The following is a 57671-nucleotide window of genomic DNA, read 5'->3' as shown; positions in this document are numbered from 1 at the left end:
CTTTTTTACAGGCGGCAGCGAAGTCGGAAAAATCGTTATGGCGGCGGCAGCCAAACATCTGACGCCTGTCACCCTAGAATTGGGCGGCAAAAGTCCTTGTATTGTTGATGCCGATACTCATCTGGAATACACCGCCAAAAGAATTGTTTGGGGTAAATTCATGAATGCAGGTCAAACTTGTATTGCCCCAGATTATCTTTTGGTAGATAAAAGAATTAAAAGAGATTTGTTAGCACAAATCAAAAATTGTATTCACGATTTTTATGGAGATGAACCGGAAAAAAGCCCTGATTATGGCAGAATTATTAATCAAAAACACTTTAACCGTCTCTGTAAATTTTTAGATGGCGGTGAAATTATGATTGGTGGAGATACTAATCCATCCGAGCGATACATTGCTCCTACCGTCATCGATCGAGTGGACTGGGAAGATCCAGTAATGCAAGAAGAAATCTTTGGTCCGATTCTGCCAGTCTTGGAATATACAGAGTTGAACGAAGCGATCGCTCTTGTCAACGCCAAACCGAAACCCTTAGCTCTCTACTTCTTCTCAAAAGACAAACAAAAGCAACAAACCGTCTTGCAACAAACCTCTTCAGGGGGTGTTTGCATCAACGATACCGTCATGCAAGTTGGCGTCCTAGATTTACCCTTCGGCGGCGTCGGAGAGAGCGGCATCGGTCGCTATCACGGCAAAGCAAGTTTTGAGACATTCTCCCATCAAAAAAGCGTACTCAACAAATCTTTTCTAGTTGATGTGAAGTTGAGATACGCTCCCTATAAAGACAAGCTCAAGATCCTGAAGTGGCTGATGAAATAATTAGTCATGAGGAAAAAGCTTTAAATTGTAGAGACGCGATTTATCACGGGTGAGTTTTGAATTACAGAATTCTCTCCTAACTCAAAACTCTCATTCCCCACTCCCTTAATAGCTATATCGCTCTTCTGCCCACGGTTCTCCCCGCCGATGGTAGCCATTGCGCTCCCAAAAACCCGATTCCTCTTGCCGGAGAAATTCTAAACCGTTAATCCATTTGGCACTTTTCCAGGCATAGAGGTGAGGGACAATTAGCCGCATCGGTCCGCCATGTTCTGCAGGTAGCGGTTCCCCAAATAGAGTGTGAGCAAAAAAGTTTTCTTCCCGGAGAAAGTCTTCTAAAGGAATATTCGTGGTGTAGTCGCCGTAGCAGTGTTCCATAACATGAACGGCTTTCGGGTCAACTTCCACCAGCTTCATAAAATCTGTCACCTTAACGCCAGTCCACTGCACATCGAGTTTAGACCAGCGGGTGACGCAGTGGAAATCGGCAGTAAAGTCATGTTGGGGCAGAGCCATGAAATCTGCCAAGCTAAAAGTCTTTTCGGTTGCCAAACCCCAGACGCGAAATTGCCAGTTGTCAGTATCAATCTGGGGAGTGTTGCCGTAGGTCAGCACCGGGAAGCCTTTCGTCAGATATTGACCGGGAGGAACGCGATCGCTCTGCTCCGATTCTGGTTTTTTGAAAAATTTTCCTAGCATGAGTCTAGTAAAGATGGCGTTATGTGTACTCTAATTCTTAATATGCACTTTTTTATCCACAAAAATAGCGCCCAAAGGCGCTCGGAAATTCTAGCAGGCTGAGACGAAAAGCAACCTCTAGGATGATTATTCTTCTTCGGCTTCTTCTTCTTGTTGCACCGGATACACAAACTTAGAACGCCCAGTCAGAATTGATTTGCCCAACGAGAGAGCTTTCTGAGCTTGAATTGTCGCCTTGTGCTTCCAGGTAGCTTTGCGCTTATCGCGCTTGGATTTTGATGTTTTCTTCTTAGGAACCGCCATGATCGTTACTCCAGCAATCGTTTACAGCCTTCCTATTCTAAGAGATCCCTTGACCAGTTCAATCTAGTCGGGCGAAATTCCTAGACCGTCTGAAGTTTGTTCGTTCCCCATGAGGCAATGAGCGGACAGGTTCACGCGGTTGTTATCGCGGTGGTTATAGCCCCTGTCCATTGGTTCCCGTTCCAGCAGGTGGTGGCGTAGTGGGATTTGGAATGTTCTGTGTAGGATTTGGAATGTTCTGTGTAGGATTTGGAATGTTCTGTGTAGGATTCGGAATCGTCTCAGTGGGATTTACATTACCGCCCGGAATCGTTGGTGTAGAGGGAATCGTTGGTGTAGAGGGAATCGTTGGTGTAGAGGGAATCGTTGGCGCAGTTGGCGCAGTTGGCGCAGTTGGCGCAGCTGTTCCGGGTGCCTGGTTCTGAGGAGTACCTGGAGCTGCGGGAGTGGCTGTTCCCGGCGTCTGGTTCTGAGGAGTATTTGTAGGCGCTCCGGGCGTGACATCCCTAACGTTACCGGGCACTAGGGTCGGTGGGGGAGTTGTCGCCGGTGCTGCGGGTGCTGGGGGTTCGGCAGTAGCGGGAACGGGCTGATCCGAAGGCGTCACGTCATCGACAAAACCGAGTAAAGACTTGGTATTGGGAAAGTAGGTTGCCCAGCGAGGAGTATCGGGGCGGCTTTTCCAGGCTCCGCGAGTTACTTTTAAAGAAAGAATCGGCGCGATCGCTCCCTGATTTTGCCCTAGAATCATCACGGCAACATCGGTTACTAAAATGTCGCGGTCAAAGCTACGCTGCGCCGCCGCCCTAGCCACCACCTCTGCTCTGCGGACAAAACCTTCGTAGGTTTCTGCTGGCTGACGGATCAGGGCAACTTCAGCGCGAGCAGTGTAAGCTTGGGCAATCTGCGGTGCAAAAGCCGCCGTCGCCAGCCAAGTTGCTCCTCCACAACCAAGCAATGTCACTAAACTAATGGGTGCAATTCGCTTGCAAGCAAAAGACTTCATCAAATTAGCAGTCCTCTGACTCCACCATCTCCCCTGAAACTCGATTGCTGATAAAACGTTCAAACTATCAGAACCCAACTTGTGCATAGTTGCCACCCGGTTTTTGCCCCGCCCTAGAATCACCGATTTTTAGCCTTCCTACTTTGAAGATAATGCCCAACAAAAATGTAGTTCATCTACATCATGGATGAGAATTACCTCCCACTGTAGAGGGATTTTGCCACAAATAACGACAAAATTGAATTCAAAATAGTTCCGAGTAAATGAATCTTTTCTTGTCGTTGGTACTTGGCTATGCGTTATTTTTTAGTTTTCAGCTCAACCCTAGCGGTAATGGCTAGCATTTGGGGAGTCTTGAGTCCTTCATCTAGAGCGATTCAGCTAGCAGATGGAACGGTTTCCTTTGAAAAACCGCCTCGCTTAATCAATGCTACGACTACCTTTGACGGGATTAATGTTTGGGGAGCTACCTATTATTTCACCGTCAGCTTGCCAGAAAATGCTGGTGAACCGCTCCAGCGAGTAGCGATCGCCCAGAGCGAGGGATTAGATAAAATTCGATTTAAACTCGACGACAGCGAGGCATTTGAAGGGAAGCCAGGAAAAAAAGGTGAGAAGCTAACCCTAGGATCTGTAACCATAGACAGCAAAACAGGCACCGTCTCAGTGACGTTCGATCCGCCAGTACCTCCGGGTCAAACCATTACAATTGGTCTTGAGCCGGTACGTAACCCCTTCAGTAGCGGCGTCTATCTGTTCCAAATCAAAGCTTTCCCAGCCGGAGAGAAAGCTTACGGTTTAGATTTGGGTGTGGGACGCCTGCACTTCTACTCGCCCTTTTAAAAGCTTGTCTTTCTCTTAAACATCATTGCTGAATTTTTCGGATAGGCTCTAATAGAGAATGTAACCGCTGGAATTACTTGCATAAAACAGGTAAAGTTGCAAGCGGTTGATGTGGTTGCAGATTTTTGTGGCAATCTATCCCGATTACCCTCTTTCAATATCACTATGGCTCAAACTTTTTTGATCGATCCAGCGACCGGAAATGATAGCGCTGCTGGCAGCCAGTCAGCGCCGTTCAAAACGATTACCAAAGCTCTCCAGCAAGCACAATCCGATACGACAATTCAACTGGCAGCCGGGAACTACAATGCAGCCAGCGGTGAAATCTTTCCCCTCAAGGTGCCGCCTGGGGTCAAGGTTATGGGGAATGAAGCCAATAAAGGCAGTGGCATTTTGATTGAAGGAAGTGGAACCTACAGCAGCCCTAACTCTTCTGGCGGTCAAAATGTAACGGTAACTTTAGCGAATGATGCTCAACTCCGGGGCGTAACTGTTACCAATCTGGCTACACGCGGGACTGCTGTCTGGATTGAATCGAATAGCTCCACGGTTGCCAATTGTACCTTCACCAATAGCAAGCGCGAGGGAGTCTTTGTTTCTGGTGATGGCAACCCGGTTATTACCAATAATGTATTTACTAAAAATTTGGGCAATGGCATCTCGCTAGCAGGAAATGCCAAAGGCGAAATTCGAGGCAATACCTGCCAGAATACAGGTTATGGCATGAGCATTGCCGATAGTGCTTCCCCATTGGTAATAGATAACCAAATTTCTGGCAACCGATCGGGGATTGTCATCTCTGGAAATGCTCGTCCCAAGCTGCGGAATAATCTGAGCGAACGAAACTCTGACGATGGGGTGACGGTGATTGGGAATGCCTTGCCGGATCTGGGCAGTACCACTGAGGCAGGAAAAAATATCCTGCGGTACAACACTAAATTTGATTTACAAAATAGCAGCTCAAACCAGCTGGTTGTGGCAGGAAATCAAATGAATCCCGACAAAGTAAAGGGAAGCATAAACTTGCTCGACAATCAGCTTCCTCCCACTGACACGGCTGGTGGAGGTACTGGTGGAGGTACTGGTGGAGGTACTGGTGGAGGTACTGGTGGAGGTACTGGTGGAGGTACTGGTGGCGGTACTGGCGGCGGATCTACAGTAGTTGAGCTAACCGATATTAAAGGTCATTGGGCTGAGGCTTTTATTCAGGAATTAGTGAAGCAAGAGATTATCAGCGGCTTTCCTGACAAAACTTTCAGACCCGATGCCAGTCTGACGCGAGCGCAATATGCCGCCTTATTGACAAAAGCCTTTAACCCAACTGCCAAACGAGAGGCGATCGCTTTCAAAGATGTGGCAGACAGTTTCTGGGGCTTCAAGGCGATTCAACAAGCCTATCGCGGCGAATTTCTCTCTGGTTTTCCCGACAAAACCTTCAAACCGAACCAGAATGTCCAGCGCGTCCAAGTAATTGTTTCTTTGGTGAATGGACTGAAGTTAACGGGGGGCGCTCTCAGTGCGTTAAACTTCTTCGATGACCGCACGGGCATTCCTGACTATGCCAAGGATGAGGTAGCAACAGCCGCCCAAAAGCAGCTGGTTGTCAATCATCCGACGCTCAAGAAACTTAACCCCACGCGCGATGCGACGCGGGCGGAAGTAGCGGCAATCGTTTATCAAGCTTTGGTGGATGCCAAGCGAGTGTCAGCCATCAACTCGCCCTATATCGTGACTGCTTGAGCTGACCTCTCCCCAAGCTTTGAAGATGGCTCCCCTTCCCTCCCAGGGAAGGGGTTGGGGGTTAGGTTCGGTATTTTCGCCCCTACTTCTCAAGTCAACAGGACTTACGCAACATCACCACATCTGAGGGCAACCACAAGGGGATTGCCCCTACAAAATGCTATATGTATAAGCTTTGCGTAAGTCCTGATTTGCCACCGCAACCACAGGGGATTGAACCCGAAAAAACCAGGACTTACGCAACTTGCGCGACATCTGAGGGCAACCACAGGGGGATTGCCCCTACAAAATGCTATATGTATAAGCTTTGCGTAAGTCCTGGTCAACATTGAGAGACTACTAGATTCACGAGAGTAGACCCGATCTCATTGAGGGGGAGGACGAAATCTACACTTCCCGTGGCAATGGCAGCGCGGGGCATCTCAAAAAATTCCGATGTACTTTCATCTTGGGCGATCGCTAATCCACCCATTTTATGAATTGCCTGCGCCCCGATTGCACCATCGCTGCCAATCCCAGAGAGAATGACAGCGATCGCTCGCTCTTTAAAACTCGCCGCCAGTGACTGCAACAGCAGGTCGGCAGAGGGGCGTGCAAAGTCCACGAATACCGCTCCAGACAGGCAGAAGGTCCCGTCCGGGGTGACGAGCAGATGCTGATTTGGAGGAGCCACGTAGACCATCCCCGGTTGTAATGGCTCTCCTGCTTGTGCCTGCTTGAGTGGCAAGGTTGTGGGGCGACTTAGGGCGTCGGTTATCCAACTGGAGGCAGACTGAGTGTCGAGTTTCTGCACCACAATGATGGCTGCCGGAAAATCCGGGCGGAAGGCAGGCAGAATGTGACCTAAGGCTCTCAAACCCCCCTCAGATGCCGCCAGCACCACCACTTTGAAAGGGGAGTGCGAATAATTCTGTCTGCACTCTCCCTCGGTTCCGCAGTCGCGGCTAGCTGCACTGTAGCAGGCAGTTGACCTTGGAAAAGCCCTTGCCGGATGAAATCAGAGCGTTGTTCCGCCTCTTTAGCCTGCGCTTCATAACGCTGTGCTGACAAGGTGTTGTTGCGATCGCGCGCATACTTTGCCATCTTATACATCAGCTCCGCACGCTCTTCTAGAGAACGGATTGCAGCCCACAACGCCTCCTCCTGAGCCTGGGACTGCCCCGCTACCAAAGTCTCTGCTGAATAGGCGTGCCCGACGCGACAGCGGTACTGGAGCAACCCTCTCTCATTCAGTTGGAACAAACTACCGCCACAATCTGGACAAGTAAAGTTTGAGCGAGTCCCAGGCTTTCCCCGTTGCCGTAAAGCGGCTCCATCCACTTCCACAATGTCGAGATCCATCTCAAATTCGCTTTCGCTAGGCACGGTGCTTGCTCCTTCCTCTGCCACGGGTTCATGGGCTAGACGCACTAAAGCAGGGGCAATTAACGACAGCGTCAGGATAAAATCAACGTCTGCGTGTTCGATGGCGCTCTTTGGCATCCCCGAAAAAAAGGCGTCCGTTGGGTCTTGAACGACAGCCACACCTTTTTGCCGCTTCAAATCGATGAGTCCCGCCGTGCCATCGTCGAGAGTGCCCGACAGCACCACCCCGACTACCCGGCGTTTGTACGCCCTCGCTGCGGTGCGAAACAGAGGATCGACTGCCGGACGAGTGTTGTTCTCTTTTGGCCCCTGCACCAGGCGGATGTATCCGCGTTTCACCAGCAGGTGGTAATCTGGCGGTGCCACATAGATCCGCCCATGCTCAATCTTCTCATTGTTTTTAGCATGGTCTGCGTGCAACGGACCTTCGCGGTTTAAAAGCTGCGGCAGAATACTCTTACCCCAAGCTGGAAAGTGAACGACGATGAAGATCGCAGCAGGAAGATTTGGCGGTAATTCAGCGACCAATTGAGTCAAGGCTTCCACTCCCCCTGCGGAAGCTCCGATAACGATAATGTCGTGACCAGGCATTTGCCTCTCCTCATGGAACAATGCGGAAAAATCCATCCGATTGATGGAATGGGGTGAAAACTCTGCTCAATCAGTGATGATTGTAGCTACATAGGTTTTGGCTAATTCCTACAAGGAAAAATATGCTTGGCGCGAAGCTCTATCCTTCACCCGCCAAGCATCTTCTTGAGAGAATCGCTATTTTCTGCCTTCGCCGTCAAGCTTGCAAGGCAGTGGAATTTTCAAAGCTTTGGCTTGCTTCTAACTAATGTAACTGCTAGTGTTTCACCCATCTTCTAGCTGGGGAATGAGTCCAGTATGAAGTTCATAAGTGAGCATGAATACAAAGAGTAGACCTCTTGCAAAAATACTTGGCGATGTTCGTAATCGCGGCTACAAAAACGTAGGCTTTAGCCTTCAAGGGAGGGTAGTCCGCCTGCGCGGACTCTTAAAACCCGCTTGGGGTTGTCGTGACGCATCGGTCTTTCCTGCCAGGTAAGCTCTAGCATGATGATTTCTAATAATTGCCCTTATCTGATATCTGATCGCAGCTAGTATTCACCGAGCGGGAGAGGGTGACAACTTTGCAGAGATTTGCAATGGTATAGCGCTATCTTCTGTAACGAAATGCAACGTATAATGAGAGCGACCAAACACGCAAGCAGCTATAAGGTAGACCATCAGATGCGAGTTGCGATCGCTGGGGCGGGGTTAGCAGGGCTTTCCTGCGCCAAATATTTGACAGATGCCGGTCACACTCCCATCGTTCTAGAACGTCAGGACGTTCTAGGCGGTAAGGTGGCAGCATGGAAAGACGAAGACGGCGACTGGTACGAAACCGGACTGCACATCTTTTTTGGGGCTTATCCCAATATGTTGCAGCTATTTAAGGAACTCGGCATTGAAGATCGGTTGCAGTGGAAAGAACACACAATGATCTTCAACCAACCCGATGCCCCCGGTACTTATTCTCGCTTTGACTTTCCGGACATTCCGGCACCATTTAATGGCGTCACAGCGATTCTGGGCAACAACGATATGTTGACTTGGCCTGAAAAAATTCGCTTCGGGATTGGTTTAATTCCGGCGATGATTCAGGGGCAAAAATACGTTGAGGCGATGGATAAATACTCGTGGTCGGAATGGATGAAAAAGCAAAACATCCCCCCACGGGTAGAAAAAGAAGTTTTCATTGCCATGTCCAAGGCACTGAACTTCATTAACCCGGATGAAATTTCTGCCACGATATTGCTGACCGCTCTCAATCGCTTCCTTCAGGAAAAGAATGGCTCAAAAATGGCCTTTTTGGACGGTTCCCCGACCGAGCGGTTGTGTCAGCCAATGGTAGATTACATCACCGAGCGCGGTGGGGAAGTGCGGTTGAATATGCCGATTAAGGAATTTTTGCTCAACGCCGATGGCACGGTGCGGGGATTCCTGATTCGCGGGTTGAATGGTGCTGCGGATGAAATAATAACGGCGGATGCTTACGTTTCGGCGATGCCCGTTGACCCCCTGAAGGTGATGTTACCCCAACAGTGGCGTCAGATGGAGTATTTCCAAAAGCTAGACGGCTTAGAGGGTGTGCCGGTGATCAACGTGCATCTGTGGTTTGACCGAAAATTAACTCAGATCGACCATCTGCTGTTTTCGCGATCGCCCTTGCTTAGTGTCTACGCGGACATGAGCAACACCTGTCGCGAATATGCTAACCCCCACCGCTCAATGCTGGAACTGGTGCTGGCACCGGCAAAGGATTGGATTGGCAAATCTGATGGGGAAATTGTAGACGCCACCGTCGCCGAATTGGAAAAACTTTTCCCCGACCATTTTGGGGGAGAAAACCCAGCCAAGTTGCTGAAATATCACGTTGTCAAAACGCCTCGTTCAGTCTACAAGGCAACTCCAGGGTGTCAGCAATACCGTCCCTCCCAGGAATCACCGATTGCAAATTTCTATTTGACGGGTGATTACACGATGCAGCGTTATCTAGCGAGTATGGAAGGTGCCGTACTTTCTGGTAAGCTGACAGCGCAGGCAATTGTGAGCAGTCAGTCGTCAGTAGTCACCGATCAATCGTCAACGGTCATCGATCAGGCGTTAGTCGTTAGTGGGTAATGGTTAGGGGGAAAGAGTCTACTCCCAAATCTCTGACTATCTATTACCTGCTACCGAAGAATAACAGACTCAGGACAATTGACAATTGACAACGGACAACTGACAATCTCTGGTGCCTGTACTGAATGCTGCAACTGTCTAATTTCCCGCGCATGAGAACGCTGGCTTCAATAGAGGACGCTTACCAACTCTGTCGCCAGATTACGGCTAAGTACGCAAAGACGTTTTATCTGGGTACGCTGCTGATGCCAGCAGCCAAGCGTCGTGCCATCTGGGCAATTTACGCTTGGTGTCGTCGCACCGATGAACTGGTGGACGGTGCCACAGCCGCGATTACGACTCCTGAAACTTTGGATCGGTGGGAAAAACAGCTAGAATCTGTCTTTGCTGGCGAACCCCTAGACGATCCGGATGTGGCTTTGGTAGACACGCTGAAACGCTTCCCGATGGATATTCAACCATTTCGGGATATGATTGCGGGTCAGCGAATGGATCTATACCGCAGCCGATACGAGACGTTTGAGGAACTCAATCTTTACTGCTATCGGGTTGCCGGTACGGTGGGGTTGATGTCTACTGCGGTGATGGGTGTCGATACGGAACCGTATACAGCACCCTGGAAGCGCCATCAAGAGATTTATGTTCCCACCTCGGAAGCGATCGCCCTCGGCATCGCCAACCAACTCACCAATATCCTGCGAGATGTCGGAGAAGACGCCCGTCGGGGTCGCATTTACCTGCCCCTCGAAGAATTAGCGTTATTTAACTACACCGAACAGGATCTGATGAATGGCGTGGTCGATGAGCGATGGTGCGAATTGATGCGTTTCCAAATTCAACGGGCACGCAAATTCTACGCTGAAGCCGAACAGGGGATCGGTGCCCTTAGTTCCGACGCTCGTTGGCCCGTCGCGGCGGCTTTAATCCTCTACAGCCAGATTCTCGATCGGATTGAACGCAATCAGTACGATGTATTTAGCACCAGAGCTTACGTCCCGACTCCCCGCAAGCTGCTGAGTTTGCCAGCCGCTTGGTTGAGGGCGCAGGTGCTATAACTCTGTGGTAGCGACAACCAGAGGAAAATCAACTCATGTCTGGAAACCCTATGCTGTTTGGGATTAGCGATTCCCGATTTCAAGTCCGTTTATCGATCGATCGATAAACGGACTTGCTCCTATCAAATCGCTTGAAAGTCTGAAATCAATCAGGGATGCGGTTCAGGTCGCCTCTAATGGGCAACTGATGCTGCTCACGAGGACGCTCCCGTTCTTCAAGCCTTGTCAGCACCATCAGCAATTTCTGGCGGCAATTCAAAGCAGCCATCTTCCCCCGGATAGAAGTCCAGCACTTGCACCACAGCAGTGATATTTAAAGCCCCATAGATATGAGGAAAACGTTCTCCTTCGTCTAATCCCTCATATCGGATTTCTGCCTCAATTTCCTCCGATTCAAGGCACAGCAGAACTAAGCCACTTTGGGAATGAAAAAAGCTATTCGCTACTTTGATAACTTGCTCTGGAGTTGAGCAGTGGATAAAACCCTCCGATTCCAACGTATCGCCGCAATATTTTTTAGTTGATTTTGCTTCTTCCCACTGTTCGCGCTTCGTGATGTGCAAAATAATACTCATGAAATTTTCCAAAAATTGTTATTTTAAAATCTCAGGACTTACGCAAAGCTTATACATATAGCGTTTTGTAGGGGCAATCCCCCTGTGGTTGCCCTCAGATGTGGTGATGTTGCGTAAGTCCTGATCTAATTGGTAAGAGGTAGACCTTTATTTACTTCCACGGATAGAGGCACAATCTGGTTCGCTTAAGGCTAAAAACCTTACCCCGTGAGGTTGGGTTAAGGCAACATTACCCAACAAACGCTTTATAATGTTGGGTTTCGCTTAGGCGCTTAACCCAACCTACAATCATTACAATCACTAGAATTATACTTAACCAAACCCGATTGCGTTGAAACAAATCTCGCAGATTAGACGAATTCCCCTTTTGCAACTAAAATTACCTTACCACCCACCGATACTTCAATGGAATCAGCATTTTTGTGAGCTTTTAACAACAACAAAGAAGGTCTGCCAATTTCATATCCTTGCTCAACTCTAAGATTAATTGTCTCTACTCCCAAATAGGAATGCTGAACTAAATAACCAGCTAAACAACCATTCGCACTTCCTGTAGCTGGATCTTCTGGAATCCCTGCATATTCTGCAAACACGCGCACACTCAAGTCATTCTCTGGATTATAAGTTTCAGGACAGAAAACCAATATACATTTGCCTTGAGTGTGACTAACTAAATCAAAATATTTATCCTTATTTATCTTGATTCGCTTTAAGGATTGGTGCGTTTTCAAGGGAACGATAATAAAGGGAACCCCAGTCGAAACTTCTTGAATTGGGAATTGACGATCTATCTCGCTTGGTTCTAAATTCAAAACTTGGGCGAGTGTCTCTCTCTCGAAGGTTTGGCTAAAAATAGGTGGTTTTTGCTGCATCCACAACCATTCTACTGCTTGCTCTGCGTAATGCAGCGATACGGGAATTTGCCCAACCTTCAGATTTAAAATTAAGTTTTCAACCAGCTGATTAATAATTGCTTGTTGCAAAATATAGGCAGTTCCTAAGGTAGGATGACCCGCAAACGGTAATTCTTGCTCCGGCGTAAAAATTCGCACATCATAACCTCCTTCTCGAACCTCAAGAGAGGTTACAAAAGTGGTTTCTGAATAGTTCGTCTCCTTAGCAATTCGTTGCATCTGAGCATCAGAAAGCTCACCGGCATCCGTAAAGACTGCTAGCTGATTACCAGTATATTTTTCTACGGCAAATACATCAACAATGTAAAAGTTAAGTGGCTTCATACTTGTCAAAATCGCTGCTATATGGTTTATTAGCAAGAGGCTGGGATCGCGTCCAAATGCACAACTCAGCCGGAGGGCAGATATACCAAATAGGGAGGTTGGTATACTAGAGAACGTTTGCAAATCCAGCGTGCATTGTAACTAAAGATTTTTTTGCCAATGCCATTTTTCGGACTTGTTTGGGTAACTTCTTGGGTCAGCTGTTTTTTCTCTAACCAGGCGTTGTCGAGTATACCTGATTACCTCTCGATAACACTTCCAGCCAAGGTTTTTTCAGCTGTCAATAATCCCCTCGAAAGCGATAAACCTCTGTTCGTTCAGGCTGTAGGAACGGGGGAACCTTACTCTTATTTAAGTGGTTTACATTCTCAGACTTTCAGTGCGTTCTTGCCTTCCTGGGGTTTCCAGCTAGGAGGAAACCAGAGCCAGTCTTCATCAAACAAAGCCAAAGCGCCCGGACAAGCTAGCCGGAAGCTAGATACGGTGGATAATGTGCTTTGCCGCCCCGGATCGACATCAACGAAGGAAGTGCCAGTAGCGCCAACCATCCTATCCCAGTCGGCTTCATGGGTTGAAGTCCCTGCCAGTCGAGTGCCAAAGCCTAGTTTTCCGGACAGAATTATGCAGGTGATGCAGAATTTATTGAAATTGCCTGCTTGGGCTGAATCTCGCGACAAAACAACGCCTTCGCCGGTTGCAGTGGTTCAGACTCGCTACAAGGGCGAATCGGGCGATCGCCCAATCGGTGAAAAAATGGGTAAACGGCGAGGTTTTTGGATGTCGTTGACTGGGCGCAAAAGCAAGAGCGTCGCCACATCCGACAGAGAACAAGAGCAGTTTCAAGTCTGGGTGAAGGGACATTTGGTTGCTCAAATACCCGAAAAAACCCAAGCTGAGCTATTTGCTAAGCGAGTCGCGCAACTCCTGCAAAACTCCCATCTAGATGCTTCGCAACTGAAACCAACGCTGGTGGAAGGGAAGCCAGGGGGTAAGCTGGGCAATGACCAGTTGTTTGTAATTGACGACGCGATCGCCACCAACTTCAATCGCGATCGCCAACTCTTAGCAATCGAATGGGTAAATAATCTCCGCATCGCCTTGGGGGAAAAGCCTTTAAGCTTGGTGGAAGCTCAAGCCCAAATGCACGGATTAATCCAGACAGATACCAAACTGGAGGGTTTAGCCTCTTGGTATGGGGGCTATTTTCACGGACGCCAAACGGCAAACGGCGAAATCTACAACCAGGATGCACTCACGGCGGCTCATCCCTCTCTACCTTTTAATACCTTTCTAAAAGTGACAAACTTGAAAAATGGGGATGCTGTCATCGTGCGGGTGACTGACCGTGGCCCCTACATTGCGCCGAGAACGCTGGATTTGTCGCGGGGAGCCGCTCGCTGCGTTAAGAGTGAAGAGGTGGGCGTCATTCCGTATGAAGCAGTAGTGATGAAACCGCTCTAAGCTCAAAGACTGAGGAGTGAGGGCTGAGGACTGAGGGCTGAGGAGTGAGGGCTGAGGGCTGAGGGCTGAGGGCTGAGGGCTGAGGGCTGAGGGCTGAGGACTGAGGACTGAGGGCTGAGGGCTGAGGACTGAGGGCTGAGGACTGAGGGCTGAGGACTGAGGACTGAGGGCTGAGGACTGTCAAGCGTAGCGGTGCGAAGCACGGACTGAGTATACCCCAGACTTAAAAGTCGGGGATTGAAATAATGATGCGATTTCTTCGGGCTGCGCCAGAAGAGAAACAATTCTTTCTTCTTCTCCATAACTAAATAATGGTGCTTTAAACCATTAGTTACTCAGTCCTCAGCCCTCACTCCTCAGTCCTGACTCCTCAGTCCTCAGTCCTCAGCCCTCACTCCTCAGTCCTGACTCCTCAGTCCTCAGCCCTCAGCCCTCAGCCCTCAGTCCTCAGCCCTCAGTCCTCAGCCCTCAGTCCTCAGCCCTCACTCCTCAGTCCTCAGTCCTGACTCCTGACTCCTCAGTCTCTATTCAAGACAGCGGATAGCCTCTAGCAAGCCTTTGGCTTTGTTGAGGGTTTCTTGGTACTCAGTTTCGGGGCGAGAATCGGCAACCAGACCCGCACCCGCTTGGACTGACACCTGATGTTTACCACTGGCTTGAGAACGAACAACCATCGTGCGAATAGCGATCGCTGTATTTAATTGCCCCTCAAAGTCATACCATCCATAAGCCCCCGAATAGGGACCGCGACGACAGAGTTCAAGTTCGTGAATAATCTCCATTGCTCGAATCTTCGGCGCACCGCTGACGGTTCCTGCGGGGAAGCAGGCTTTGAGTAAATCCCAGGCGGTTTTACCGGGCGCAAGTTCTCCCAGCACGTTGCTGACGATGTGCATCACATGAGAGTAACGCTCAATTAGCATCAATTCATCGACTCTCACCGTACCGCTAGTGCAGACGCGCCCCAAATCATTGCGACCTAAGTCAACCAGCATCACGTGTTCGGCAATTTCCTTAGGGTCTTGAAGTAAGTCCTCGGCAAAAGCGTCATCTTCTTTTGGCGTCTTCCCTCGCGGGCGCGTCCCAGCAATCGGGCGCACGGTAGCGCTCATCCCCCCCTCAGAAGTTAGCGCATCGCCTGCGTAGGAACTCAGCACCGCCTTGACCATCACTTCCGGACTAGAACCGATAATCTGCCAATCGCCGAAGTTAAAATAAGCCATATAAGGCGAGGGATTAATTAGGCGCAAAGAGCGATATAAGGCAAAGGGGTCGCCGCTATACTCGGCACAGAGTTGTTGAGACAGGACGACTTGGAAAATATCTCCGGCGCGAATGTAATCTTTTGCCTTTTCGACGTTAGCGCAGAATTGTTCGCGTCCGGTGTTGCTGGTGTAGGTGAGTTCTTTCTCTCGGTTTTCTGGGGGCGTCCATTGCAACAAAGTATCTTTTCCCGACAGAGGTAGCTGGAGTTTGCTTACCAGTTGAGTAACGCGATCGCACGCCTGTTGATATGCCTGAGCATAATCCACATCCAGGTCGCGCAAATCCGCATACGCGATCGCCCAAATCTTCCGCTTCACCTGATCGAAAATAATCAGGTTATCTACCTGCATCCACAATCCATCCGGCAAATCGTCCTCTGAGGCGGGATAAATCGGCACGCGCGGCTCTATCCAGTTAATCAGTTCATAACCCCAGAAGCCAAATAATCCGCCGATTCCAGGCGGCAATTGGGGCAACTTCACCGGGTGAAACGGCTTTAGACAATAAGCTAATGCTTTAAACGGATCGCCTTCAAAAGCGATCGCCCTCCCGTCACGGTGGGTTTGCGTCGTTTTACTTCCTCTAGCCTCCAACACCCACAAAGGATCGCAGCCGACAAAACTGTAGCGTCCTACTTTTTCCCCACCTTCCACGGATTCCAGTAAAAAGCTATAAGGCTGTCCAGCACAGACTTTGTACCAAGCCGACACGGGTGTATCTAGATCTGCCACCCATTCCTGATACACCGGCACAAAATTACCCTGTTTAGCCAGATCGGAAAATTGGGAAAAATCAGGAAAAATCATAATTTTCTTGCGTTCTGGATCGAGGCGATTCGCCCTAGCGACGCCATTATTCATCCAGGGTAAAACAGAAACGGGCGTAAAAGGGAAAAGGGAAGAACCAGACGCTTCAGTTCATCCTTCATCCTTCAAATTTTGACTCTCGTGTTTTGACAGAGCAGGACTTACGCAAAGCTTATACATATAGCGTTTTTTCGGGTTCAATCCCCCTGTGGTTGCCCTCAGATGTACTGACTTTTCAGGGAGTTCCCCCCAATTTATCGAGGAGTCGTGGCGGCTCACATATCTGAATGCAAACCTTTAACCCACCAGTATTGCCATTTCTCCGCCCATCTATGCCATCATCTTTAACGAACAAAGTAGGGTGGATAGTACCCACCCTACTCAAGAAGAAAAAATTTAAAAGGTGCTAAACCTCGTAAGTCGGACGACCGCTAAACTTAACGGTTGGAGGTTCCGGGTTGCTGCCAATGTTACGGTCTAGCTTATTCACATAAGGACGACCTTGATTGACTTTCTCTGGGAAGACGCCATCCTTAGGATGCAAGTACTCAGTTTCACCGTTCGGAAAGACACGGTAAATCTTGTAGTTGTTGATTTTGAACTTGGCTCGGAGTACCTGACCGCCTAACATGATGCAGTATTCTTTACGTGCCAGGTATAGCAAGTTTTCACCTTGATTCATGATGGCAGAGCCACCAGTGGGCAATTCAAATACTTGCTGTTTCGGGCTTGTCCAAGTGATGGCGTACTTTTCTTCTACTTCAGCTTTGGTGAGCAAGCCGCCGGTACCGCCACCAAATATGGGGGTTTGTCCAGTAAGAGTTTCTGGCATAGATTTTTCTCCCAACGTTTTAGGGCATCCTATCACCGAGGCAACGCCTGTCTTGCGAGTCTGTCAAGAACTGTAACAGTTTGTCATTAGTCATTGGTCGTTGGTCATTTAGTCATGGGTCATGGGTCATTAGTCAAGGGCTGCTGACTACTAATTGCTGACTGGTGATTAATCAAGGACTACTGACTGCTGGCTGCCTTGCCACGATAGGGACGGTAAAGTGAAACTGACTGCCTTGGTCTTTACCAGCAGATTCAGCCCAAATTTGACCGCCCCAACCCGTGACAACTTGGCGACAAATCGCCAGTCCCAGACCAGTACCGCCAGTGGTTCGCCGCAGAGCGCCTTCTTCCTGATAGAACCGATCGAAGACAACCTCAAGCCCGTTGGGTTCAATGCCACGACCTGTATCGGCAACCGTAACTTCCAGCATCGAGCTGTCGTTACACTGAGCGAGTATAGTAATTTTTCCTTTAGGCGTTGTAAATTTGCAAGCGTTGTCCAGCAGTTTGGCAAGAACCTCGACCAGCCACTCCCCATCCGCTCGCACTAAAGGCAGCGAATCTGGCACTTTGGTGATAATCTTTGGCAGCTGACCATCCGAATTGCGGGCGCGGATACTGCTGAGGGCAAGATCGATGCACTCTGGCAGCGCTAAGGCTTCTGGATGCCATTGCACCCGACCACTTTCCAGGCGAGAAAGTGTGAGGAAGTCTTGCACCAGTTTACGCATCCGCTCGGCGTCGGTGAGAGCGGTGCTGAGCATCACTTGCCGCATCTCCGGGGGCATATCAGGTTCGCTTGCCAGACTTTCCAGGCAGACTTGGATAGTGGAGAGGGGGGTGCGGAGTTCGTGACCCGTAATCGCGACTAAGTTGCTGCGGGTGCGGTCGAGAGCTTCTAGCTGTTGGTTGAGGTCTTCCAGGTTCGCGTAGGCTTCGGCTTGAATCAGTGCCCCGGCGATTTGAATAGAAATGGCTTCTACGAGTTCCAATTCGTCGTCCTGCCACTCATAGGGGGTAGCACCGCAATGATGCAACTCTACTATTCCCAGCAACCGATCCTGATACAGGACTGGCACCAGCAGCCAAGACTGAATAGAAAAGTCGCTCACCAAAGTCTGGAGTGAGGGATTAGAAGGAAGTTCCGACACTCCTACAATGCGAGGGTCTATATGAGTATCGGCAACATAAACTCGCTCTCGGTGCTGCACAACTTCCTGAAATAGAGGATTTTCCTGTAGAGGCCAATCCTGACCGAGTGCAGAGACAAGTCGAAAATTCCCGTTATCCGTCACTTTCAAAAATTCATGGTTAATCGTGGCAGATGTATCCGTTGCCCCGGCACGATAAATCAGACACCGGCAAGGAGAGAGTGCCTGTCCTAATTCCTGCACGGCAACGGACAGAATTTCATCCGGGTGCAAGGGCTGTCCGGTGTGGCTGCCCCGCCGGATGGCAGCGGTAATTGAGTTCACCAGGCGCTCTTTGCGTTCTTGGGCAGAAATCGAGCGATAAGCTTTGAGCAGCTTGTATTGCCCCGCTTGCAAGTAAGTCACCAGGCACTGGACAAAGGGATCGGGATTGTCGGTTAGAGACTCTGGGGTTTGGGCGGAGGATTCCTTCGCCGCCTGTATGGAGTTTTGAACTAAAAAATTCTGCCTATCGGCTGCTTCCCGATTGGTTTTTCCCAAGGAAGCTTCTAAAAACTGACCCGTGGAAGGGATGCCGTAAATATTCCGGGCTTGAGCGAGCTTTTGAGCCAATTCTGGACGGTACTGCAAAATCCGATTCAGCAATAATTCAGCAACGACGCAACTGACTTGCCGATCGAAAGTCCAGATTCCCTCAAACCGGCGGGCGGGGTCTATCCCTTCAAACGATGAAATACGCAATCGGGAGGTCGTTCGAGGGGGGTCGGAAGGGAGGCGGGTGGAGGAAACCGCTGGTGGGATTGCAATTCTTGCTGCTGTATGACCTTTTGCACCCTGACGCGATCGCATATCATCCGTTATCTTTCGTTCTCGACAAACTAAGCAGGTGGCATAATTCTGTCCAATCACTACTAAGTGCCACTCTTCACTTAAACCATCTGTTGGCTCAAACGCGACCGTTTCGTAAGCTCCCGAACAGCTGGTAAAGTCCGTTTCTGGTGCTGCCAGCACATATAACTGCTCTGTCCGTTCTCCAATCCGTCGATAACGGTGAGCCTCCTGACGATAGAAGCGCTCTCGCTGGAAGCTGGCAATCACCAGATGCTGGTCTAAAGATGCCAGAACCTGGTCTTCCATCGCATGGGATAAGGCGATTAAAGAAGACTTGAAATACATTTGAGGTCGCAGCTGGGGCAGGACTTGCAGCAAATCTGCCAGTACAGAAGTCGGGATGCTCATTTAATAATTTGCCGAGTTTTGTACCCGTTCTATGCCTATCGTACAAAACAGCGTTCCTCTTAACGTTTTGAATATTTCCTGCTAATCCGGTTTTACGGAGCGTAAATTCTCACACAATTGCTTAACTCTAGGTTCTAGGGGAGGCGGCGTCACGCTCCTGTGAGTTCTGCTACTTGATGGCTGTGAGTTGAGGGAAACTCAATGGTTGCATTGATAGGGCTTTGAGAGGAAGCGATCGCTTCCCCAGCCCTCCCTATAAAAATTTCTTATGCTTATTATTAATCTTCCTTAAGGAGGATGTCATGACTAAACTGCATCTAACCGATGCAAAAACTTCATTTCTATTAATATTTTGTAATTTCTTATACGAATTTCCCGGTTCAGTTTGCATAACTTATCATCAACGAGCAATTGACAAACACAAGATTATCCGTTTGGGGGCATTCGAGCGACACGTAATGAGGACATACCCATGACAAGCACAGCCACGCCCACAGCAAGTCTGAATAAATTTGAAAAATTCAAAGCAGAGAAAGATGGTCTGGCGGTAAAGGCAGAAATCGAACATTTTGCCCAGGTTGGCTGGGAGGCGATGGACGAAACAGACCGCGACCACCGACTCAAGTGGGTAGGGATTTTCTTCAGACCCGTTACGCCCGGAAAATTTATGATGCGGATGCGGATGCCCAGCGGTATCCTCACCAGCGCTCAAATGCGAATGTTCGCCGAGATTGTGCAGCGCTACGGCGAAGATGGCAGTGGCGACATCACCACCCGGCAAAATATCCAACTGCGGGGAGTCCGGATAGAGGATGTGCCAGAAATCTTCCGACGGTTAGAGCGAGTGGAGATGACCAGCGTTCAGTCGGGTATGGATAACGTCCGCAACATCACAGGTTCGCCAGTAGCGGGGATTGATGCGGATGAATTGTTTGATACGCGATCGCTAGTTCAGCAAGTTCAGGATATGATTACGAATCATGGGGAAGGCAACAAAGCTTTCAGCAATCTGCCCCGGAAATTCAATATTGCGATCGCGGGTTGTCGCGACAACTCAGTTCACGCTGAAATCAATGACCTCGCCTTCGTCCCCGCCTACAAAGATGGCATCTTCGGTTTCAATGTCCTCGTCGGTGGCTTCTTCTCTGCCAAACGGTGCGATGCTGCCATTCCCCTCAATGCTTGGGTGCATCCCGACGATGTTGTAGAAGTATGCCGAGCCGTTTTAGAAGTTTTTCGCGATCGCGGCCCTAGATCGAATCGGCACAAGGCACGCTTAATGTGGCTGATCGATGAATTGGGGTTAGAACAGTTCCGAGCATTGGTAGAAGAATATCTGGATAAGCCACTGCAACTAGCCGCAGAAAAAGACGAAATTGACTGGGAAAAGCGCGACCATATCGGCGTGTACCCGCAGCAGCAACCCGGCTTAAACTACATCGGCTTACACGTTCCTGTAGGGCGTCTTTATGCCCAGGATATGCTAGACCTCGCCCGAATGGCTGAAGTCTACGGCAGCGGCGAAATGCGGTTCACAGTTGAGCAAAATGTCATCATCCCCAATATTCCCGACTCGCGCTTAGACTCCTGCTTAGCCGAACCCCTGCTAGAGCGATTCTCCATCAATCCCGATCCCTTATCGCGATCGCTAGTCTCCTGCACCGGGTCACAGTTCTGCAACTTTGCCTTGATAGAAACCAAAAACCGCGCCCTGGCAACGATTGAGGAACTGGGAGCCGAATTATTTCTAACCAAATCCGTGCGGATTCACTGGACTGGTTGCCCCAACTCCTGCGGTCAGCCTCAAGTCGCCGACATCGGTTTGATGGGGACGAAAGTTCGCAAAAACGGCAAAACCTTAGAAGGTGTCGATCTTTACATGGGCGGCAAAGTCGGTAAAGAAGCCCATCTGGGTACCTGCGTCCAGAAAAGCATTCCCTGCGAAGACCTCAAACCCTTATTGCGGAACTTATTGATCGAACAGTTTGGGGCTACACCTCGCTTTTAAGCGGAGAAGCTTTTACCGACTCCCTACCGCCAATTACCGACTCCCTACCACCGACTTACCACTTGCATGAGAAATATGAGCAGATTTTCTAGACGGCAATTCATTATTACAGCAGGAGTAGCCACAGCAGGAAGCCTGTTGGCTCATGGCTGTAGTTCCGGCCCCACCAATAGCGCCAAATCCGCTTCGGGTTCCTCCCCCGCTGCCACCAGCACGGCAGCCAACGCACCGAAAGTAGAAACAACCACCGCCAAGCTAGGATTTATTGCTCTGACGGATTCTGCACCCCTGATCGTAGCGAAGGAAAAAGGGTTGTTTGCCAAATACGGCATGACAGATGTCGAAGTTGTCAAGCAAGCTTCTTGGCCCGTCACCCGCGATAATTTGGAGCTAGGTACAGCCGGTAACGCCGGTGGCATTGATGGGGCGCATATTTTATCCCCCATGCCTTACTTTATGACCTTGGGACAAACCAAGAACAAGCAGCCAGTGCCGATGTACATCCTGGCGCGGTTGAATACCAACGGTCAAGCAATTTCTGTTGCCAATACTTACAAAGATGCAAAAGTCGGCTTAGACAGCAAAGGACTCAAAGAAGCCTTTGCCAAAGCCAAAGCTGGAGGCAAGAATGACCTCAAAGCAGCCATTACCTTTCCCGGTGGTACCCACGACCTCTGGATGCGCTACTGGTTAGCAGCAGGCGGCATCGATCCCAACAAGGATCTTTCTACAGTCCCCGTACCACCGCCCCAGATGGTGGCGAATATGAAAACGGGCAACATGGAAACCTTCTGTGTAGGCGAACCGTGGAACGCCCAGCTGGTGAACCAAGGGCAGGGTTACACCGCCTTGGTGACGGGAGAACTGTGGAAAGACCATCCCGAAAAAGCTTTTGCCATGCGGGCTGATTGGGTAGATAAAAATCCCAATTCTGCCAAAGCGCTGCTAATGGCAGTCCAAGAAGCCCAGCAGTGGTGCGACAAGGCAGAAAACAAAGAGGAGATGTGCCAAATTGTCTCCCAAGCAAAGTGGTTCAAGGTGCCAGCCAAAGATATTATAGAGCGTGCCAAAGGCAACATTGACTACGGCGATGGTCGCCCAGTCGTGCAAAATAGTCCGCTGCTGATGAAGTTCTGGTCAGATAACGCTTCTTATCCCTACAAGAGCCACGACACCTGGTTCCTGACTGAAAACATCCGTTGGGGTAATATTCCTGCTGACACCAAAGTTAAAGAACTTGTTGACAAAGTGAACCGGGAAGACCTCTGGAAAGAAGCGGCAAAAGCGTTGGGAGTTGCAGATACAGAAATTCCGACCAGCAGCTCTAGAGGTGTGGAAACGTTCTTTGATGGCGTCAAGTTTGACCCAGAAAAGCCAGAGGAATACTTGAAGAGTCTCAAGATTAAGAAGGCATAAATGGCGAATAGCGAGTAGCTAATTGCTAATTGTTCAAGAGCGATCGCCTACTCGCTATTCCCTAGCCAATAACTAATCAATATGATTAACAAATAGGAGAAAAAATGGCCGCTAGGACTGAGAATCGCTTTTTAAGTAACAATCCCCAGAAGTTAATCGGCAACTTCTTCCAGAAGAAACTTAAACACATTGTACCACCGCTGCTAGCACTGGCAGTCTTTTTGATCGTTTGGCAAATCCTCTGCCCTCCCGGTTCTAAAGGGTTGCCAGGACCACTGCTAGTGCTAAGTGAAACTTGGGACCCTTATATCATCAATCCCTTTTTTGATAATGGCGGTACGGATAAAGGCTTGGCGTTGCAAATTTTCGCCAGCTTACAAAGGGTGGCGATTGGCTTCTCTCTGTCTACCATAGTTGGGATCGCCTTGGGTATCTTGATTGGCACCAATCAGTTTACTTACCGTGCTTTAGACCCCCTCTTTCAGGTTCTGCGTACCATTCCCCCCTTAGCATGGCTACCGATTTCTCTGGCGGCATTTCAACAAAGCAATCCCTCAGCTATTTTCGTAATTTTTATTACATCTATCTGGCCCATTATTATTAACACCACGGTGGGCGTACAGCAGATTCCTCAAGATTACCGAAACGTCGCCAGAGTGTTGCGACTTTCTAAGCAGAAGTATTTCTTTAAGATTCTCTTTCCCGCAGCGGTTCCTTATATCTTTACTGGACTTAGGATTGGGATTGGTTTGTCTTGGCTGGCAATTGTTGCTGCTGAAATGTTGGTAGGCGGTGTGGGAATTGGTTTCTTTATCTGGGATGCTTACAACAACTCTTTACTGAGCCAAATTATTCTCGCGCTTGTGTATGTCGGCATTGTGGGTCTGCTGCTAGACAGGGTGGTCGGTTTCGTCGCCTCCAAAGTTGTACCAGAAGAACAGAAGTAAGGAGTAAGGACTGAGGACTGAGGACTGAGGAGTGAGGAGGAAGTATAAGTAAAATCTTCGCTTTTAACTTCTCAACTCATCTTCAATCTTTATCCCTCAGTCCTCTTTTAGTTCCCTCACTTAGTCCTCAGCCCTCAGTCCTCAGTCCTCAGCCCTCATACCTCAGCCCTCATACCTCAGCCCTCAGTCCTCAGCCCTCATACCTCAGCCCTCATACCTCAGCCCTCAGCCCTCATACCTCAGCCCTCAGCCCTCATACCTCAGCCCTCATACCTCAGCCCTCATACCTCAGCCCTCATACCTCAGCCCTCATACCTCAGCCCTCATACCTCAGCCCTCAGTCCTCAGTCCTCAGTCCTCATACCTCAGCCCTCAGTCCTCAGCCCTCAGCCCTCAGTCCTCAGTCCTCATACCTCAATCCTCTTTTATGTCTGTCTTTGTAGAAATCGACCATGTTGACCGGGTGTACTCGCTTGCCAATGGCGGTACTTATGTGGCACTCAAGAATATTGACCTGAAAATCAAACAAGGTGAATTTGTTTCTTTAATTGGACACTCTGGATGCGGCAAATCCACCCTACTGAATATGGTCGCTGGTCTAGATAGACCCACGAGTGGGGGTGTGATTTTAGAAGGGCGACAGGTGACTTCGCCAGGACCAGACCGAATGGTGGTGTTCCAAAATTATTCGCTGCTTCCCTGGCTAACCGTGCGGGAAAACATCGCTCTGGGGGTAGATGAAGTATTGCAAAACAAGCCCAGGGGTGAACGCAAGGGGATTGTGGAGCATCACATCGATTTGGTGGGGTTGCGGAATGCTGCGGATAAACGACCCGGTCAGCTATCGGGGGGAATGAGACAGCGGGTAGCGATCGCGCGTGCCCTCGCCCTTCGTCCTAAGTTGCTGCTACTCGATGAACCGTTCGGGGCACTAGACGCCTTGACACGGGGCGGCTTGCAAGAAAAGTTGATGCAAATCTGCCAGGAAAGCAAAGTCACCGCGATCATGGTGACGCACGATGTGGACGAAGCACTGCTACTGTCTGACCGAATTGTGATGCTGACCAATGGTCCAGACGCGCATATCGGGCAAATTCTGGAAGTCCCCATCCCCCGTCCGCGCAAGCGGATGGAGGTCGTTAATCATCCCAGCTACTACGGCTTGCGGAATGAGATAATTTACTTCCTCAACCAGCAGAAAAAAGCCAAGCAGCGCAAGGCAACGCAACCTGTGGTGGTTGCCCGGAATGGGTTGGAGAAAATCAATCTGGAAATTGGTTTTATTCCCCTGACTGACTGCGCCCCTTTGGTAGTGGCAAAGGAAAAAGGTTTCTTCGCCAAGCACGGGTTAGAAGATGTGACGCTGAACCGCGAACCCAGTTGGAAAGCGATCGCGCAAGGGGTGGCGACAGGACGCCTGGACGCCGCCCAGATGGTTGCTGGGATGCCGATGGCAATGACTTTGGGAGCCGATGGTCAGCCGCCAATGCCCGTGTGTACGGCGATGACTTTATCGCGCAATGGCAATGCGATTACTTTGAGTAAGGATTTATACGATCGCGGCGTTCGCACCTTGGCAGATTTCAAGGAAGCGATCGCCCAAACTCCCGACAAAATCCATACCCTAGGAGTGGTGCATCCTGCCTCCATGCACAACATGATGCTGCGCTACTGGCTGGCAAGTGGCGGCATCGATCCCGATCGAGATGTCAGTTTGACGGTGATTCCACCCGCCCAAATGGTCGCCAATCTGAAATCTGGAAGTATTGATGGCTACTGTGTTGGCGAACCTTGGAACTCTCGCGCCGTTCATGAAAAACTCGGTTTTGTCATTGCGACCGATATGGAGTTGTGGGCGGGACATCCGGAGAAAGTACTCGGATGCAAGGAAGAATGGGCAAATAAGCATCCGCAAGCTCATATCGCCTTAATCAAAGCACTTTTGGAAGCTTGCGAATACTGCGATGACCGACGCAATCGGGAAGAAATTCTCAACTTACTTTGTCAGCCGCAATACGTCGGCTCCGCCCCAGAATACACCCGTCCCGGCTTTATCGATCCCTACGTTCGCGGGACGGGCGCAGCACCCGAACAGATATTGCGTTATAACCAGTTCTTTGTAGATAAAGCGAACTTCCCAGAACGGGAGGAAGGACTGTGGGTGATGACTCAGCTAGCACGGTGGGGAATTGTCTCGTTTCCCAAAAACTGGCTAGAAATTCAAGAACGGGTGCGGCGCATCGATGTATTTGGGGAAGCGGCGCGGGAACTAGGCTTAATGGATATTGGACGCGATCGCGCACCCATGCAGATGTTTGACGGCACCATTTTCAATCCCGACGATCCCATCCAATACCTCAATAGCTTGGAAATTAAGCGTCCAATTCACATCGAAGAAATTAACATCGACCCATTAGTTGTGAGTCGTTAGTTATCAGTCATTAGCCATTTCCTATTAACAACCTTCAACCTCCCCATGCACACTTTGAACAACACAGGCGTCGTCACCCAACTAACCCCAGAAACCGTCAACCGCGACCCGTATTTGGTAATTGAAGACGTTTCCAAAATTTATCCCACGCCTACCGGGTCGTATACCGTTCTGGATGGGGTAAACCTCACCGTCTACGAAGGCGAATTTATCTGCCTGATCGGGCACTCTGGTTGCGGCAAATCTACCCTGTTAAACATGGTGTCAGGTTTCAACAAGCCAACTGACGGTGAAGTGCGGCTAGAAACCCTGAAAATCCGCGAACCCGGTCCAGACCGGATGATGGTGTTTCAGAACTATTGCCTGCTTCCCTGGTTGACTGCCTTCGAGAACGTTTACCTAGCCGTGGATTCTGTCTATTCCGGCAAACCCCGATCGGAAAAAGTCGCCATCGTCCGGGAGCATCTGGCAATGGTAGGACTTACTGAAGCGGCTGACAAAAAACCGTCTCAGCTGTCTGGGGGGATGAAACAGCGAGTAGCGATCGCTAGGGCGCTCTCGATTCGTCCTAAAGTATTAATTCTGGATGAGCCATTCGGAGCCTTAGATGCCATCACTAAGGAAGAATTACAAGAAGAACTGCTAACCATCTGGCGCGAACATCAAGTCACCGTCTTGATGATTACCCACGACATCGACGAAGCACTCTTCTTGGCAGATCGGCTGGTGATGATGACCAACGGGCCATCGGCAAACATCGGCGAAGTTTTGAAGATTCCCTTCCCCCGCCCCCGCAATCGCGCCCGGATTATGGAAGATCCGGAATATTACAACCTGCGGAACTACGCCCTCGACTTCCTGTTCAACCGATTTGCTCATGATGATGATTAGTTATTGGTTAATGGCTAATCCCCTTTTCCCCAATGCAAGTATGGCTAATAGCAATTAGCAATCCAACAAGATAGCAACTGACAACTGACTAATGACAACTGACAGTACAAAAACCCTTTGCCCTTACTGCGGCGTCGGCTGTGGATTGGAGGTGTCACCTCCAGCCCAAGCCGGTAAGCTAACGCATCGGGATGCTCAAGGGAATCCCATCTGGAAAGTGCAGGGCGATCGCGCGCACCCTTCCAGTCAGGGGATGGTGTGTGTCAAAGGTGCTACCGTTGCCGAATCCCTTTCCAAAGACCGCCTTCTCTATCCGATGATGCGCGACTCCCTGGATGAACCCTTCCGCCGCGCCAGTTGGGAGGAAGCCTTGGATCGCGTAGCGGGCAAGATTCAAACCGTTCTGGCAACTCAAGGAGCGGACGCCGTGTGTATGTACGGCTCCGGGCAACTGCAAACTGAAGATTACTACGTTGCTCAGAAACTGCTCAAAGGGTGTCTGGGCACGAATAATTTTGATTCCAACTCCCGGCTGTGTATGTCCTCCGCCGTTGCGGGTTATATGCAAAGTTTTGGTTCAGATGGTCCTCCTTGCTGCTACGAAGATTTAGACTTGACCGACTGTGCTTTTATCATCGGCAGCAACACCGCTGAGTGTCACCCCATCATCTTTAACCGCCTGCGGAAACACCACAAGAAAAACCCCCACGTCAAAATGATTGTGGTCGATCCGCGCCGGACGAAAACGGCTGAGGCAGCAGATTTGCACTTGGCGATTCGGTCAGGCACGGATATGGATCTCCTCAATGGCATCGCTCACCTGCTGCTGCGTTGGGGCGAGATTGATTCTTATTTCATTGACGAGAACACGACAAATTTTCCAGCTTTTGCAGAAGTCATCCAGCACTATCCACCGGAAGTGGTCGCCGACCGATGCGGCATTTCCATCCATGAGCTGGAAACAGCAGCGCGATACTGGGCAAAGTCGAAGCGCGTGCTGTCTCTGTGGTCGATGGGTGTGAATCAGTCTTCAGAAGGTACTGCCAAGGTGCGAACGATCGTGAATCTGCACCTGATGACCGCCCAAATTGGCAAACCCGGTGCGGGGCCGTTTTCCCTCACGGGTCAACCCAATGCAATGGGCGGTAGGGAAACTGGGGGTCTTTGCCACATTCTGCCTGGATATCGAGCGGTCAAAAATCCCCAACATCGAGCGGAACTTGAAGCGTTTTGGCAACTCCCCGCCGGACAAATTTCGCCCTATCCCGGTCGCACGGCGTGGGACATCATCACGGGTTTGGAAACCGGAGATGTGGGCGTTCTCTGGATTGCCGCTACGAACCCCGCTGTTAGTTTACCTGACTTGGAACGTGCGAAAGCCGCATTGCAGCGATCGCCTTTCACGGTCTATCAAGACGCCTACTACCCCACCGAAACCGCCGCCTTTGCTCACGTTTTGCTCCCGGCGGCGCAGTGGAGCGAGAAAACCGGCACGATGACCAACTCCGAGCGAGTGGTAACGCTGTGTCAGGCATTTCGCACTCCCCCAGGAGAAGCCAAACCCGATTGGCAAATCTTCGCAGAAGTCGCACGGCGCTTAGGTTTTGCCGAAAAATTTTCCTACGATACGTCAGCGTCAGTCTATGCCGAATATGTGAAGTTGACACGCGATCGCGTCTGCGATATGAGCGGCATCAGTCACGAACGACTGGCGCAACAAGGTCCGCTTCAGTGGCCCGAACCAATTAAAAATGAAAAATTAAAAATTAAAAATGAACCGAAAAAATCTTCCCTCAGCACTCCTAAAAGGCTTTACACCAATTTGAGCTTTCCGACGCCGGATGGACGGGCGCGGTTTGGTGCCTATCATTCGCGGGGGCTGGCAGAACCGCCCGATCCCAATTATCCTTTTGTTCTGACGACGGGCAGACTTTACGGACACTGGCACACCCAAACCCGTACCGGACGCATTGAGAAACTCCGCCAGATGCACCCGCAGCCATTCATTGAAATTCATCCCCGCGATGCGGCTTCTTTGAAGATTCAGGAGAATGACTGGGTGGAAGTGCGAAGTCGTCGCGGCACTGCTCGATTCCCCGCCAAGGTCACAAAGGCGATCGCTCCCGGTATTACCTTTGTCCCCATGCACTGGGGCGCTCTTTGGGCGGATGGTGCCGAAGCTAACGCCCTCACCCATGCCGAATCTTGTCCCGAATCACTGCAACCAGAACTGAAAGCTTGTGCGGTGCAACTGGTACCCTTGGCTGCTGAAAAAGTTGACTCTGAGTATCTACTCCAGCCCACTCAGTCCAAGGCTTTTTCCTCAGCTTTGTCTGTTTAAAATAACTGCTAAGTTGAGGTTATTTGTTCTCAATTCTTTGGGCTTAAATAGGGACACGGCATTGCCGTATCCCTATTTTTAGAAACGATGCAAGTATAGCCAGGACTTACGCAAAGTTATGGAAAAACGAACCGCGAAGGACGCAAAGGACACGAAGGAATAAGAGTTGCAGAGAGTTCTTGCGTAAGTCCTAATAGTAATCAATCCGGTTCACGAAGAAGCTAAAAATCCCAAACAAAGGTAGGTTGGGTTGAGGTATCGAAACCCAACAAATGCTTATGCGTGTTGAGCAATTATCCATTCCCCAGTTAGAAGATTTGGGCAAGGCGCTATTGGATTTCTCGTGTGTAAATGATTTAATCGCCTGGTTAGAAACTCAGGAGCAATAGACAATTGGATTTAAAAGAAAACTTGCGATCGCATCTCACCCAAATAGTACGCGATCGCGATCCTTATCTCGCCAGTTCGGGGCATTTCTACGTACAGCACTACATCCGCGAACAACTGCAACAATGGGGAACTGTAAAAACCCATGAGTTCAGCATTCGAGGTCAAAACCATCAGAATCTCATCCTGAATCTACCCGCTGTGACAAATAACCAGAAGTCCCCGATTCTCATTGGCGCACACTATGACGCGGCACCGGGCACCCCAGGCGCAGATGATAATGCCACGGGTGTCGCCGCGCTATTGGAATTAGCGAGAATTTTCGCAGCAGAACCGGCAAAATACCCGGTGCGATTGGTTGCTTTTGATATGGAAGAATACGGGATGCTGGGGAGTCAGCAATATGCCGCTGATTTGAAGCAACAAGGACAATCGCTTCGTTTGATGCTTTCCTTAGAAATGCTGGGATATTGCGATTCTGCCCCTGGTTCGCAACGCTATCCGACTGGTTTAGAACGCTTTTACCCCAATCGGGGTGATTTCATTGCTTTAATCGGTAATTTGCCGACCATTCCTGATTTAATCCACCTTAGCCGCAACATTCGTAAAGTTGGGGTTCCAAGCGAATGGTTGCCGGTGCCAAATAAAGGATTAATGGTTCGCCAAACGCGATTGAGCGATCATTCGCCCTTCTGGGATTTGGGCTATAAAGCAATGATGGTGACGGATACGGCGTTTATGCGGAATCCACACTACCATCAGCCGAGCGATCGCATTGACACCCTGGATTTAGATTTTCTTACTGGCGTCTGTCACGGCTTGGCTTTTGGCATTCGCCATCTGTGACGGTAATTTGGACAAAACTAATTCTCTCAACTTTTAATTAGATGCCCATCTAATCAGAAGAAAAACTATGGAAAAATGCAAAAAACGCTAAGTCATTCTCAAGCGGTTGGCAAACCAAGTTGAAATCGGGATTAACTACTAGAAATTCAGTCAAGCGCTATCATTCTGACTGCGCCACGCTACGACGAAACTTAATTAGCTACCAGCGAATTTAGCAGAAAATAGCGTGTATTGATGTTTAGAAACCCATAGGGACACGGCAGTGCTGTGTCCCTATTTAAGGGTGAATTGCTTTAAACTAGCTCGTACACCTTCGCTTCCCACGGGAAGACACCTTCTTTGCCTGCCCATTCAACTGGAACCATGCGATCTTGCGTCATTTCTTTCCACTGTTTACCTGCCGGAGTTGCAGGCCAATTCGGTATTTTATACTCAGAACCTGGAGGAGTCCCGTACTCAGAGAAATTCGCCACCACAATCACTAATTGATCGTCTTTGCCTCGCTGCCAAACAACAACTCGCTTGCCTTCATTGAAGTCAACCTGAATAAAATGAGTGTCATTTACTGCTAAAGCATTAGAAGTAGTCCGAAACTTCACTAATCTACAAACATAATTGAAAATACGCTGTCGCCAATCATCCGTCAGACGGCTGTAGTTAACCGGATCGACCTGTTTTTTATGGTCATCTGAAGTTGGCAAGTCATTCTGATCAGCGAATTCATCTCCTGCCAAAATCATCGGAACCCCGACAGCAGTAAACAAACAAACAAATGCTAGTTTGATGCGCTTTTCTGTATCAAAAACTTGATTGTTATTTAGGTAGCTGTAGAGACGTTCGTTGCCAAAACCTCCCACATCATGGGAAGTCAAATAATTAACCGCTTGAGAACCATCTGCAAACCCTAAGTTACGACAGTCAATGAGTTTGCGGACGCTCCATTCAAAGCTAGGCTCATCAGAAGAATTTTGTCCTAGAATGACGCTACGGACAATCTGCTTAAACTTTTCGTTCCACAGTCCGTCGAGGCGATTCTGAGAAATTAAAGCCAGAGGGACGCTTAATTCTTCACCGACTACAAGAAATTTATCACCGCTTTTGCCTTGCTCCTGCCAAAGCGATCGCGCATAATCTTTGAATTCCTGCAAAAAGTCAAAATTGCCGATATTGTTGACGCTATCGAGGCGCAAACCATCTACCCGATAATAATCTATCCAGTGGGCAATGTAGGCTTTCATGTATTCGCGGGCAGGAACGAAATGCGACAGGTTTCCTGTTATCGGGTGATAGCCTTGTACCCAAAAGTTGTACTTAAACAAATCACCGCCAAATCCGTCCCGATTTCCTTGTTCTGCATCGCCGCTGTTAAATTTGATGTAAAAATCCAGATAATTGATATTACGGTAAGGATTGTTGTAGGAGAAAGCCATTACCGCATCAACAAAAAAGCGCACGCCGTGTTCATGGCAAACTTTGATGATATTGATTAAATCGGTGGAAGCAGTAGGTGCTTCTTGACTATCTGGGCGACCTAAGTCATAATCGGGGGCAAAATAATTAGCCGTACCGTAGCCCCAATTATCCGTTTGATCGCTATCAGATGGCGGTAAAAGTTCCAAAGCATTGACACCTAATTCCACAAGATGAGCGCGGTTTTGTAAGGCGCGGACTGTAGAAAAATTAGGCGCGATCGCTTCTTGCACAAATAGAGAAATTACGTCTTGAAAAGTCCCATTTCCTTCTTGAATTCCCCCAGTTGAACGAATTCGAGTCCAGCGGGTGGGTAACTCGTAAATAACTAACCGATTATTAGGTTGTAGGTTTTCTGTCGTATCTCCTTCCCAATCCGCAGTTTGCCCCTCCGGATCGCACGGAACCAGCATTTTATCTCGATACAATATTACGCTGGCTGGATCTAGGCTGGAGATACTGTTTTCTTGGGAGGATTCTTTTGGGGCAGAGAAACGCCGATCTACTGTGTAAGCTGTAGGATCGGTGCAGTAGAGAATTCGAGGGGTGTTGGTGTAGGCGTCGGTGTCGCGGACTTTAAACCAGTAAAAATAAACCTGCCCGTCGATTAAATTGCAGTTTTCAGCGGGGATTTCCCACAATTCTGGAAAATCTGTTGATTGGATCAGGTCAAATTCTTGAAAGTTTGCAAATGAGTTTGGATTATCTGCTGGAAAGTAGCCAATGTAAAGCGTTGGATGTGGTTGAATATTTCCTGGACGCCACAAAATGAAATGCGTCTGTTTGCGGTGTAATAAATTGGGAAGCATTACAAAAACCTCTTGAATACGAAGGTTAGCTACGAGCTTTTACACACGAGAACAGACTGCTATTCCGGATAAAAATCTGGAATCTAAGTTACCAGAATTTTCCCTAAAATGGAATATCATCATCCTCTTCGTCTTCCTGTTCTTTGGGAGTCAGCCGCACATTGGTACTTTTCTCCTCTTCCACTGGAAGTTCCGAGATCAAGTCTCCCAGTTCTTTCTGAAGATTTTGTGTCAGCGTCACCGGAAACTCTAAATCAATTCCATGAATTTCTGCCAGTCTTGCCAACTGATTAAACGCAACTTTTTTTGTAGTTCGCTCATAACTAGATAGCTGGAAATACTTGGTTTCTGATAATTCCTGTGCCTGCATTGCTGCTTTGAGCCTGTTTTGGATGTGGTTAATTTCTGTATCCAGCAACTTCCATTGCTGCTCAATTTCTCGATAGCGTTGGGCTAGGGCTGTTACATCTTCCTGTTCTGGATTTGGACTACTCAATTGAGTTAATTCCAACAGTCGCTGATGCACATGAGCCAGATAAATTGGGTCCATCTTTGCATAATGTAGCTGGTTTTCTGTCAGCGATCGCACTCCCCAGTCGCTGCCTTGTTCGGTTTTGTCTACATTGGGAAAATAGCACAGGTTTTCTGCCAGAGTTCTCAATTGTAAATTTGGCACTGGCAATAAATAGTAAGGTATTGATTTAGCAATTTCTAAAGTGCAACTTACATTTTTAGCTTTAGTTTTTCCTAAGAACTTCACATCATAGCTAGAATTGTGAAACACTTTTTCAATCGCGGGATTAAGCATAATTTTTTCAATAAATATTTCTGCGATTTCAGGTTGTTCTAAAACATCTAAAATACAAACACTTTCACCACTTACATCGGTGAAGTCATCTAGTATTTGAATTAAAGAGAGTTTCGGCTTGCGAGTATTATAATCAGCAACTTCTGTATCTAAATATAAAAGTTGACGCTTTGAATATTCATCAATTATAAGTTTGATTTTACTGGCTTCGGTGAGATAAGGCATTATCTAAAACATCCTTTTGCTATAAAAAACTGAGTTACATTTATATTTGTTAGTTTAACTTTTTAACCAAAATTATAATCTAATCTTTTTTTACAAAAAAGCATTTTCATAAGTAGGTGGGAGTAATTATTTGTAGAATGGGATAGCAATAGCGTAACCCGTGCAGATGTTGGGTTTCCTACGTCAACCCAACCTACGAACTTAAAAGATTTTTTAGGGCAAAAAAGCATTTTTATATTAAAAAATATGGTTATTAAAGTAAATTGGCTATTTTTAAATTAAAACCGAACAAACTAGCAACTGTATTTATAATAAGAATTACTCAGAAAGATTTTATCATCAAGATAGCCCGATTATTTTTTATTATGCATTCCAATCAACCTTCCCACGGGAATAACCGCTGGCAATTCTGGATCGATCGCGGTGGTACGTTTACTGATATTGTGGCGCGGCGTCCGGATGGACAACTGGTAATTCATAAGCTGCTGTCGGAGAATCCCGAACGCTATACTGACGCGCCAGTGCAGGGGATTCGGGACATTTTGGGAATTGCGGCAGATGCACCCATTCCATCGCAACAGATTGCGGTTGTCAAGATGGGAACGACAGTGGCGACGAATGCGCTGCTGGAACGCAAAGGCGATCGCACTCTTCTGGTGATTACTCAGGGATTTCGAGATGCCCTCCGCATCGGCTACCAAAATCGTCCCGATATCTTCGCCCGTCACATTGTATTGCCAGAGATGCTCTACGAGCGAGTGATTGAGGTCGAGGAACGCTACAGCGCCCAAGGCGAAGAATTAATCCCGGTAGAAACAGGATATATTGCGTCTCTACAACAAGCATACGACGACGGTATTCGCTCGTGCGCGATCGCCTTCATGCACGGCTATCGCTATCCCGAACACGAAAAGCAAGTCGCGGCGTTAGCGCGGAAAATTGGCTTTACCCAAGTCTCGGTGTCGCACGAAGTTAGCCCGTTGATGAAGTTGGTAAGTCGCGGCGATACCACTGTCGTTGATGCTTATTTGTCACCCATTTTGCGCCGATATGTAGATCGCGTGGCAAGTCAGTTGGGTGGTACGGGCGGAGACAATACATCTGGATTAACCTCTCCCCAACCCTTCTCCGACAAGGAGAGAGGCTTTTCCCCGCCCCTACAGTTCATGCAATCCAACGGTGGACTTGCCGATGCCCAACAGTTTCAAGGGAAAGACAGTATTTTATCTGGTCCGGCTGGGGGCATTGTCGGCGCGGTACAGACAAGCTTGATGGCGGGATTCAACAAAATCATCAGCTTTGATATGGGCGGCACTTCTACCGATGTCGCCCACTACAATGGCGAATACGAACGCACCTTTGAAACGGAAGTTGCCGGGGTGCGATTGCGAACGCCGATGATGGCAATTCATACGGTTGCTGCCGGTGGCGGTTCGATTCTCTTCTTCGATGGTGCGAGGTATCGCGTGGGTCCCGAATCAGCGGGGGCGAATCCGGGTCCCGCTGCGTATGGAAAAGGCGGTTCGCTGACGGTGACGGATTGCAATGTGATGGTGGGCAAGTTGCAACCGGAGTTTTTCCCGAAATTGTTTGGATCGAACGGAGACTTGCCGCTGGATGCAGAAGTGGTGCGGCAAAAGTTTACTCAACTGGCGGCAGAAATTGGCGACAACCGGATGCCGGAACAGGTGGCGGCTGGATTTTTAGCGATCGCTGTTGAAAAAATGGCGAGTGCGATTAAAAAAATCTCCCTCCAGCGCGGTTATGACGTTTCGGAATATACTTTGTGCTGCTTTGGTGGTGCGGGGGGACAACACGCTTGTCTGATTGCCGATGCCTTGGGGATGAAGCAGGTGTTTCTGCATCCCTACGCTGGCGTGTTATCGGCTTATGGTATGGGTTTGGCAGATGTGCGGGTGCTGCGGGAACGGGCGGTGGAGGCACAGCTGAGTGAGGAATTGCTACCGACGCTAGATCGGATATTGGCGGAGTTGGCAACAGAGGGAGAGGAGGAGTTAAACCGCAAAGACGCGCAGGAAGAGGAGGTTCAGATAATTCGGAAGGTGCATTTACGGTATGAGGGAACTGATTCGGCGCTGATTGTAGATTTTGGGGATACAGGGGCGATGAGGGGGCGGTTTGAGGAGTCGCATCGGCAGCGTTACGGCTTTGTTGTGGAAGATAAAAGGCTGATTGTAGAGGCGGTTTCGGTTGAGGTGGTGGCGAAGACGGAGGTGGTAGAGGAATCAATAATTGAGCGTCGCAGCGCTGAACTTCCCTCGCCGGTGGCAACTGTACAAATGTATACGGCGGATCGGTGGCACGAGACGCCAGTGTATAAGCGAGAGGATTTGCAACCAGGAGACTGCATTTCTAGCCCTGCGATCGTTGCCGATGCGACGGGTACGAATGTGATTGAACCCGGTTGGCAGGCACAACTAAGCGATCGCAATCATCTGATTTTGCAGCGTTCGGCAGATTTACAATTATCCATCCAAAATCCAGAATCTAAAATCCAGAATCGCCCCGATCCGGTGATGCTAGAGATTTTCAATAATTTGTTTCGCGCGATCGCTGAACAAATGGGTATCACTCTGCAAAATACCAGTTCTTCAGTCAACATCAAAGAACGCTTAGATTTCTCCTGTGCAATTTTTGACCAAAACGGGCAGCTAGTCGCTAACGCCCCCCATATTCCCGTGCATCTGGGTTCCATGAGTGAAAGTGTCAAAAGTTTAATTGACACTGGCGACACTATCAAACCGGGAGATGTTTTTGCATCGAACAATCCCTACAACGGCGGCACGCACCTACCCGATATTACCGTTATTACCCCTGTATTTGCTTCCTCTCCAGACGCGATAAATCGCGACTCTACAATCTCCCCTCCCACTCTTCCCCTCTTCTACGTCGCCTCGCGGGGACATCATGCAGATATCGGCGGTATCACCCCAGGTTCCATGCCTCCAAACAGCACCACGGTAGAACAAGAAGGAGTGCTACTTGATAATTTCCAACTTGGACGGGGACATTTTCGAGAAAAAGAACTGCTGGAACTGCTTGCATCTAGCGCTTACCCAGCGCGAAATCCCAGTAAAAATATTGCAGATTTGCAAGCACAAATTGCCGCCAACGAACGCGGCGTGCAGGAACTCCACAAAATGATGGCTCATTATGGTTTAGAGACGGTGCAAGCTTATATGGGCTTTGTGCAGGACAATGCAGAAGAGTCTGTACGTCGGGTTATCGAGGTTCTCAAAGATGGCAGTTTCACCTGTCCTCTGGATAATGGCAGCGCGATCGCAGTTACAATTACCATCGACAAATCAACTCGCAGCGCCAAAATAGATTTTACCGGCACTTCTGTTCAGCAACCTAGCAATTTCAACGCACCAGCAGCAGTGTGCAAGGCAGCAGTATTGTATGTCTTCCGCACTTTAGTGAATGACGATATTCCCCTCAATGCTGGTTGTCTCAAACCTTTGGAAATTATTATTCCCGAAGGGTGTATGTTAAATCCGCGTTATCCTGCTGCTGTAGTGGCGGGAAATGTGGAAACTTCGCAAAACATTACCGATGCTTTGTATGGGGCGCTGGGGGTAATGGCAGCTTCCCAAGGAACCATGAATAATTTTACCTTTGGAAGCGATCGCTATCAATATTACGAAACTATCTGCGGTGGTTCTGGTGCTGGCGCAAATTTCCCCGGCACCGACGCCGTACAAACTCACATGACAAACTCCCGCCTCACCGATCCAGAAGTATTAGAATGGCGATTTCCCATCCTTTTAGAAAGTTTTGCTATTCGTCCCAATAGTGGTGGGAATGGGCATCATCGCGGCGGTAATGGTGTTATCCGTCGCCTTCGTTTTCTTGAACCAATGACTGCTGGAATTTTATCAAGTCGTCGTGTAATTTCTCCCTTTGGATTGCACGGTGGCGGATCGGGTGCATTGGGTAAAAATTCTGTCCAACGTAGTAATGGAACTGTTGAGGAATTGGGAAGTACAGGGGTTGTAGAAATGCAACCCAGTGATGTGTTTGTTATTGAGACGCCTGGAGGTGGAGGTTATGGAATTGCCAACAATATGTAACCTATAATTAATACATGATAAAACCAACACTTATCCTTAAATAAGAAAGCCAAGTTATGACTCAAACCAAACCAACTCGTCTGCGTCGTCAAGGTAGAATATTCCCTGAATATACAATACTGCCAGAAGAACTAGCCAGACAAGAAGCTGAAAAAAATGCCCGTGGTCAGCGTTATCGAGAGATTTTTGCACAAGTTAGCCCTCAACTGATAAATGACCATTACAACTGGTTCATGATTATTGAACCAAACAGTGGGGATTATTTTATTGATATCGATGAAGAAATAGCTGTTCAAAAGGCTCGTGAAAAATACCCTACTGGTATGGTAGGTGTCATGCGTCTTAATGAAACTGGAACTTGTGGCAAGATATGATTTCAGGCAAGTTCGGTGAGAGGGGAGAGCTAATTTTTGAAATTGATTTAATTGCAGATGATGGAGAAAAATTACCCCTTGAAGTGTTATTAGATACGGGCTTTACAACAGGCTGGCTGGCACTTGATACTCAAGATGTCCAAAGCCTAGGATGGCATAAGGTTGAAAGTGAACGAGCTATGCAACTGGCACGGGGCGAGGAGTTTTTTGATATATATGAGGGAAGAGTTGTACTAGATGAAGTTGAATATATTATCCCAGTTTTGGCGGGAGCAGGAATTGCCGAACCTCTACTAGGTTTACAGTGGTTAAAAAGGCTGCCACTATCGGTGAATTTTTCGGCGGGAGTGTTGACGCTGGGGTAAAAAGAGAAAGCGATCGCTTTTTTTGGTTGAAGTAAATCAAAAGCGCGATCGCCCTTTTAGAATAGTGCGATCGCGCTCTGACCAGCTAAAACTATGGACAGATTCTAAAGCTTGGAGGATTACCACACTCGGAGCTTGGATTATTTAAACACGCAAAAGAGCCAGGTCTAGCAGGACTTTCTCTTATAGGTGTGATATTAGTTATGCGAGATCCTACAGGATTCCCACAAGCAGGATTCGGATTATTTAAACATATAAAACTTCCGGTTTTTGCATTAACACACTGACCATTTTCTGTGGGGCTTTGAGCTACTACTCCTGTACTTTTCGTAGTTGAGTCAATTTGGGAAACATAGTTAGTTAAACAGCCATTAGAGTTATTTTCATTGTGATTATCCAGTGCAAAAGCTGGAAAAACCAGAAAAACGCTGGTACTAGCAACTCCGGCTATACTGAGCATCTTTTTGAGATAATTTTTATTCCGGTGTACGTTCATCGTTATTTGCTGACTCCTAGACTATCCTATAAATATACAAATATCGCTTTATATGAGTTTTGTAAGCCGGATAATGTAGGCAAGTTTATAATTTTTCAGCATCTAATGAAGTAAGAAAAAGTCGGATTTAGTTGGTCGGCTCGGAGAAAGTCGGAAAAAGTAGGATTATAATAGGTAAAACCTCGGATGTAACCGACCAATGGATGTTAAAGAAGTCTTAAGGCTTGCCGATCGCCTAATTTTTGATAAGACTGGAAAACACCTGGACGATCTGCAAGAGGCTATATTACGGGGTGTTTGTCAAGGTAATAAATACTCAAAAATAGCAGAGGAATCCCACTGCACCGAAGGTCATGTCAGGGATGTTGCATCTGAATTGTGGAAGATTCTCTCAGATGTATTAGGAGAAAATGTTAGTAGAGCAAATTTTCGCTCAACCTTGGAAAGGTGGCAAGTCTCTATCATTTCATCAAATTTCGCACAAGACTTTGTAGGGATTGGTAACGTTAATATCTGTGCAGATACTTTGCAATCTCCAAAAGTTACAACCACGCCAAGCAATAAGCAAACCTCTCACGAAGATAATCCCATCAAGGTGCGTCAAGATTTGGGGGATGCGCCGGATGTCTCGCCTTTCTATGGACGTAGTGAGGAACTGACTAAGCTAGAAAAATGGATTGTGCAAGAACGCTGTCGCCTAGTAACACTGCTGGGAATTAGTGGTATTGGTAAAACGGCTCTGGCTGTAAAATTGGTAGAACAAATTCAGGATAAATTTGAATATGTAATTTGGCGGAGTCTTTGCGACTCACCACCCCTCAAACTAATTGAGAAAAACTTGATTCAATTTTTTTCTATCTATCAAGAAACCGAGTTACCAGAAAATTCAGATTGTAGACTATCGCAATTGATGGAGTATCTGAAAAAGCACCGATGTCTGCTCATACTAGATGATGTGCAGATGGTTCTTAGCAGCGGACAACTCGCTGGAAACTATCAACCAGGATATGAGAATTATGGCTTACTATTCAGACGATTAGGAGAACTATCCCATAACAGTTGTGTAGTGCTGAACAGTTGGGATAAACCTAGAGAACTTGCTGCATTAGAAGGCGAAAATCGACCAATTCGCTCATTACAACTAGATGGTTTGGGTGAAGCTGCACGGGAAATACTCAGAGACAAAGGTTTAGCTGAAGAGGAAACATGGGACAAACTGATTAATACCTACCAAGCCAACCCATTATGGTTAAAGATAGTTTCCACAATGATTCAAGATTTATTTAGTGGCAGAGTTTCTGAATTTTCCAAGTATGACACGCTATTTTTGAGTGAAGAGTTGAAATATTATATTACTCAACAGTATTAATCGCTTATCAGAGTTAGAAAAAAAGGTGATGTCCGTTATGGCGAGTGAAACTGAGCCAGTTTCTATTTTAGAAATTACAGAGAATATGCAATTATCTCATTTAGAATTATTAGATGTGATGCAATCTTTGGGACGACGTTCGTTGATAGAAAAAACTAAACAAGGTAACGAAACACTTTTCATACTTCAGCCTGTGGTGAATTGTTATGTAAAAACCCACTATCCTCGCAGTTAAAACTTAGATTTAAATGTTATAAGTCTTCCTTGACTTTCAGGCATACGCTGGTATCTGAATGCCTAAATCTTCCATCAATACCGTGAGCGAAATTTTACGAAGACGTGCCAACTCTGCCAAGTATTCTATGCGTTGCACTTGCAGCTTTTCTATCTGTTCGGTCAAGTGCAGTAACTCGCTATACTCGGTAGGCGTGAGAGTTTCAGCCTGTCGCTTAGCAATCAATTCGTCGTAATACTTCTGAATATCTGAAGGAATACTTTGATTGATTTTTATTAACAATTCAGCTTCGACTTGCGGTAGGCTATTAGCTTTGCGCTGTGCTTGTAGCAAGAGGACTTGAGATACAAATTTCTCTAATTCAGGTAAGCTCAATTGTTCAACAGCCTTTAGCAACTCTTCTGAAGATAGTTGTACTTCAACTTGAACTGTTGGCATTTTCCACCTCTCGCTAGCGAATCTAGCGATATTCTATCAACTGCATAATAACCTTGAGATGAATAGTGCGATCGCGCAGCGGCTGGAGAAAGAGCGATCGCGCTTCTTTTGGTTGAAGTAAATCAAAAGCGCGATCGCCACCCTTCGACTTCTGGGGATGATATGTTGAACCGAAAATGATTGAATAGCAAAACCTGCTTGGCTTTGGCAATACTCGCAGCAGCTCTCAAATAACAAGTAGGAAAAGTAGGAAAAGTAAGTAATTTTACTTTTGGCTTCATTTGCATTAATTGCCAGAACTGCCGAAGTTCTTTGTCCACAGGACTACTGAACCAATTGCTAAAAGTGAGTGTTCAGCAGCTGTCTTATAAGTAATTCTTACTAGGGCTTATTTAATTAAAAAATGCTAGCTTAGGTGGTTGACAGAACTGTTACTGTCCCAATCTGACGCTTTAACTGAAGGTATTATCTTATGATAGCAAAAAAATCAAGTATAAAATTACACAATTTAAAGCAAGTTATCGAAAAATTTAATTATCCAATTCTGGCGAATGCTGATGAATTCGTCTAAAAACGGTGAAAGTTCCTTTTTTAGGCGAATTTATCGGATTGGGAGCTTTCATTCTTCCTTTTTACGGGCGATAGGTTGACAGGGCATTAAACCGGCAAATGAGGGTGAGAAGGAAGTTATTCAGAAATGCATTCCTTTCCCTGGAAAACTTTTTTTATATCAATTGATTTTTAGCAATCTGCGAACGACGTTGAAAAAGATATGCATAGCGCAATGACTGGCACTTATGACATAGGTTTGGTAATACTTTCCTTGGCGATCGCGGTAATTGCCTCTTACACAGCGCTAGACTTAGCCGCACGAGTGCGCTCTGCTGTGGAAGGGGGGCGACGGCTCTGGCTTTTGGGTGGAGCAGTGGCAATGGGAACCGGAATTTGGTCAATGCATTTCATTGCCATGCTGGCTTTCCAATTGCCACAGTCTGTCAACTACGATGTGTGGATTACCCTATTCTCCCTCATGTGCGGGATTCTTGCCTCAAGCATTGCTTTGTGGCTGCTGAGTCGCGCTGTTTCAATACCGCTTGTCATCGGCGGCGGCGTTTGTATGGGAATTGCCATTGCATGGATGCACTACACAGGTATGGCAGCCATGCAAATCCAGGCGACGATTGAGTATGACTGGAGGTTGGTGAGCCTATCGGTAGCGATCGCTATCATCGCTGCTTTTGCCGCACTTTGGCTGGCATTTCGGCTCCAGGATCGCTCCTTAAAAGGACTGTTGTGGCAGAAATTTGGCAGCGCCTTGCTTATGGGAATTGCCATCAGCGGGATGCACTACACGGGAATGTGGGCAACTCACTTTATTCCCCACAAAGTCCTTCCAGTAGAGCCGTCCCCCGCCATGACTCAGTCTTGGTTGGCGATTGCCATCGGGATTGCTACCCTGTTCATTTTGAGCTTAGCCCTGTTAACCGCTCTATTCGATCGGCGTTTAACAGCGCAGTTAGTGCGACAGCAAGCGTTACAGGAAAGTGAGAAACGCTTTCGGATGCTGATCCGGGAAATGCAGGTAGGAGTATTGCTGCTCAATGCCAATGCTGAAATTCTTATCTGCAATCAAGCGGCAATTCATCTGCTCAATCTCAAGTCAGAAGATTTATCGCATCAAGTATTTGGTGCAAATTGGCTGTTGCTGCAAGAAGATGGTACACCCTTCCCAACCACAGAACTACCCGTGCAGTTCAGCATCGCCCAGCGCCGACCGATTCATAATATTGTTGTGGGAATCGAGCATCCTGAGAGTCAAAATCAACGCTGGCTGCTAGTAAATGCCGATCCGCAGCTAGCAGAGGATGAGAGTGTAGAACGAATTATTTGCACCCTCAGCGATATTACGAACCAAAAGCAAGCTGAAGCCGCACTGCGCCAAAGTGAAGAACGATTTGCTTTAGCGGTAGAAGGAGTTAACGACGGGATTTGGGATTGGAATATTCAAACAAGTTATGCATATCTGTCACCTCGCTGGAAAGGTATGTTGGGCTATGAAGACTTAGAAATTCCTAATACCATCGATGCTTTCAAACAAATGCTGCACCCAGAAGATTCAGAGCGAGTGTTAACGGTGTTGTTTGCCTATTTAGCGAAAAAAATCCCCAACTACGAAGCAGAGTTTCGGGCATTACATAAAGATGGCAGCTGGCGCTGGATTCTCACCCGTGGAGTGGCATTGTGGGATGAAACAGGCACAGCCTATCGCGTGGCAGGTTCCCATACTGATATTACCGATCGCAAGCAGAAGGAAGAGGCACTACAATTAATTGTTGAGGGGACAGCTTCTGCAACTGGCAATGAGTTCTTTCGCTCCTGCGTTCGCTATCTCGCCCAAGTTCTGGGAGTTCGCTACGCTGTGGTTGGTAAGTTGGCAAACGATACTAAAACTAGAGTGCGGACTTTGGCATTCTGGACAGGCGAAGACTTTGGCGAAAACTTCGAGTACGACTTGGCTGGTACTCCTTGCGAAAACGTCTTGGAGGGGACGAGCCGTTTTTACCCATCAGAACTACAAAAACTCTTTCCTAACTACCAAGATTTAGAGAAGTTAGGCGCACAAAGCTATTGGGGAATTCCGTTAGTAGACTCTGCTGGCAATATAATTGGCAATTTGGCGGTGTTGGATGTGCAGCCAATGGCTCACAATCCCGACAAAGAAATGATTTTGAAAATTTTTGTCGCCAGAGCGGGAGCCGAGCTGGAGCGGAAGTTAGCCGAGGAATTGCTAACAAAACGAGCGGCAATGGACAGTTGCTTGAGCCGAATTTCCCGGACATTGATTGACGAAAAATTAGATACTGCGATCGCTTTCACTTTGCAAGTCGTTGGCGAGTTTTTGGGGTGCGATCGCACTTACCTGTTTAATTACTACAATCACCAAAGTTGCTTGACAATGACCCACGAGTGGTGCGGCTTTGGCATTGAGCCATTTATCGATAAGTTTCAAGGATTGCCCGTTGAAAATCATCACTGGGTTCACAGTCAACTTTTGAGTGGCAAAACGGTTCAAATTCCTGCCGAACTCCCACCCGTAGCTGCCGAACCAACCTTGACGGAACTCCAATGCATCCAGTCCCGGCTTGCCGTTCCGACGCTTTACTCTGGTACCGTTGTCGGTTTTATGGGTTTGGATGTCACTAGCTCTTCAAAAGTCTGGAGTCAAGAAGAAATTAATTGGTTGAAATTAGTCAACGAATTCATCGCAATTACTCAGGCACGTCAAGCAGCAAAAGCAGAATTACAGGAGAGTGCAGAACGGGAAAAAGCGATCGCTTTCGTGATTCAGCGAATGCGCCAAACCTTAGAAATTGACAAGATTTTTGTCGCTACAACTGAAGAACTACGCCATGCTATCAAATGCGATCGCGTCGGTGTCTATCGTTTCCATCCCGACTGGAGTGGGGAATTTGTATCGGAGTCGGTAGCAGAAGGCTGGAATTTGCTAGTGCCCGAACAAAGCCATGAATCCACTCTGACCAAGGTAGCTGTTAACCAGGCAGGTTGCGTTGCCAAAACTTTGGGAAATGCAGATGAGCCAATTCAAGATACTTATTTGCAAGCAACTCAAGGCGGTATTTATCGCCAAGGAATCAGTTATCGCTGTGTCCCAGACATCTACCAGGCTGGATTTAACTCTTGTTACCTGGAACTATTGGAGCGATTTCAAGCACGAGCTTACATCATCGTTCCTATCTTCTATAGCAGTCAACTGTGGGGCTTGCTAGCAACTTACCAAAATTCCGGTTCTCGCCAATGGCAAGAGACAGAAATCAAAATGGTCGTTCAGATTGGCGCACAGTTAGGAGTTGCCATCCAACAAGCAGAATTACTAGCGCGAACTCAACAGCAGTCAACTGAACTGATGATCGCCAAGGAAGCTGCCGATGCTGCCAACCGTGCTAAAAGCGAATTTCTTGCCAACATGAGCCACGAACTGAGAACACCTCTCAACGCCATCCTGGGTTTTACCCAATTGATGAACCTAGATACCTCCCTATCCGCCGAACATCAGAAATACCTGGAGATCATCAGCCGCAGTGGCGATCATCTGCTGGCATTGATTAACGATGTTTTAGAGATGGCTAAAATCGAGGCAGGGCGAGTCACGCTACATGAAAATGACTTTGACCTGTATTGTCTGCTCAATAGTCTCGAACAGATGCTACAACTGAAAGCCACATCCCAGGGGATTTTGCTTAACTTTGAATGCACGGCATCTGTGCCCCAATATGTAAGAACCGACGAAAGTAAACTGCGTCAGGTCTTGATTAACCTTCTCGGCAATGCCATCAAATTTACTGAAATAGGGAGCGTCACCCTGCGCGTTACCGGGGAACAAGGAGAGCCGGAAAGCAGGGATGTCGGGGAGCAAGCAGATAACCCCTCACCTGCGCCTTTTATCCGTCTGTTCTTTGAAGTGGAAGATACTGGTCCCGGTATTGACCCAAATGAATTCGAGCTGGTGTTTGAAGCTTTTGGACAAACCACAGTTGGGCTGAAATCCTGCCAAGGAACGGGTTTGGGTTTACCAATCAGTCAAAAGTTTGTCCGACTGATGGGGGGAGGAGCGATCGCTGTTAGTAGTCATCCAGGTCAGGGAGCCAAGTTTTCCTTTGACATTCAGGCAGGTTTGGTTGAACAGATTGCGATTGAAACACCCCAATCTATCTATAAAAAAGTTATCGGTTTAGCTCCTAACCAACCCACCTATCGTGTTCTAGTGGTAGAGGATAAGCTAACAAATCGTCTCCTCCTAGTTAAGCTTCTCACTTGGTTGGGCTTTGAGGTGCAAGAAGCTGAGAATGGTCAAGAAGCCGTGGTAATTTGGGAGAGTTGGGAACCCCATCTAATCTGGATGGATATGCGGATGCCTGTGATGAACGGCTATGAAGCTACCAAAAAAATTAGAGCTTCCTTAAAAGGTCAGGCAACAATAATTATTGCCCTAACTGCCAGCGTTTTTGAAGAAGAGAGACAAGTTATCTTGTCAGCTGGATGCAACGACTTCGTGCGTAAACCTTTTCGAGAAGAGGAACTACTCTTTAAAATGAACAAATATCTAGGGGTGCGATATCTCTACGAGGAGGAAGCATTGCCCACAGAAAGCAGAAGGCAAAATCTACAAGAGGCTCCCGACGATTCCGACATCCCGCTTCAGATTGCCACAATGCCCTCTGAATGGATACAACAGGTACATTATGCAGCTTCCCAAGGCAGCGATTTCTTCCTCCTTCAGCTCCTTCAAGAAATTCCCGTAGAAAATTCGTATGTCATAAATGCTTTGACCAATTTAGTCGAGAACTTTCAGTTTGAGCAAATCATGGAATTAATTCAATCAACTGGGAAACAGCTTACTGGGGAAAACTCACAGCAAACCTCCCTCAATCCCCCGCCCCTTCTATCACATTACCAGCGGGAGTAAGACTTGAAAAACCTTGTTTTCAGGATGGTAAATAGGTTTTTTCTCACTACCTTCCTCTATTCTCCCGCCTACGGTGGGTGATTGAAAATTTTTTTGAATGAGAAATGCAATAAGATTTGGGGCTGAGATTGATGGGGTTCAATTTTTTGAATTGCTCATAATTAACTTTGATCTAGAAACTAGAAAATGGAAGGAATAATGCAATTTTCAATAAAACCCCAAATCAATGACCATTTCGCCAAAAACGATGATGATAAACTTGAAATAAATTATCTTCCGATTGTTATGGAAAAAGAAGACATTCTTATCGTTGATGACACTCCTGAAAACTTGCGTTTTCTGTCTACTCTGCTAATGAAACAAGGCTACAGCATTCGCAAGGCATTGAGTGGGCAAATGGCGCTGACAGCGGTACAAACGGTTGCACCCGATCTAATTTTGCTCGATATTATGATGCTTAGCATGGATGGTTATGAAGTTTGTGAAAAACTGAAAGCCGATCCAGAAACTGCCGCGATTCCTGTAATTTTCTTAAGCGCTCTCAGCGAGGCTTTTGATAAAGTAAAAGCTTTTTCTGTTGGCGGAGCAGATTATATTACAAAACCTTTTCAATTTGAAGAAGTTTTAGCTCGCGTTCAGAATCAACTAGAGTTAAGAGCAGCAAAAATTCAAAACCAACAACTGAATGCCCAACTTGAAGAACGAGTTAAAGAGCGGACTTTGCAGCTAGAAGTAGCGAATCAAGAACTGAGGCGAGAAATCAACGAGCGGATGCTCCTTCAAGAACAACTATTGAAAATGGCACTTTATGACAATCTCACGGGTTTGCCCAATCGAGTTTTATTCATGGAGCGTCTAGAACAAGCTCTCAAAGGCTCCAAGGAACGTCCAGAAGAGGCGTTTGCCGTGTTGTTCCTTGATTGCGATCGCTTTAAAGTAGTTAATGATTCTCTAGGTCATCTTGCCGGTAACGAACTGCTGATTAGTCTGGCTCGTCGCTTAGAAAAATTACTGAGTCAACATGATACTTTGGCTCGGTTAGGCGGTGATGAATTTGCGATTATCTTGACAAACATTGAAAATATCAGCAGCGTACTCTTTGTAGCAGATCGAATACTTCAATCTTTCTCTTCTCCGTTTCAACTTAATAGACAAGAAATTTTTATAAACGCCAGTATTGGCATTGCTTTGAGCAATATTAATTACGAGCTACCAGAACATCTATTGCGGGATGCGGACATCGCAATGTATCGTGCCAAGACCTTAGGAAAAGGTCAATACCAAATTTTTGACCCGAAGATGCACGATGCTGTGATTCAAGTTTTACAGCTAGAAAATGACCTACGTAAAGCCATCGAACGGCAAGAATTTATCGTCCACTATCAGCCGATTATTGCCCTTGACACCAGCAAGATTGTTGGGTTTGAGGCATTAGTCCGCTGGCATCATTCTCAACGAGGAATGGTTGCTCCCAGCTTGTTTATTCCTGTAGCAGAAGAAACAGGTTTAATTAACCAAATTGGCAATTGGGTTTTGCGGGAAGCTTGCCATCAGCTTCAACAATGGTATCAAGAAAAACAGAGTGATTATCCCCTATTTATGAGTGTCAATCTTTCAGCGCGGCAGTTTGCCCAGCCAGATTTAATTGAGCAAATTGACCAAATTCTCGCGGAAACTCAACTTAATCCCCAAAGCTTGAAGTTAGAAATCACCGAAAGTGTTCTGATGAATAATACTCAATCTGTAAAAGCGATTATGCAGCAACTTCGAGAGCGTAAAATTCAGTTGTGTATTGATGACTTTGGTACAGGGTATTCTTCTCTAAGTTATTTATATAATTTTCCCGTTGATACTCTCAAAATTGACCGTTCTTTTATTAGCTATTTGGATGAAAAAGCAGATAGTTTGGGACTGATACCGGCGATTATGAAGATTGCTCAGACCCTAAAAATGAGCGTAATTGCTGAAGGAATTGAAACGAGCGAACAGTTAGCTCAACTAAAATATTTAAATTGTGAGTTTGGTCAGGGATATCTGTTTTCTAAAGCTGTAGAGGGCAAAAAAGCAACAAACTTAATTGCATTGGATAGTCGGGAATATCGGTAGTAAAGAGTTTAGTTAATGCTAATAAACCTAGTTTATTAATTATTGACTTAAGCCGAACATCTTTCAAAAAAAGTTAATAACTTTAAATAATAGTTGATTCTGTAAAAACCTTAACTATTTCGGAGGCAGTAATAATCCGCGAATGAAAAATTTTGATATACTTTTAATTCAAAACCCAATGAATGCAAAATCAGCTCATATTTTCAAAGCCGATATTCTGATAGTTGATGATACACCAGACAACATTCGCTTTTTATCTTCTCTGTTGTTAGAGCAAGGATATAACGTTCGTAAATCGATTAATGGTCAGATGGCGTTAACCGCAGCTAAGACACTTCAGCCTGATTTAATATTGTTGGATATTAATATGTCGGGCATGAATGGTTATGAAGTTTGCGAAAGGTTAAAAAAAGATACTGAAACTTCCTCTGTACCTGTAATTTTCTTAAGTGCTTTGGATGATGTATTGGATAAGGTTAAAGCTTTTCAGGTTGGGGGCGTAGACTATATTACCAAGCCTTTTCAAATTGAAGAAGTTTTAGTGAGAATTCAAAATCAACTGACGATTCAAAGCCTTCAAACTCAGTTAAAAGGGCAGAACTCACAACTTCAAAAAGCCTTGGGCGATCTCAAGAAAGCTCAAGCACAACTGGTTCAAAAAGAAAAAATGATTGGTTTGGGTCAATTAGCCGCAGGAATGGCTCATGAAATCAATAATTCTATTGGCTTTATCTCTAGCAATCTCGATCCGGCACGCAAATATATTCAAGACTTGCTAAATCTGGTTTGTCTCTATCAGCAAGATTATCCAAAACCTACTCTTCCCATTCAAAAAGCAATTCAAGAAATCGACCTAGATTTTCTCAGTTCAGATATCCAAAAGCTTGTAGGCTCAATGCAGACGGGTGTAGAACGTATCTGCACAATGCTCCTTGCTTTACGCATTTTCTCACGACTTAATGAATCAGATATTAAAGCTGTAGATATCCATGAAGGGCTGAATAGCACTTTATTATTGTTGCAGCATCGACTCAGGGAAGAAGGGAAACGTCCAGAGATTAAGACGATAAAAAACTATGGGGATTTACCCTTGGTTACTTGTTATGCTAGTCAGCTTAACCAGGTCTTTCTTAATCTTTTGAATAATGCGATTGATGCTCTAGAACTGGGGATTGGGCAAGAATTTTCTGAATCTTCAAGTCCAACGATTTGGATTAGTACTGAGTTCAGTGCCTGGGAAACGATAATTATCCGAATTAAAGACAATGGTGTTGGTATTGCCGAGGAAATGCGATCGCGTTTATTCGACCCATTTTTTACGACAAAGCCTATAGGCAAAGGCAGCGGGTTAGGGTTATTGACGAGTTATGAGATTGTAGTAGAAAAGCATAAAGGTCAGCTGACGTGTCATTCATTCCCCGAACAGGGTGCAGAGTTTACGATTGAAATTTCAGTACATCTTAGTTAAGGCTACATAGACTTAAACTAAGCCGAAAGCGGGAGAGACGCCATGTGCAACTTTTTTTAGTCCCCAATTTATCGGGGGATGCAAGGGGGATCTCTGCGTAAGTCCTAATAATGTTGTGCTGTCTGCTAGCACTAGCTTGTGAAGTTGCTGTGAGATTGCGGCAAAATTTTTCTAAATCGAGTCGTGCGGGTAAATGTCTTTTCCGGGACGCGAATCGCTAAACCTCACCACAGAAAAAAAGCGGGTAGATTTTCATCCAGCCGCTTATAGCTTAGTGGAGAATAAATTTTGCTTGCGTGCTTGTGAGAGATTGCCAGCACTTACAAGCGCGATCGCTCGGTCGGTACTTAGTCTGGCCCAAAAGTTAGCCCTTGGGCACTCAGTAGTTCCCTATGGGGCAAGTCCCGCAAACTTTAACAGGTCAACCATCTTGAAGTCCTGCTTTTGCCCTAAAATCGGCTTCCACTTGGGGCATTGCCGGAGGTAGGATTTGCGATCGCCTTCCAGCAGACCGATGAACACCTCCGCAACAATGCGTCCGCCCACAGGACCGAGTGTCTTGCCTTGCACTCTCAGCTCCGCTTCCTTCAAAATATAGAACCACAAGGGTGTTCGCTTGTCGAATCCCAAATCCTTGAGGTCGCGCAGATCGGATGGACTGAGAGGATCGATTTCCATCGCTCTTGCTACATCCTGACCGGACGGCAAGCTGAAGGTGAGGTGACGCAGCAGATTGCGCTGCGCCAGCGACCGGATTGGTTCCCCTTGTCCTGGCAAGCCGGGTGCTGGAAAAGGCAGCGTGAATAATGCACTTGAGAGCTTAGAATCAATCTTTTTGTTGGGCTTGACTTTTCCGTTTTTAAAATCGAAGAAGGTATCCCAGTCAACAAACCGCCGAGGTGCGCGTTTGCCACCGCGCAGGTCATTCGGATCGGGATGATTGGCGTCTAAACTGAAATTGAAAATCGGTGCCCTGAATTCTGGCATATCCTTAGTGCCATGATTAGCGATGTAGCCCGGTCTGACTTGGCTGTGACCGAATCGATAGGCAGCTACCGAAAACTCAACTGGGATAAATGGCTTGTTGCGCCAGTTGTAGAACCGCCGACCTTTTTTCAAAATCTCATCTACCAAATCCTGTCCTACAGTTGTAGGCAGGAACTCATGCACGATAATCCATTGGTAGTGCCAGCGAACTAGCTCCTGTGCCTCGGTGAATGCATCGTTGGGATCTTTGATTCCACTATCAATGACATAATCCACAACATGATTGTGGAATTTCAGAAACGCCAATTGCATCTGAGAAAGAATCGTGTTCTCATCATTCCTTGGGTCGCCAATCAGTGCGGTATTTTGGCTATTTCGAGGGAGATCGTCTTTCGACCCTTCTCCACCCAATTTCTCAATCAGGAACTTGATGCCTCCCGTTGTTTTGTCATACAAGTGAGGAGTGGCTGCACGACCCGAACTGTAAACGTTATCTAGCTCTAGAAAAGGCGTTCGGAAATTTTCAATAGATTCCGGGTCACTTTGTCGCTCAAGACTAGAGGTGGGATCGAAGGTCATATCATGATCCAGAAACTGCCCCAAAAAAGTGAACCCTGCGGTCATATTGGGGTTATCGACGTTGCTAGAACTTCCAGGTACGGGATCTGTCGCGTTTAAATCGTCTCTTGCATCCATCAAACCGCCTGGTTTCCCAAGCTCCATCAACCTCTCGCGTACTGATTGGGAGTCGCTAGCAAAGGGGGGTAAGGACGGGAACAGCCGACCAAACTTTCCTTGATCGTAAGCAGTGGAGCGAGGTGGAACTTGGTCTCTTAGATACAGTTGTCCGTGTCTAGTCATTGTGTTTCCTCCTTGTTGATTACCGTTGTGTGTGGCACTGGTTTTGACTACCTCGATTGAAATTTCCGTATTTCTTGCTTCCAGATTCCACAAAATTGAATTTTCAGTGCTTCTAATTAGCTGAGCTTTTTGAAAAATCTTAAAGAAGAGGTCTGGTTGTCGATCTAGGAAGAGTCGCGGAATTCGGATTCCTCAAAATCGATTTGGAATTTACCCTGCTCATCAGTAATGGCGTTGCCAAATAAAATTTGCAAAATCCTAAAATGTAGCTTTAGCAAACAATCTTTGTTCCCAAATCACAGCAAAATCATTTATTAGAGATTTTGGATGTTCATGAATATTTCGTTATGTTTTTGGAAAAAGGTAATTCCAGAAAAATGGTATCTAATTAGACGATTTAAAATTGCAGATTGTGGCAGATTGGATAGTAATTAATTTCAGCAATTTAAATCGGCAATAACAAAACAAAAGGGTACTGCTCCCATCTAATACTAATTTTCAGGTTTCCAGCCAAATTCCTTTGCTTTACAGATATAACCTTTGCTGAAAGTTCCTTGCCAGCCGCTTATTTTTGGTAACTCAGTTGAGTGTCACTCGATTGTGCGACTTGAAAAATTTTTAATATTATGCTACTAAAATCAAGCAATTGGGCGCGATCGCTACTGGGGAAATTTGAGCGCGAACCAATGTATAGAGCTGCGATCGCATATAGGCAACCAACCACCTACAAAAGGCATATTTGTGGCGGCATTCGGGCTGCTAATCTGCAATCAGACTGATTACTCCCTGGAAATCAGCCCCCAGAATGTGACAGTTAGTAGATAAAGAAATATTACGCAGGAGTCGAACTTTGAGCGCTCAATTGAAGAAAGGCGACAAAGTTACATGGAAGACTTCACAAGGTGAAACCAGCGGCACCGTGAAGAAAAAGCTCACTTCACCTACAGATCAGGACTTACGCAAAGCTTATACATATAGCGTTTTGTAGGGGCAATCCCCCTGTGGTTGCCCCCAGATGTGGTGATGTGCGGCGAGTCCTGACCAATTACCTCTTAGTTCATGTTGTAGCATTCACAAATAGAAATGGTAGAAGTATCGCCAGGGATGCCAGCCAGCGCCGCCTATTCGTGAATTGTTCCATCAGGGAGGATTGCATCCGTTAAGATTGCTTCTCGCCAATCAGAGTCTTCCAGGTAGGCTCCCCGCAGGCTAGCTCCAGTCAAGTCGGCTCCACGCATTTCTGTCACATTTAAGTTAGCTCCCCACAAGTAGGCTCCCCGCAAACTTGCTTTACTCAGGTTGGCTTCACGCAAGTTTGCCATATTCAGGTTTGCCCCTGTCATGTCAGCTTCACTCAAATTGGCTTCACTCAAATCTGCCTTACTTAAGTTCGCTTCACATAAGTCTGCTTTGGTAAGTGAAGCGTGAGTCAGATTAGATGCATGCAAATTTGCCCTAGATAGAATCGTTACACGCATCTGGGCGGAAGACAGATTTGTGGCTGTCAGGTTGGCACCACTCAGATTAGCTCCACTCAGTTTGGTCTCGCTGAGGTTGACTCCATCCAAGTCTATGCCATTGAGATCGACGCCATTTAAGTAAGCTGCTCTCAGGTGTACGCCGTTGAGTATCGTTCCTCGCATCAATGCGCCGCTCAATCTGGCTCCACTCAGGTTTGCCCAACTTAGATTGGCATCCACCAGGTTAGCCGAACGCAAGTTTATCCCCCGCAGGTCTGCACCACACAGGTTGACTCCGCACAAGTTTGACAAACGCAGATTTACTGATGTCAGGATTGCACCACTCAGTTTTGCTCCTAGCAGCACCGACTTAACGAGGACAGCTCCTCTTAAGTTGGCTTTTGTTAAGTCTGTCTCTATGAATTTTGCTTCGTTCACTTTGGCAAAACTCAGATCGGCTCGATGCAGGGAGGCTCCACTGAAGTTTGTTCCGATTAGGACTGCGCGACTCAGGTTTGCCGCTGATAGATGCGCTCCCGAAAAGTTTGACCCAGATAGATTTGCTCTTTCCAGGTTTATCCCTATAAGATTTTCTCCACTAAAATTCCTTTGTCCTTCTTCATAGCGCTGTTTTAGTTCTTGTGCATCCATATGATTTCTCCAGATTCTCTCAGCGATAACTTGCCTATTTTTAGAGTTCCCAAATAGATCGCCAAAAATACGTTAACTTTTGGATCATTTTTTTGATGTAGGTAGTTTAAGATTTATGAAAATTTTTACATGGAAATTAAGACAATGCGATCGCTCTGTTGATGTCTCCATTTCTTTTACTGAAGCGAACTGAGTTTTGCCACTCCAGAGGCGATCGCTATCTTTCCATTGCTAGGAGCGAGACGAACTTCAGCCCTAAACTAAAGTTTGGGCTAAAAGCTCGCAACCCGTTTTAACTGACATCTTGCACCATTCTCAACAAGCCGCCAATCCCGCCCGGAACTCAAGTTCCGGGCTAACACAATCAAGTCCATTAAAATGGACTGAAATTCTTCCCCAGTCCACGAAACGTGGACTTGAGCTATAAGCTGTGGGGTTTGAACCCCTGGCGGATTATTACAACTGGTGCAATATCTGAGTTTTAACGGGTTCAACGGCTTACCAGTAAGCTAAAGCTTATTTTAGCTTCTGGCTGTGAAATTTATTTCCAGGCTTTTTGCGTCAGTGCCATTCAACTTAGGTTGGGGTTTCATGCCTCAACCAACCTACTCTGTCTAAGATAAACACAAGCAGGATACAAAAGAAGCGATCGCATCATCCCAAACCGCTGCGGTTACTCAAAGGATGCGATCGCTCAAAACGGAATATCATCGTCGTAGTCAATCTCATTGGAAAACGGATCGAACGGGTTTGGCTGAGAATTTTCTGGTGCTGTTTGCAGATCGATCCAGCGCTTCGCCAACTCCAGCGCCTCTGCCTCTGTTTTGGCATTATGGACGGGAATCAGACATTCTCCACCAGCACTCCAAACCTGAACGCAGAATACTGGTCGTGCTTCGATCAGCCAACCCCTGTAAATTTCTGGTGAACTCATAGCTGACACCATCCAGAGCGATTTTATTGATTATTTTGCTAACCTATCGCGCTCACTTTCGATATAGCCTGAAAAAGGCTATTTTTAAAAACTAACACGTTCACTTCACCGAAAGTGAGTTTTCGGGGAGTTTGTGTAGTATTTTTTGAAAAAAGTCATTTTTGTCATTTCATCCAATGAAACAATTCCACACCCAAGTCTTTCCTCGAATAAAATACCAGACGCGCCTGATAGTAGCCATTGCGCTGATGGTTCTGGCAACTCAGCTGATAGCAGCGCCAGTAAATGCTACAGGCGTTTATCAAATTCCCAATGTAGCAGCAGGCGATCGCAACTGGATTCTCGATAAAGCTGAAGTCCTCAGTCGCCTTACCGAAGGTCAAATTAACACCGAGTTGGATAAATTAGCCAACGAGACAGGCAATCAAGTGCGATTTGTGACCGTCCGCCGCCTCGATTATGGTGAAACAGTGGAAAGTTTTACCAACCAGTTGTTTGAAAAATGGTTTCCCACACCAGAAGCGCAAGCCAATCAAATTTTACTGGTGATTGATAGCGTCACAAACAACACTGCCATTCGCACGGGTGAAAAGGTAAAGTCTGTCTTGAGCGATGATATCGCCAAGAGCATCGCCGAGGAAACCATGCAAGTGCCATTGCGGGAAGGCGACAAATACAATCAAGCTTTCTCGGATGCAGGCGATCGCTTAATTGCCGTACTATCAGGTGAGCCAGACCCAGGTCCGCCGGAAGTCAAAGATACGGTTAACGTAGAAAGAACGTTTAAAAAAGCAGAAGAAACCGACACTGGCAACGCGACTATCTGGGTGGTTGGCTTACTGCTTGCTGCCACTGTCATTCCGATGGTGACTTACTTTTGGTATCAAGGCTTCTCAGGCTAGTCTTGAACGTACTCCTGCCCATTAATTAGAGCAAACTCAGCCCTGACAAATTCGCGCCCCAAATAAGCGGCATGATCCAGCATTGTGACTGGGGAGGACTGAGTTTGCTCAAAAATTTTGACGCAAAGTTCCTTAGCGGTTCTGCCAGTATAGACAGCGGTGTGGGTACGTTCTACCTTGCCTCGCACCGGGATGGGTTTGCCAGTTTCGGGATCGACAGCTAAACCACGTTCGTTAATTACATTTGTGAAATGTTTAGCACAAATTAGCCCCGCTTCCCGATCCAGGTAAATGATGAAATATCCAGCCGGATCGAGGTGAATATGACGCTTGGAAAGCTGGTTATCAATGGCAGCTAAAGTTAAAGCAGTTTGATTCATACAAAATCAGGCATTATCCAAACACTATTTTTCCACATATTTTCAGTTTAATGCCTTCTCTCTTTTTGCGGTCTAACGGCTATTGCCTAACAGCTGATGCTAACGCCTAGCGGCTGGTCTGGCTTTTTACGTTATCTTTTGGCTGAGGGCGATCGCCTATTCGACACTATCTCCTAGCTTGATTTAGCAATCAGTCATTTTGATTAGCCGAAATATTTTGATAGTAAAAGAAGCGCTTGAGTATCTGTCACTTAACGATTAGGTTGATGATGTGGACGGTAGCGAAGCGGTATTGCTCTAAAGCGCTGACGCGCATGGCGAGAGCTAAAGCAAATTGCGTCCTGTTCGCTGACAGGTAATGTTTTTAGAGGGAGCGATCGCCAGTTCCTTTATAACTCAATTATTCCTACCAAACTTCTATTAAACAAATACTATTAATTATCGCTCACCGACAACCTCGTAACTACCCTACCTTACCATTGCAGCTTAACGGCATTAGACCGCTTTCAATCAACTATGTCTTACAATCAATATACTGTACAACTTTGTGGGACTTTATGGACAGAATCTCGGTTAACACTCAAATTCACTTTGGTAAACCTTGCATAGCAGGTACACGCATCACCGTGCAAAGTGTACTTGAATTGCTCAAGGAAGAACTTTCCTTTCAAGAAATCATTCGAGATTACTATCCCGATTTACAGGTTGAGGACATTCGTGCCTGTCTTCAATATGCGATCGCGCTGGTAGCTGCTGAAGATGTTCGCCTCGTACCTGCTTGAGAATGAGATTTCTACTTGACCAATGGGTTACGAGCTTTTGCAAATGTTATCTGATGCCTTTGGTGAACCTGTTGATAAAGGTAATCTTAAATCTGTTTTAGAACGGCAAGGAAATCAAAATATTTCTTTTGGTAATAACAATATTCTTGGTTATATTAATATTGGTCCCGATCGCTCCACTGCTACTCCAGAGAAAAATCAGTTTGAAACTTTCAATCTTAAGTAGATGGATATAACTATTTGTAGGATGGGTAGAGCGACTAAGCGTTACCCATCAAACCCTCGTCTATGTTGGGTTTCGTTCCTCAACCCAACCTACATCAGATGCGCGAGTTTAATTATGTCTACCTACTTAATCGCACAAAAAATCAAAATAAGCTTGAAACAATTGCTAAATTACGGCAGTTTGGCTTAAGCGATGAGCAAATTGCAGGGGCGCTAGAGCTACCTTTGGAGATAGTTAAGCAGGTAGGCTTGGAGGGGTGAGTACAGGGCTATTTCATTCTAGACAGAGAGGGTGAAATCCAGTAAGCTAAAGCTCAACGAATTTTTCTTATCGAGCTATGAGAACGCTTGCCATTGTGGAAGCCTTTTCCAGTTTGCCTGACGCACGACG

At 47.1% G+C, this 57671-nt stretch carries 48 protein-coding genes (1 of these 48 running past the window's edge); 28 read left to right on the top strand and 20 right to left on the bottom strand.

The genetic code is table 11. The annotated features are described in order from the left end of the window. A protein-coding gene (locus tag ACFW2W_RS18190; RefSeq protein WP_378181183.1) for an aldehyde dehydrogenase crosses the window boundary here: on the top strand, positions 1–820 show its 3' portion. It extends 560 nt beyond the left edge of the window; the window shows 820 of its 1380 coding nt (coding positions 561–1380); its start codon lies beyond the left edge, outside the window; it ends in the stop codon at positions 818–820. Between the two features lie 105 nt (positions 821–925). Here the strand turns inward: ACFW2W_RS18190 and ACFW2W_RS18185 are convergent, their stop codons facing one another. The 3 genes from ACFW2W_RS18185 to ACFW2W_RS18175 all read right to left on the bottom strand — a co-directional run bounded on the left by ACFW2W_RS18185 (position 926) and on the right by ACFW2W_RS18175 (position 2951). Then, positions 926–1519, bottom strand: a complete 594-nt coding sequence (locus ACFW2W_RS18185; RefSeq protein WP_378181180.1) for a sulfite oxidase-like oxidoreductase — start codon at positions 1517–1519, stop codon at positions 926–928. A gap of 126 nt (positions 1520–1645) precedes the next feature. After that, complete coding sequence (gene rpmF / locus ACFW2W_RS18180; RefSeq protein ID WP_378181177.1) at positions 1646–1822, bottom strand: 50S ribosomal protein L32; 177 nt, start codon at positions 1820–1822, stop codon at positions 1646–1648. 154 nt (positions 1823–1976) lie between these two features. Continuing rightward, on the bottom strand, positions 1977–2951 hold the full coding sequence (locus ACFW2W_RS18175; RefSeq protein WP_378181174.1) for a hypothetical protein: 975 nt from the start codon (positions 2949–2951) through the stop codon (positions 1977–1979). Positions 2952–3122: 171 nt separating this feature from the next. Here ACFW2W_RS18175 and ACFW2W_RS18170 point away from each other — a divergent pair, with 171 nt between their 5' ends. Beyond that, entirely contained in the window at positions 3123–3671 is a 549-nt protein-coding gene (locus ACFW2W_RS18170; protein ID WP_378181171.1) for a DUF2808 domain-containing protein, read from the top strand. 165 nt (positions 3672–3836) lie between these two features. Then, positions 3837–5411: a DUF1565 domain-containing protein gene (locus ACFW2W_RS18165; protein WP_378181168.1), complete on the top strand. Its 1575-nt coding sequence runs from the start codon at positions 3837–3839 to the stop codon at positions 5409–5411. Between the two features lie 322 nt (positions 5412–5733). On the opposite strand, the gene ACFW2W_RS18160 is transcribed toward ACFW2W_RS18165, so the two are convergent. Continuing rightward, positions 5734–6294: a chemotaxis protein CheB gene (locus ACFW2W_RS18160; RefSeq protein WP_378181165.1), complete on the bottom strand. Its 561-nt coding sequence runs from the start codon at positions 6292–6294 to the stop codon at positions 5734–5736. Next, on the bottom strand, positions 6264–7367 hold the full coding sequence (locus ACFW2W_RS18155) for a chemotaxis protein CheB (protein ID WP_378181162.1): 1104 nt from the start codon (positions 7365–7367) through the stop codon (positions 6264–6266). Before ACFW2W_RS18155 ends, ACFW2W_RS18160 begins: the two co-directional genes overlap by 31 nt. Before the next feature lie 663 nt (positions 7368–8030). Between ACFW2W_RS18155 and pds the strand changes: the two genes are divergently transcribed. Next, positions 8031–9464: a 15-cis-phytoene desaturase gene (pds, locus tag ACFW2W_RS18150; RefSeq protein WP_378181374.1), complete on the top strand. Its 1434-nt coding sequence runs from the start codon at positions 8031–8033 to the stop codon at positions 9462–9464. Between the two features lie 125 nt (positions 9465–9589). Further along, positions 9590–10519 (top strand): 15-cis-phytoene synthase CrtB, encoded by a 930-nt coding sequence (gene crtB / locus ACFW2W_RS18145; RefSeq protein ID WP_378181159.1) that lies wholly within the window; start codon positions 9590–9592, stop codon positions 10517–10519. 215 nt (positions 10520–10734) lie between these two features. On the opposite strand, the gene ACFW2W_RS18140 is transcribed toward crtB, so the two are convergent. Then, positions 10735–11094 carry a DUF952 domain-containing protein gene (locus ACFW2W_RS18140; protein WP_378181156.1) on the bottom strand — a complete coding sequence of 120 codons (360 nt, stop codon included), beginning with the start codon at positions 11092–11094 and terminating at the stop codon, positions 10735–10737. A 350-nt stretch (positions 11095–11444) separates the two neighbouring features. Then, positions 11445–12332: a PhzF family phenazine biosynthesis protein gene (locus tag ACFW2W_RS18135; RefSeq protein WP_378181152.1), complete on the bottom strand. Its 888-nt coding sequence runs from the start codon at positions 12330–12332 to the stop codon at positions 11445–11447. Between the two features lie 222 nt (positions 12333–12554). Between ACFW2W_RS18135 and ACFW2W_RS18130 the strand changes: the two genes are divergently transcribed. Continuing rightward, complete coding sequence (locus tag ACFW2W_RS18130; RefSeq protein WP_378181150.1) at positions 12555–13793, top strand: septal ring lytic transglycosylase RlpA family protein; 1239 nt, start codon at positions 12555–12557, stop codon at positions 13791–13793. Positions 13794–13795: 2 nt separating this feature from the next. Here the strand turns inward: ACFW2W_RS18130 and ACFW2W_RS18125 are convergent, their stop codons facing one another. The 4 genes from ACFW2W_RS18125 to ACFW2W_RS18110 all read right to left on the bottom strand — a co-directional run bounded on the left by ACFW2W_RS18125 (position 13796) and on the right by ACFW2W_RS18110 (position 19089). After that, the gene (locus ACFW2W_RS18125; RefSeq protein WP_378181147.1) at positions 13796–14095 is read right to left on the bottom strand and encodes a hypothetical protein; all 300 of its coding nucleotides are present in this window, start codon (positions 14093–14095) and stop codon (positions 13796–13798) included. A gap of 222 nt (positions 14096–14317) precedes the next feature. Continuing rightward, a complete protein-coding gene (locus ACFW2W_RS18120) occupies positions 14318–15865 on the bottom strand; it encodes an anthranilate synthase component I family protein (RefSeq protein ID WP_378181371.1) in 1548 nt (515 codons plus the stop codon). Between the two features lie 406 nt (positions 15866–16271). Beyond that, positions 16272–16697, bottom strand: a complete 426-nt coding sequence (gene psaD / locus ACFW2W_RS18115; RefSeq protein WP_378181144.1) for a photosystem I reaction center subunit II — start codon at positions 16695–16697, stop codon at positions 16272–16274. Between the two features lie 172 nt (positions 16698–16869). Continuing rightward, the gene (locus ACFW2W_RS18110; RefSeq protein ID WP_378181141.1) at positions 16870–19089 is read right to left on the bottom strand and encodes a DICT sensory domain-containing protein; all 2220 of its coding nucleotides are present in this window, start codon (positions 19087–19089) and stop codon (positions 16870–16872) included. A gap of 472 nt (positions 19090–19561) precedes the next feature. Here ACFW2W_RS18110 and ACFW2W_RS18105 point away from each other — a divergent pair, with 472 nt between their 5' ends. From ACFW2W_RS18105 to ACFW2W_RS18070, 8 genes are all read left to right on the top strand, one after another. Then, positions 19562–21097 carry a ferredoxin--nitrite reductase gene (locus ACFW2W_RS18105; protein ID WP_378181138.1) on the top strand — a complete coding sequence of 512 codons (1536 nt, stop codon included), beginning with the start codon at positions 19562–19564 and terminating at the stop codon, positions 21095–21097. Positions 21098–21172: 75 nt separating this feature from the next. Then, positions 21173–22513: a CmpA/NrtA family ABC transporter substrate-binding protein gene (locus ACFW2W_RS18100; RefSeq protein ID WP_378181134.1), complete on the top strand. Its 1341-nt coding sequence runs from the start codon at positions 21173–21175 to the stop codon at positions 22511–22513. Positions 22514–22617: 104 nt separating this feature from the next. Continuing rightward, complete coding sequence (gene ntrB / locus ACFW2W_RS18095) at positions 22618–23460, top strand: nitrate ABC transporter permease (protein WP_378181131.1); 843 nt, start codon at positions 22618–22620, stop codon at positions 23458–23460. Between the two features lie 427 nt (positions 23461–23887). Next, positions 23888–25891 (top strand): nitrate ABC transporter ATP-binding protein, encoded by a 2004-nt coding sequence (locus tag ACFW2W_RS18090; RefSeq protein WP_378181128.1) that lies wholly within the window; start codon positions 23888–23890, stop codon positions 25889–25891. A 45-nt stretch (positions 25892–25936) separates the two neighbouring features. Next, the gene (locus ACFW2W_RS18085; RefSeq protein WP_378181125.1) at positions 25937–26782 is read left to right on the top strand and encodes a nitrate ABC transporter ATP-binding protein; all 846 of its coding nucleotides are present in this window, start codon (positions 25937–25939) and stop codon (positions 26780–26782) included. 91 nt (positions 26783–26873) lie between these two features. Next, positions 26874–29123, top strand: a complete 2250-nt coding sequence (locus tag ACFW2W_RS18080; protein ID WP_378181122.1) for a molybdopterin oxidoreductase family protein — start codon at positions 26874–26876, stop codon at positions 29121–29123. Between the two features lie 278 nt (positions 29124–29401). Beyond that, a complete protein-coding gene (locus ACFW2W_RS18075; RefSeq protein ID WP_378181119.1) occupies positions 29402–29512 on the top strand; it encodes a DUF4351 domain-containing protein in 111 nt (36 codons plus the stop codon). Between the two features lie 4 nt (positions 29513–29516). Further along, entirely contained in the window at positions 29517–30356 is an 840-nt protein-coding gene (locus tag ACFW2W_RS18070) for a M20/M25/M40 family metallo-hydrolase (RefSeq protein WP_378181116.1), read from the top strand. 293 nt (positions 30357–30649) lie between these two features. Here ACFW2W_RS18070 and ACFW2W_RS18065 read toward each other — a convergent pair whose 3' ends face one another. Beyond that, a complete protein-coding gene (locus ACFW2W_RS18065; RefSeq protein WP_378181113.1) occupies positions 30650–32635 on the bottom strand; it encodes an alpha-amylase family glycosyl hydrolase in 1986 nt (661 codons plus the stop codon). A 103-nt stretch (positions 32636–32738) separates the two neighbouring features. After that, complete coding sequence (locus ACFW2W_RS18060; protein ID WP_378181110.1) at positions 32739–33668, bottom strand: ribonuclease D; 930 nt, start codon at positions 33666–33668, stop codon at positions 32739–32741. Between the two features lie 365 nt (positions 33669–34033). Here ACFW2W_RS18060 and ACFW2W_RS18055 point away from each other — a divergent pair, with 365 nt between their 5' ends. Genes ACFW2W_RS18055 through ACFW2W_RS18045 form a run of 3 tightly spaced genes read left to right on the top strand, consistent with a single transcriptional unit; the run spans position 34034 to position 38501 of the window. Further along, a complete protein-coding gene (locus ACFW2W_RS18055; protein WP_378181108.1) occupies positions 34034–37762 on the top strand; it encodes a hydantoinase B/oxoprolinase family protein in 3729 nt (1242 codons plus the stop codon). A 56-nt stretch (positions 37763–37818) separates the two neighbouring features. After that, positions 37819–38136 (top strand): hypothetical protein, encoded by a 318-nt coding sequence (locus tag ACFW2W_RS18050; protein WP_378181105.1) that lies wholly within the window; start codon positions 37819–37821, stop codon positions 38134–38136. Further along, positions 38133–38501, top strand: a complete 369-nt coding sequence (locus ACFW2W_RS18045; RefSeq protein ID WP_378181102.1) for an aspartyl protease — start codon at positions 38133–38135, stop codon at positions 38499–38501. Before ACFW2W_RS18050 ends, ACFW2W_RS18045 begins: the two co-directional genes overlap by 4 nt. Before the next feature lie 91 nt (positions 38502–38592). Here the strand turns inward: ACFW2W_RS18045 and ACFW2W_RS18040 are convergent, their stop codons facing one another. Beyond that, a complete protein-coding gene (locus ACFW2W_RS18040) occupies positions 38593–38997 on the bottom strand; it encodes a hypothetical protein (protein WP_378181099.1) in 405 nt (134 codons plus the stop codon). Between the two features lie 199 nt (positions 38998–39196). On the opposite strand from ACFW2W_RS18040, the gene ACFW2W_RS18035 reads away from it, so the two are divergent. Further along, positions 39197–40366 (top strand): NB-ARC domain-containing protein, encoded by a 1170-nt coding sequence (locus tag ACFW2W_RS18035; protein WP_378181096.1) that lies wholly within the window; start codon positions 39197–39199, stop codon positions 40364–40366. A gap of 37 nt (positions 40367–40403) precedes the next feature. Continuing rightward, positions 40404–40601 (top strand): hypothetical protein, encoded by a 198-nt coding sequence (locus tag ACFW2W_RS18030; protein WP_378181093.1) that lies wholly within the window; start codon positions 40404–40406, stop codon positions 40599–40601. Positions 40602–40637: 36 nt separating this feature from the next. Here ACFW2W_RS18030 and ACFW2W_RS18025 read toward each other — a convergent pair whose 3' ends face one another. Together ACFW2W_RS18025 and ACFW2W_RS18020 are read right to left on the bottom strand one after the other, a co-directional pair. Continuing rightward, the gene (locus ACFW2W_RS18025; protein ID WP_378181090.1) at positions 40638–41039 is read right to left on the bottom strand and encodes an STAS/SEC14 domain-containing protein; all 402 of its coding nucleotides are present in this window, start codon (positions 41037–41039) and stop codon (positions 40638–40640) included. Positions 41040–41061: 22 nt separating this feature from the next. Beyond that, positions 41062–41250 (bottom strand): hypothetical protein, encoded by a 189-nt coding sequence (locus ACFW2W_RS18020; RefSeq protein WP_378181087.1) that lies wholly within the window; start codon positions 41248–41250, stop codon positions 41062–41064. 561 nt (positions 41251–41811) lie between these two features. Here ACFW2W_RS18020 and ACFW2W_RS18015 point away from each other — a divergent pair. From ACFW2W_RS18015 to ACFW2W_RS18005, 3 genes are all read left to right on the top strand, one after another. Continuing rightward, complete coding sequence (locus tag ACFW2W_RS18015) at positions 41812–46524, top strand: MHYT domain-containing protein (protein WP_378181084.1); 4713 nt, start codon at positions 41812–41814, stop codon at positions 46522–46524. Positions 46525–46809: 285 nt separating this feature from the next. After that, positions 46810–48630: an EAL domain-containing protein gene (locus ACFW2W_RS18010; protein ID WP_378181368.1), complete on the top strand. Its 1821-nt coding sequence runs from the start codon at positions 46810–46812 to the stop codon at positions 48628–48630. Positions 48631–48808: 178 nt separating this feature from the next. Continuing rightward, entirely contained in the window at positions 48809–50098 is a 1290-nt protein-coding gene (locus ACFW2W_RS18005) for a sensor histidine kinase (RefSeq protein WP_378181365.1), read from the top strand. 390 nt (positions 50099–50488) lie between these two features. Here the strand turns inward: ACFW2W_RS18005 and ACFW2W_RS18000 are convergent, their stop codons facing one another. Next, on the bottom strand, positions 50489–51946 hold the full coding sequence (locus tag ACFW2W_RS18000; RefSeq protein ID WP_378181081.1) for a heme peroxidase family protein: 1458 nt from the start codon (positions 51944–51946) through the stop codon (positions 50489–50491). 626 nt (positions 51947–52572) lie between these two features. On the opposite strand from ACFW2W_RS18000, the gene ACFW2W_RS17995 reads away from it, so the two are divergent. Together ACFW2W_RS17995 and ACFW2W_RS17990 are read left to right on the top strand one after the other, a co-directional pair. Further along, the gene (locus tag ACFW2W_RS17995; RefSeq protein WP_378181078.1) at positions 52573–52725 is read left to right on the top strand and encodes a hypothetical protein; all 153 of its coding nucleotides are present in this window, start codon (positions 52573–52575) and stop codon (positions 52723–52725) included. A gap of 71 nt (positions 52726–52796) precedes the next feature. Further along, positions 52797–52934 carry a DUF2945 domain-containing protein gene (locus ACFW2W_RS17990; protein ID WP_378181075.1) on the top strand — a complete coding sequence of 46 codons (138 nt, stop codon included), beginning with the start codon at positions 52797–52799 and terminating at the stop codon, positions 52932–52934. A gap of 133 nt (positions 52935–53067) precedes the next feature. Here ACFW2W_RS17990 and ACFW2W_RS17985 read toward each other — a convergent pair whose 3' ends face one another. After that, positions 53068–54057: a pentapeptide repeat-containing protein gene (locus ACFW2W_RS17985; protein ID WP_378181072.1), complete on the bottom strand. Its 990-nt coding sequence runs from the start codon at positions 54055–54057 to the stop codon at positions 53068–53070. Positions 54058–54751: 694 nt separating this feature from the next. Further along, positions 54752–54991, bottom strand: coding sequence for a hypothetical protein (locus ACFW2W_RS17980; protein WP_378181070.1), 240 nt, complete (start codon positions 54989–54991; stop codon positions 54752–54754). A 176-nt stretch (positions 54992–55167) separates the two neighbouring features. Between ACFW2W_RS17980 and psb32 the strand changes: the two genes are divergently transcribed. Further along, on the top strand, positions 55168–55893 hold the full coding sequence (gene psb32, locus ACFW2W_RS17975; protein WP_378181067.1) for a photosystem II repair protein Psb32: 726 nt from the start codon (positions 55168–55170) through the stop codon (positions 55891–55893). Here psb32 and ACFW2W_RS17970 read toward each other — a convergent pair. Next, a complete protein-coding gene (locus ACFW2W_RS17970; protein ID WP_378181063.1) occupies positions 55890–56273 on the bottom strand; it encodes a DUF4346 domain-containing protein in 384 nt (127 codons plus the stop codon). The genes psb32 and ACFW2W_RS17970 overlap by 4 nt on opposite strands. A gap of 557 nt (positions 56274–56830) precedes the next feature. Between ACFW2W_RS17970 and ACFW2W_RS17965 the strand changes: the two genes are divergently transcribed. The 3 genes from ACFW2W_RS17965 (at position 56831) to ACFW2W_RS17955 (ending at position 57541) form a co-directional block, all read left to right on the top strand. Beyond that, positions 56831–57055, top strand: a complete 225-nt coding sequence (locus ACFW2W_RS17965; protein ID WP_378181060.1) for a DUF433 domain-containing protein — start codon at positions 56831–56833, stop codon at positions 57053–57055. Between the two features lie 22 nt (positions 57056–57077). Continuing rightward, entirely contained in the window at positions 57078–57281 is a 204-nt protein-coding gene (locus ACFW2W_RS17960) for a hypothetical protein (protein WP_378181057.1), read from the top strand. A 62-nt stretch (positions 57282–57343) separates the two neighbouring features. Beyond that, the gene (locus tag ACFW2W_RS17955) at positions 57344–57541 is read left to right on the top strand and encodes a hypothetical protein (protein WP_378181054.1); all 198 of its coding nucleotides are present in this window, start codon (positions 57344–57346) and stop codon (positions 57539–57541) included. Positions 57542–57671: the final 130 nt, after the last annotated feature.

The organism is Coleofasciculus sp. H7-2 (assembly GCF_042747725.1).
Lineage (GTDB): Bacteria > Cyanobacteriota > Cyanobacteriia > Cyanobacteriales > FACHB-T130 > FACHB-T130.
This window is presented reverse-complemented; position numbering and strand designations above follow the sequence as displayed.

What these genes read in the sequence shown, in the direction of transcription:
- ACFW2W_RS18050 (WP_378181105.1), top strand. Translation starts at nt 37,819, where the DNA reads ATGACTCAAACCAAACCAACTCGTCTGCGTCGTCAAGGTAGAATATTC.
- ACFW2W_RS18125 (WP_378181147.1), bottom strand. Translation starts at nt 14,095, where the DNA reads ATGGAGAAGAAGAAAGAATTGTTTCTCTTCTGGCGCAGCCCGAAGAAA.
- ACFW2W_RS18060 (WP_378181110.1), bottom strand. Translation starts at nt 33,668, where the DNA reads ATGCCTTATCTCACCGAAGCCAGTAAAATCAAACTTATAATTGATGAA.
- ACFW2W_RS18165 (WP_378181168.1), top strand. Translation starts at nt 3,837, where the DNA reads ATGGCTCAAACTTTTTTGATCGATCCAGCGACCGGAAATGATAGCGCT.
- ACFW2W_RS17985 (WP_378181072.1), bottom strand. Translation starts at nt 54,057, where the DNA reads ATGGATGCACAAGAACTAAAACAGCGCTATGAAGAAGGACAAAGGAAT.
- ACFW2W_RS18025 (WP_378181090.1), bottom strand. Translation starts at nt 41,039, where the DNA reads ATGCCAACAGTTCAAGTTGAAGTACAACTATCTTCAGAAGAGTTGCTA.
- ntrB (WP_378181131.1), top strand. Translation starts at nt 22,618, where the DNA reads ATGGCCGCTAGGACTGAGAATCGCTTTTTAAGTAACAATCCCCAGAAG.
- ACFW2W_RS18105 (WP_378181138.1), top strand. Translation starts at nt 19,562, where the DNA reads ATGACAAGCACAGCCACGCCCACAGCAAGTCTGAATAAATTTGAAAAA.
- psb32 (WP_378181067.1), top strand. Translation starts at nt 55,168, where the DNA reads ATGAAACAATTCCACACCCAAGTCTTTCCTCGAATAAAATACCAGACG.
- ACFW2W_RS17970 (WP_378181063.1), bottom strand. Translation starts at nt 56,273, where the DNA reads ATGAATCAAACTGCTTTAACTTTAGCTGCCATTGATAACCAGCTTTCC.
- ACFW2W_RS18040 (WP_378181099.1), bottom strand. Translation starts at nt 38,997, where the DNA reads ATGAACGTACACCGGAATAAAAATTATCTCAAAAAGATGCTCAGTATA.
- ACFW2W_RS17965 (WP_378181060.1), top strand. Translation starts at nt 56,831, where the DNA reads ATGGACAGAATCTCGGTTAACACTCAAATTCACTTTGGTAAACCTTGC.
- ACFW2W_RS17960 (WP_378181057.1), top strand. Translation starts at nt 57,078, where the DNA reads ATGGGTTACGAGCTTTTGCAAATGTTATCTGATGCCTTTGGTGAACCT.
- ACFW2W_RS18085 (WP_378181125.1), top strand. Translation starts at nt 25,937, where the DNA reads ATGCACACTTTGAACAACACAGGCGTCGTCACCCAACTAACCCCAGAA.
- rpmF (WP_378181177.1), bottom strand. Translation starts at nt 1,822, where the DNA reads ATGGCGGTTCCTAAGAAGAAAACATCAAAATCCAAGCGCGATAAGCGC.
- ACFW2W_RS18155 (WP_378181162.1), bottom strand. Translation starts at nt 7,367, where the DNA reads ATGCCTGGTCACGACATTATCGTTATCGGAGCTTCCGCAGGGGGAGTG.
- ACFW2W_RS18140 (WP_378181156.1), bottom strand. Translation starts at nt 11,094, where the DNA reads ATGAGTATTATTTTGCACATCACGAAGCGCGAACAGTGGGAAGAAGCA.
- ACFW2W_RS18065 (WP_378181113.1), bottom strand. Translation starts at nt 32,635, where the DNA reads ATGCTTCCCAATTTATTACACCGCAAACAGACGCATTTCATTTTGTGG.
- ACFW2W_RS18055 (WP_378181108.1), top strand. Translation starts at nt 34,034, where the DNA reads ATGCATTCCAATCAACCTTCCCACGGGAATAACCGCTGGCAATTCTGG.
- ACFW2W_RS18120 (WP_378181371.1), bottom strand. Translation starts at nt 15,865, where the DNA reads ATGATTTTTCCTGATTTTTCCCAATTTTCCGATCTGGCTAAACAGGGT.
- ACFW2W_RS18090 (WP_378181128.1), top strand. Translation starts at nt 23,888, where the DNA reads ATGTCTGTCTTTGTAGAAATCGACCATGTTGACCGGGTGTACTCGCTT.
- ACFW2W_RS18135 (WP_378181152.1), bottom strand. Translation starts at nt 12,332, where the DNA reads ATGAAGCCACTTAACTTTTACATTGTTGATGTATTTGCCGTAGAAAAA.
- ACFW2W_RS18045 (WP_378181102.1), top strand. Translation starts at nt 38,133, where the DNA reads ATGATTTCAGGCAAGTTCGGTGAGAGGGGAGAGCTAATTTTTGAAATT.
- ACFW2W_RS17955 (WP_378181054.1), top strand. Translation starts at nt 57,344, where the DNA reads ATGTTGGGTTTCGTTCCTCAACCCAACCTACATCAGATGCGCGAGTTT.
- crtB (WP_378181159.1), top strand. Translation starts at nt 9,590, where the DNA reads ATGCTGCAACTGTCTAATTTCCCGCGCATGAGAACGCTGGCTTCAATA.
- ACFW2W_RS18100 (WP_378181134.1), top strand. Translation starts at nt 21,173, where the DNA reads ATGAGCAGATTTTCTAGACGGCAATTCATTATTACAGCAGGAGTAGCC.
- ACFW2W_RS17995 (WP_378181078.1), top strand. Translation starts at nt 52,573, where the DNA reads ATGCTACTAAAATCAAGCAATTGGGCGCGATCGCTACTGGGGAAATTT.
- ACFW2W_RS18110 (WP_378181141.1), bottom strand. Translation starts at nt 19,089, where the DNA reads ATGAGCATCCCGACTTCTGTACTGGCAGATTTGCTGCAAGTCCTGCCC.
- ACFW2W_RS18005 (WP_378181365.1), top strand. Translation starts at nt 48,809, where the DNA reads ATGAATGCAAAATCAGCTCATATTTTCAAAGCCGATATTCTGATAGTT.
- ACFW2W_RS18030 (WP_378181093.1), top strand. Translation starts at nt 40,404, where the DNA reads ATGGCGAGTGAAACTGAGCCAGTTTCTATTTTAGAAATTACAGAGAAT.
- ACFW2W_RS17980 (WP_378181070.1), bottom strand. Translation starts at nt 54,991, where the DNA reads ATGAGTTCACCAGAAATTTACAGGGGTTGGCTGATCGAAGCACGACCA.
- ACFW2W_RS18015 (WP_378181084.1), top strand. Translation starts at nt 41,812, where the DNA reads ATGCATAGCGCAATGACTGGCACTTATGACATAGGTTTGGTAATACTT.
- psaD (WP_378181144.1), bottom strand. Translation starts at nt 16,697, where the DNA reads ATGCCAGAAACTCTTACTGGACAAACCCCCATATTTGGTGGCGGTACC.
- ACFW2W_RS18080 (WP_378181122.1), top strand. Translation starts at nt 26,874, where the DNA reads ATGACAACTGACAGTACAAAAACCCTTTGCCCTTACTGCGGCGTCGGC.
- ACFW2W_RS18170 (WP_378181171.1), top strand. Translation starts at nt 3,123, where the DNA reads ATGCGTTATTTTTTAGTTTTCAGCTCAACCCTAGCGGTAATGGCTAGC.
- ACFW2W_RS18010 (WP_378181368.1), top strand. Translation starts at nt 46,810, where the DNA reads ATGGAAAAAGAAGACATTCTTATCGTTGATGACACTCCTGAAAACTTG.
- ACFW2W_RS18075 (WP_378181119.1), top strand. Translation starts at nt 29,402, where the DNA reads ATGCGTGTTGAGCAATTATCCATTCCCCAGTTAGAAGATTTGGGCAAG.
- pds (WP_378181374.1), top strand. Translation starts at nt 8,031, where the DNA reads ATGCGAGTTGCGATCGCTGGGGCGGGGTTAGCAGGGCTTTCCTGCGCC.
- ACFW2W_RS18035 (WP_378181096.1), top strand. Translation starts at nt 39,197, where the DNA reads ATGGATGTTAAAGAAGTCTTAAGGCTTGCCGATCGCCTAATTTTTGAT.
- ACFW2W_RS18000 (WP_378181081.1), bottom strand. Translation starts at nt 51,946, where the DNA reads ATGACTAGACACGGACAACTGTATCTAAGAGACCAAGTTCCACCTCGC.
- ACFW2W_RS18185 (WP_378181180.1), bottom strand. Translation starts at nt 1,519, where the DNA reads ATGCTAGGAAAATTTTTCAAAAAACCAGAATCGGAGCAGAGCGATCGC.